The sequence below is a fragment of the Acinetobacter sp. MYb191 genome (assembly GCF_037572605.1).
Taxonomy (GTDB): Bacteria; Pseudomonadota; Gammaproteobacteria; order Pseudomonadales; family Moraxellaceae; genus Acinetobacter; species Acinetobacter johnsonii.
In genome coordinates this window covers 1-57,671 of the sequence record NZ_JBBGZP010000019.1, presented here as the reverse complement: position 1 = coordinate 57,671, position 57,671 = coordinate 1, and the positions used below count along the sequence as shown (strand labels likewise).

Genomic DNA, 57,671 nt, shown 5'->3' with positions numbered 1-57,671 from the left:
CATACGCTTCTTGAATAGCAGGATGCTCAAGTGATGTGCCTTTTAAGTACTCTGGGTACAACAGCTCCATAATATTCATTTGCGTGGTGTTAACTGCAACCGTCACCTGATCAGGTTTCGGAGTCAGTTCTGCCAACATATGACGAGTATCATCACTGAGCCAAAGTGCAGCTTCACCTTCACTTTCAGGCGCAAATGAAATTGAGCCACCGACCTGAATAATCATGTCAGGTACCGCTTCACGCACCCCTGCAATTAGCTCATTGAACTTAGACAAACGCTTTGAGCCTTTACCATCCAGTTCACGTACATGCAAATGCAGTACAGTTGCACCCGCCTCATAGCACTCCACTGCTTTTTGGATTTGCTCGTCCATCGTGACAGGAATGTCTTCTGGAAAATCTTCTGGCATCCACTCTGGGCCATAAGGCGCAACCGTAATAACCACTTTATCCATGTTTTCTGGGTGCAAAGAATCGTCAAAGAATTGCATGTGCATCTCCCTTTATAGTGTTTAAATTGTGAGTTTCTTTAAATGTTTTAGTTTTCAAACTTAGTAAGTCTGGTCGCCAATAATGCCCGCGCGTTCCATTTTGCGGTGGCATGCAGGATAGTCCATCACGGCATAATGCTGTGTGCTACGGTTATCCCAAATAGCAATACTGTTTGGCTTCCAGCGCCAACGAACTTGGTACTCTGGAATGGAGGCTTGTGAAATGAGGTAACGTAGTAAATCAGCTGCGCCTGGATTAGCATCTTGCCCAAAACGAACACGCTCTTTGGTATGGTAATTGGTAAAATGAGTAGTAAATGCATTCACATACAGGATTTTTTCGCCTGTTTCTGGGTGAGTACGCACTACTGGATGTTCAGCATCTGGAAACTGCGCTTTCAATGCTAAACGCTTTTCAATTGGCATTGCTGCACCAAAACTAGCTTCGATACTATGACGTGCACGTAAACCATCAATTTTAGCTTTAATCTCTTCAGGTAAGTTTTCATAAGCCAAAATCATATTGGTCCACATGGTGTCTCCACCGACCTGTGGCGCTTCGACACAACGTAATACGCAACCCATTGGGGGAATTTCACGCCAGCTGGCATCGCTATGCCACGCATTTTCATAACGATCGATCGGACTATCTGGGCTTTTATAAATTTGCACCAAACCCGGGTGATCTGGGTGACTCCCTACCGCAGGATGGTCTTCCAACTGCCCAAAACGCTCTGCAAATGCCACATGTTCAGCACGAGTTAAATCTTGATCTCGAAAAAACAACACTCGATGCTTAAGAAGGTTCGAGCGAATTTCACTAAATAAATCTTGATCGTGAATCGCATCTGCCAAATTTATGCCGCTGAGCTCTGCGCCAATATTGCAGCTTAATTGTTCAATTTGCATAAGAAATCCTTTCTAATAACAAACTTAAATAACGAAAATAGATGAACCCGTTGTTTTACGTGCCTCTAAATCACGGTGTGCTTGTACGGCATCTTTAAGTTCATAACGTTGATTAATTTCAATTTTGATTCGACCACTTGCAACATGGTCAAACAGCTCGTTGGCCAAAGCTTGCTTTTCAGCTGGGTCAGCAATGTAATCCGCCAGCGCTGGGCGGGTGATATAAAGCGAGCCTTTCATGGCAAGTAGCACTGGATTGAAATCTGGAATCGGCCCTGATGCCGTACCCACGCACACCATTAAACCGCGACGCTTTAATGAATCTAATGACGACATAAAAGTGTCTTTGCCCACACTATCAAAGACCACATTGACACCGACGCCTTGAGTTAATTCGCGCACACGCTCCGCCACATTTTCATGGCTATAGTTAATGACATGGTCACAACCATATGCTTTTGCTATCGCTGCTTTTTCGTCAGATGACGTTGTACCAATCACGGTTAAACCGAGTAATTTTGCCCACTGTGCAACAATCAATCCCACACCGCCTGCCGCGGCATGCAATAAAATTGTGTCACCTTTTTTAAAATCATAAATACGACGCATGAGATAGGCAGACGTCAAACCGCGCATGGTCATGGCAGCCGCAGTTTCACATGAGATACCTTCAGGAAGTTTGATCAGAACATTTGCGTCAATTAATCGTGATGTGCTGTAAGCACCCAAGGTATTTAAAAAGCCGGTATAAGTGACACGGTCGCCCACTTGAAAGTCGGTAACACCCTCACCTACGGCCTCAATCACACCAGAAGCCTCTACGCCCATGCCATTTGGCAGCGGAATTTGGTATGTACCATCACGGAAATAGGTGTCAGCATAATTTAGCCCTACTGCCACATGACGTAGAAGAACTTGCCCTGCGGCTGGCTTTCCTACTTCTATATCTTCGTAGCGCATTACTTCAGGAACACCCGATCCATAGAATCGTATTGCTTTATTCGACGTCATTTTTCTATCCATGCTATATTTTTATTCAGTGATTAATCACACATCAAAACTACAACACTCAATAGAGCAACACTTTACATAAGGCGACATTCACTTAGCATTTTACGACATCGTAATGCAGTTAGACTATCCAAACCGCTTAAGGCTTTCACACATAAACAATTTAAAATCAATTACTTTTGTTATAACCATTATTTATCTGAATACTTATATGGTTACATTTGAAATGAATGCTTCGTAGTACAAATTTATTAACTCACGCTGCACTTTAAAGTATCCAGCAACACACCGAATTTGAGCAACAGCAAGTCACTACTAAACGTCCCATGACTTTTTATTTTCAAACTATCTTAGACCCCGATACTAAAAAAAGAGATAAGAATGAGATGATTTAGCAGGTATGACTCTCTCGACAAGGCACGAGGTACAGATTCTTCCAAGTGCTGAACTAATGTGGATTAAACAAAAGCTCATGGGATACGAAGACCGAATGGCTTAAATAATGAAATACCACGCTGGAACTTTCTTTTATTGAAACAGTTCCATTTTAAGTACCATTTCAACATGGTGCTTAAAAGAATGCTGATCTAAGCCCTTTAAGCCGAGTTGATAGATCCCTTCTAAACCACAAACAAAAGCAATCAGCCGCCATGCAATGTCTTGACTAGAACTTACTGTAGAAACTTTAAATTCTTGCTGAGTAATCCCCTGCTCAATGGTGGCCACTAAAGAGTTATGCCATTGTTCCATTGTTACGTTATAAGCTTTTTTAATTTCCTGATCCTGTTCAATTAAAATCTCAGCCTCATTCCATAAACGTAAATAAGGTTGTGTTTGTTCAATATTTTCAATGCCGAGCAATAAAAATAGGCGTTCAAGACTACTATTGGTTGTGATTTGATCTTCTACTTGATCGAGTTGATTCATCAACTCAATAAATACTTCAGCTTTTAAGTGCGAGCTTGATTCAAAATGATGATGCACTTGCCCTGTCGAAACTTGGGCTTCGGCGGCAATCCTACGCACAGTTAAACCATTAAGACCTTCTAGTAGTGCTACGCATTTTGCTGCATCTAAAATCATCGTACGACGCTGTTCACGGTTTAAATAGTTCATTGCATTAGTATTCAACAGAGTTTACAAAACAGATATTAAACAAAGTTGGACACTTGTTCAAGTGTGGATATAATAAGCAAACTTGAACAAGCGTCCAACTTTAATTAGGTGTTTTATGTCCCGTAAATGGGTGATTTTGGCAATCATCGTACTTATTTATTTACCTGTTTCAATTGATGCAACAGTACTCCACGTTGCGATCCCGACATTGAGTTCAACCCTCTCTTTGTCTGCCAGTGAAATGTTATGGGTCATCGATATTTATTCGCTGATTATGGCTGGGCTAATTTTGCCAATGGGTGCATTGGGAGATCGAATTGGCTTTAAGCGCCTGATGTTAATTGGCGCAAGTATTTTTGGTGTGGCTTCATTGATGGCGGCCTTTGCAAATTCAGCTTATATGTTGATTGCAGCCAGAGCCTTTTTAGGTGTCGGGGCAGCCATGATTCTACCGGCAACTTTGGCTGGTGTTCGAAACACCTTCTTAGATGAAAAACAGCGAAATTATGCTTTAGGAGTTTGGGGAACCGTTGGCGGCGGTGGCGCTGCTTTTGGTCCGCTTTTAGGTGGCTTTATATTGGAACACTTTTCATGGGGTACAGTATTCCTCATTAATGTTCCTATTATTATTCTTGTACTCATTTTGACTTTATGGCTGGTCCCTAAACAAACAGTGCAAACCAAACAGCCTTTGAACCTGTTACAAGCACTGATCTTAGTGATCGCGATTTTAATGCTGATCTATTCAATTAAAACATCGATCTACGCTTTTAGTTTTGGGATAGTGTTGGTTTTTGCTGTTGGATTATGCTTATTGGCGGGCTTCGTTCGGCATCAACTCCGTGCAGTTCAACCGATGATTGACTTTAGCTTATTTAAGAATCCTATCATCTCAACCAGTATTGTGATGGCAATGGTTGCCATGATTGCACTGGTAGGTTTTGAATTATTGCTTTCTCAAGAATTACAGTTTGTGTATGGCTATACACCGCTTGAAGCAGGACTCTTTATTTTACCGTTTATGATTGCTATCAGTATTGGTGGGCCTTTCACCAGTGTTCTGATGAATCATTATGGTTTACGTCCTGTAGCGACAGTGGGCATGTTGATGTGTGCTGTATGTTTCTTTGGTTTAGCCATGACCAATTTTGGTACACATTATATTCAAGCTTGGGTATGGATGGTGTTTATGGGTATCAGTGTTGAAATTGCATTATTGTCTTCTACAGCAGCTATTATGTCTGCCGTTTCCCCTGAGAAAGCAACCGCAGCTGGAGCAATTGAGGGTATGGCTTATGAACTCGGGGCTGGTTTGGGAGTTGCTATTTTTGGATTGTTACTTTCATTATTCTATGCACAATCTATTGTTTTACCGGATACACTACCTGCAAATATGCTTACTGAAGCAAGCTCTTCAATAGGTGAGGCGATCTCACTACTTCGACATTTGGACCCAGCGTTGATGCAAGAGCTTAAACAAGCAGCTTCAGACGCTTTTATTCATTCACATAGTAAGGTGCTCACTATTTCCGGCGTGATGTTTTTAATTCTCTCTATCTTTGTTTGGCGAGCTTTACCAGATAAAGTTCAATCTGCTGATTCCTAAATTCTGCATAATATTCATTCACGTATAGTGAAGAATAACGGAGCTTTATACAGACTATTGCATAAAGCTCCGTTAGTTTTTAACATGACTTTATAACTTGAAAAATTTAAATGATAAATAGTCACTAAAATTTTAGACATAAGCTTATTTATAGATCTTCAATTACATTTAGTATTATGACATTTTCAATATTTTTAAGGTCATATTTGATTTTTACTCTTTTTCCAACAGCATATTTTGCAGCGTCACTTTTTCTCATGATAACTTTAAATTTATCAGTGATAGTTTCATTTCCATCGATGTTGAGCCGCAACTGCATAAAAAATAGCGGTTGATATTGAACTTTAATAAGAGAATCTAAGTAATAAACAATTTCAGCCTCTGTCTCTTTGCCTCTTATAAGCCTACAGATCTTATAGTAAATATCTTTTAATAATATTTTCCAGAACACTAATATTACAAGCCCACCAATTATAAACGAGAAAAAAATGAGTAACGGATTCACCAAATAAGCCCTCATAGAAACCAAACTTGCCTTAGCCAATCTCTATATTAAAAAGACATTTAGGAAATATGAGATTGATTCAGATGGTCATAAGTCAGAAATAAAACCTTCAAAATGAAATTCAATGACAAGACAACATTATAAGTATGTAAGCTTTCTGATTTTTTTAATTGCTTACATAGTGCTTACAAGAAATTAACTATAAAAAACCACTTAGGATTAATACACCTAAGTGGTTGATATGTATGGTGGGCCCACACAGACTTGAACTGTGGACCAACGGATTATGAGTTCTACAACCCATACAATGACACACAAGAAAAAAATCAAATATATTTTTATATACAATAAGATACGAAACTTTATTTTTCAACCATTGGCCTTTAAAGTTGATTATAGTATCTTAAATATGCTTACTAATTGCTTATTTTTTTGGTATCTATATGAATTTTACAAAACCAGCAATTGAAAAACTAGAATGCCTATCTGACTCAAAGCCTTCTTTCTATTGGGATAGCTCTACCAGCGGTTTTGGGGTAAAAGTAACCCCAAACAATAAAAAGACATATATCTTTCAGGGACGTGTAGGGTCTACAACACGACGTATAACTATTGGGAATATTAAAGATTGGCGACTAACTGAAGCTCGTGAAAAAGCTAAAGAGCTTGCTGTAATGTGTACGCAAGGGATCGACCCCAAAGTTGAAAAAGATAAACGTATTAAATCAGACCAAGAATATCTTAAGACTGAAAAACGAAAAGAAACTTTATTCAAAGAAGCTTGGAATATTTATCTTGAAGAAAATAAAGAAAGATGGAGAGAACGCACCTACCTTGATCATTTATTACTATCAAAAGGTGGATTTGATGAAATCAAAAAATTTCACTATAAACCTCAGCCTATTTTTGAATTATTAGAAAAAAGGTTATCAGATCTTGATAACAACTTTTTTTCTGAATGGCTTCAGAATAATAATTACCGAGAAACTACAGCTAGTAAAGCTTTCCGTCTCGTTAGAGCCTTTTTAAATTGGTGTGAAGAAGATGATAGATTCCAAGGAATAGCACCTACAAATGCAATTAAATCTAAAAAAGTAAGATCCAAAGTAAAGCCAGTTCAAGCAAGAAAAGATTGCCTCCTAAGAGAACAGTTAGACATATGGTTCTCTACCGTTCTCAATTCTCAAAATAAAGCCTTGGCTACATTTTATATTTGTTGTCTATTAACTGGAGCCAGAAAAGATGAGTTTCTATCACTTACATGGGAAGACTTAGATTTTAGGTGGAAAACGATCCAACTGAAGGATAAAGTTGAAGATAATGGGCGTATTATACCTATGACCAAATACGTAGAAAAATTACTACGTGACTTAAAAAAAACCAGCGATTCATCTTATATATTTAGCAGTAATACCTCTGCGACGGGATACATCGTTAATCCTTACAAAGAATTTAAGAAAATCTGTAATGAAATAGATATTCAGCTAACAATACATGGTCTTAGACGTTCATTTAAGTCATTGGCAGAATGGGTCGATATTCCTGTAGGTGTCACTGCACAAATTTCTGGACATAAACCAAGTGCTTTAGCAGAAAAGCACTATACCGTTCGCCCCATGGATATGTTGCGAGGGCATCTACAGAAGTATGAAAACTGGGTATTAGAACAAGCCAAAATTAGTTTTTAAAAATTAAAATCCATTCTCTCAGAAGAAGAAAATATTGCATTTCTATATTCTTCAATTCATAGCAATTCCGCTATGCACACGAAGGATACTCCTCATGCACATTCAATACAATCGCCCACCGTCATCTCATCCCGGTCCTGGTGGCAACTGGCCAAGTACAACAGGTCGCCCATCAGGTGGTGGCCGTGGTAATGCCAAATAATCATTAAGGGGAGCAATCCCCTTAATCCAGGATTCCCGATGAAAAAGTACAGTAATGACAAAGAGCTGAACAAATTTATTCGGCGACTTATTAAGGATGGTATCGCATCTTTTAGACCAGGCAAAAAACATGATTTTTTGCTTGTAAATCAAATACAAAAGATTACGATACCCGGTACTCCCAGTGACCGAAAAGCCTATTTAAACTTTAAGACAGATATACGCAGAGCTTTACTATGCCAAAGAATACCTTTCCAACAACTATAGAAATTATTCGTGATTTATTTAGCCACATGGATACCAAGAGCCAACTCTCAGAGACGGATTCTAAACACTTAGACGGTTCATCAAACAAACTATTCACATCGCACTATGATGCCGACTTATTTTTAGATCAATTATGCCCAAAAGAGTTTTCAGATCGTACAAATTTGCAGTTCACGACATTGCTTAAATGTAATGTGTTAGACCGCTATAGTGCAATGCTAATACATGCTCGCTTAACTGCATTGATGAATGTTGATTCTATTCGAACTTCACTATGGTCGAATTACTTAGTTCCATCTCTTCATCAACTCATAACCTTTTGCGTTACACAAATGGGCATTACTAAGCACTGGAAAGGCGAAAACTTTATTCAAGAAAGCTTAAGTTATCTAAAAAATAATGATGAAAAATTTGCTCTTTTTTGGAAAAGTGACGATTTAAGTCCTGATGATAAAAATTACATCAGTAAATTTGGTCGCCCAGATGCATTACCTACGCCGTCGACCTTAAAACGCTTATTCTTGACCGACACTGAAGGATCGCAAGCACATTATGAATTGTTGTGTTTTGCACGCTTGCTACAAGCCTTAAAAATTAAATATGGCTTCTCATTGCAACATGGAAACTTTATCCAGTTTTTGGCCGAACAACACAACCAAAAATTGAAGTCTCATCGTATTTCGCAACATGACACCCAAGCACTTACATTTAGAGCGATGGCTAGTGCCAATGCACAAACACATTTTCCTTTTTTGATGGAGATCCCTCTTTCATATCAGAAGTTGACTCAAGTGTTTTTTGATAAAACGCATGTTAAACGTATTGATCAAACCGACACTCGCTTAGCATCAATAGTATATAGCTCAACAGGTGAGACTACTTTTCAACTAAATACATTGATGATAAACCAAATAGATAAGTACCTTACTGAGCACCAAGAAGTAAGTCATCTCCTGCCATATATTCATTGGGCTAAAGCAATTAATTTGGTATATCAATATCAATTTAAGGAAGCACTCGCTGAATATGAACTATGCCTAGATGGTTTGTTATATCGTGATATGCGTTATTTAGAAGTACTACTTAATGAGATACTTTGTATTGCTTCACTTGTGGAGAGCCAAAATAAACTCATTGGAAAGATTTCAAATTTAGCGATCCAATTTGACCTTAAAGTTGGAATCTTTGATCCAATTGAGCGCCCTGACCGCTTTAAAACCGACTTTGTTTTTGAAGAATGGGAAAAAGAAGCAACCCTAGTTGGATTCTTTAAATATTTTACTACCGAGACTTTTAGTGACAACGGTATGGAAATTAAGAAATTAATTCCAAAAATCAGCAAACTAGCAGTTCCTATGGATATTAGCCCTAACTTTAAAAAAGTAAATGTAAGCATTCACATTGATATTGAACAAAGACGTAAATGGCCTCAACTTCACTACTTTGTCGCTATCGGAGATTTTTCTACGGCTAGAAAGCTCATTGAAGCTGGTGCAAACATAAATGCATTAACTTCAAATAAAGAAAGTATTGTGCTTTTGGCATTGAACCACATTGCTGCTAAATTCGATGAAACATACGCATTCATCCAATATGTATTCGAATGTGGTTTTGATAAAGAGCTTTTAAATGAATGCACAGCGAAAAAGCAGACTTGCCCCTTAAACCTAGCTGTTGAGGAAAATATACCAAAACTTGCAAAATTGTTATTAGAGAATGGGGCTAATCCTAATGTTACAGGTCTTTATGGTATTTCCATGCTTTACCAGAATTTAGGTGTGATTGGCATATTGAATGATCATAAAGTTGAGCAAGCAAATGATAAATATCTTGCAGATTCGATTAGACGTCATTCTAACGGTGGTAGCGATATCGAAAGTTATAAGCAACTCCAGAGCCTACCAAGCCATGACCCTAGAAAGGTATTATTTGAGGAGGTGAAGCGAATCTCTCTTGGAGACAAGAAAGTTTGCGATGCCTACGAGATTTTCGAGTTACTTTTACAATATGGTGCCGATCCAAATCAAAATACAGCTCAGTATCCAATCAAAGGCTATACACCCTTCATGCTAGCCGTTGAAAAAGATAATGCTTATGCTGTCGATCTGATGCTAAAGCACGGCGCACAATTGGAACAAAGCTATGTAAAAGCTGATGAGGGACGCCGTGTTTTCTTATATGAGATCGCGGAATTTTTCAAATCTAACCAAGCTAAAACATTAATTGGCATAGCATGATTTATACCCCCCTCTTTTATCTCATCCAAAGAGGGGGATGCTTTATTTAGAAAAATTAGCACTTAACCTATTCAAGGTATCAAGATTAAAGAATTTCATTGACACCAAAATCTGTCGAATTTTAGCACGCTTATAAGCAATTACTTTTTGATATTCAAAAATATTATCTTTTTTAAATAATTCTTGCTTCAACTGTGTTGAGTAAAACAAAGTGTCATACAATCTTCTTATAATATAGTAAATGTTTGTTGATCTTACTTCTTTTAAAGACTGTTGTCTTGGAGTAACTATTTTTCTAGTCGAGTTAGTATCACCTAAAATTCTATTATTTATTTTCACACCACCATAGGCCAACCAAATAAAGATTAAATTTACTAAATTTTTATTTTCAAGTGAACCATGAATTTTTTCAAAATCTGGACCAATTTTAGTTTGACGTTGAAACTTAAAATATGCCTCTAAGAAATCTTCTACCTGGTATCCTATTTTTTCTTTGGAAACCCCATCCCCCATAGACAAATTATTGAACATTTGTTCTACAAAAATATTTTCAGGCAATGAAAAGTTCAAATCAAAATTAATATCATCAAACATTTTTTCAATTAAACTATTTACCTCACAACTGATTCTATAAAATTCATCGAACTCAATTATTGATCGATTTATAGAAGAATTTATAATTATTTTCTCCCATATTGAATCCTCATTATCAATAAGTTTATTTCTCTCAATGTAATTAAATAAAGCTTTATAAGCTCTATCTGCCACCTGCATTATTTGATTCGAATCCAATATTAAATTTTCAGCATTTGGGTTCTGAGATTCTATCCAATCCATTTCATCGGATTCATATTGATGGTATAAAAAATTAAATTGATTTTCGATTTGCAATGTTAATTTATAAACTCCATTTTCGAATGTAGGAGCAATTGTTTCATCTTCTATCATTTTAAGAAGTTCTTCTTTTTTATAAATCTTTTCTTCAAATTTTTTTAAAATATTAAGTCTTTTTTTATAATTACTTCGTGCAATATCTGAAAAATTATTTGGGTTTAATGAGTTATCAAATTGAGCACTAGCATTTTCCAATGATGGCTGATCTAAATAATCGGCTTTTAACTCAAAGCTTAAGGTTCTACGCCATTTATCACTAAACCCCTCATTCAATAAGTCATTTAATACTTTTTTGACTTCTTGAAAAGATTCAGATTGTACTGGAAGTATATCATTTACTTGAGTTGTTTGAAGACTAAGTATAGATGCCATAGCATTCGTTACACTTCTATTTTCCAACTCAATATCACTAAAATTTTCTTTTGACATTTTAATATTCCCATAGTTGTAGGTGGAGGGCAATCCCCCACCTATCCGCATTATTCATTAGCCAGCAGGTTGAAAGTTAAGCCCATCATCAGATTGTTGTTGTAACTGATAACGTGCATTTCTATTTGGCAAGTAATTACTTTGTAAATATAAATGGTAGTGATATATAGCTGTAGCTTTTTGCATAGCGTCAACATATGCTAAACTCTCATGAGTCATAATATCAGTTGCTAATGCATGCAAATGATCTTGTTCTGAGTATGTCTGACGTATTTGATTGAAGTGGTAAACTTCTTTCGCAGCATTCCACGTAGCACTCATTTTTGTCTCCAAAATTATGCTAACAAAATTGTTAGCCATAAAAAATTAACAAAAAATTGATCAAACACATAAGTCCAAACTTATATTTTCATTTTTTCTTTACTGTACAGCTAAATATTTGATAAGCGCATCACTCATCCCGACTTCCCAATAATTTACAAAAGGTGCATCATCAATATCAGGCTGAATAACATCATCAATAATTTCCTGAATACTGACCCCTCTATCTAATTCACGTTTAATTGATCTTAATTTAGATTTTAGAGAGGATGTAGCTTGCTTGGCGTACCGACTAGCTAATTTAAAATCTTCAAAATAATTTTCTACTCTAGCTTTATCTATATCCTCCCAATTACTCGGAGCACTTACGTAATATTGAAATTCACCCGGTTCATCTAGATTTGTATCAGCAATGTAGTCTGCTGTTATCCATTGCTCTTGAAAAAATATTGATTTATCAAAATATGGATGTAATGTCTGTTCTTCAGCAGTAGAAGCATAAGAAGTTTTCTTACTATCCAAATTACAATCAAGACAAACGGGAACTAGATTAGATGGAAAAACACTAAACTGTGGGAATTTAGCTTTAGGCAAAAAATGATCTAAATTTTTGGGAGTACCCAAACCTCCACAGAATGGACAATCTTCTTTAGCAACATTCAATATTGCATCATAAATTGTACGTGTTTCAGGTTTTGATTCAGGAACAAAATAGGTTTCATATAAATGTATATAGTGATCTTTTGTTTGTACACTAATTGCCGTTAAATTATGAAAACGTTTCATTTCCTGATAAGCATATAACTTCCCTTGTTGCGCTTCATTTTCATAACATGCACCATCTAATAAAGCTTCTCTTTTATCAGCCTGAATCGTAGTTTTTAAGTCTTCATTACCACGTAATATTCCACTTATACATTTATCAAGCACATCACCAAAATCATAATCAGGCTTAGCTAGTCTTTTCATTCTTGATGGCCTCTTTCTCTGTCTGCAATCATGACTTTAAGTAAAGCTCTACCTTCAAAACCAATTTGATGATTAAATTCTTCTAGAATCTCTTTATAGTTTTTCCCTTCATTTACAGATTCCTGTAGTAAATTATGGAATCCGGAATGAGTAACCTCCAATCCAAAAATTTCAGTAGTTAAATCACTTACACTTTCAGCAAAAGTTTCAATTTTTGGTCTTGAAAACTCCATATTTTTCCCACGTCTAAATAATTTCCAAACGCAGTTACTTGGAACTTCTTGAAGCACCACAGGCGAGTGAGTTGCAATAATCGATACAGCATTACAATTAACTAGTAAATCTGATAGTGCTCTAACTAATGCTGACAATAAAGGTGGGTGTAAATGTGTCTCTGGCTCATCGAAAAGAATTAAAGTTTTCTCATCCACTTTTTCAACCAGTCGCGGAATTGTCATAAAAACTATTGCATGACCAGAACTCATTCTTGAAAGATAAGGGATTAAAAAAATCCTAAATTTATTCTTTATATATTCACTTTTCTTTTTCTTAGTTTCTAAATCATTCGAATTAATTTGAAATGATTCAGAAACCTCTCTCACTGTATTTCTATATATTGGTAACAATTCTTTTAGGTTCATCATAAAAAAATTTGAGTCAGAACCAAGTTTATCAATTGCATTGATCCACCTTCTTCTCTTTTTTTTATTATTAAAACAATTAATTAAGGAGTCTAAACAATTTTCTCTAAGCTCACCAAAGCTCTTTAAGCTGTCATTTTCATCAAGATTCTTCAGCCCTAGATAATAAAAACATGTTCCTTTAGCCGGATCATTTTGTTCAAGAGGTGGCCTAAATGTGTCAAATGCACTAAATGAAACTAAAAATAATGCACTAAAATAATCTTTACTAATGACTTTTTCACTATAGCGACTCAGATCATAGAAAGTAGCTGAATCATCAGAGCTATTATTCATTATACTCGCTATCATACTATTGATAAGAGTAGTTTTACCAACACCATTCCTACCAATAATTGCATGTAGATTAGTAGATGGCTTAGAACCAACTTCTACATCAAACTCTAATTGAACCCCTCCAATTCTTTCTGTATCAATACTTTTAAATCTGAAATTAAAAGGCGTTAATTCATTACCACCTTCTAGTACATTTTTAAATTGACCTTTTATTGAGGTTAAACTGACATCTCGAATTAGTGAATACCCAAAGACTTCCTCTTTTGAAATAGTATCAATCAAATTAGGCTGATGAACTAAATCATTAAGTGCTTCTAAATATCCTTTTCTACTAAATTCTGAAACATTATTAAGCTTTTTATAGTATTCAACACTTTGGCCTAATGAGAAAAATTTTTCATCTAAAGATTGAAAATATTGATCTAACTTTTTATACGTTGGAAAATCAGTGTCCTTAGGTTGACCCTGATATCCAATTTTAACATCACCTAATTCAACCCCAACACCTTGATCATCAAATAACTTTACAGAAAATTGAGTACAAAAATCATAATCATCCCAATGATCAATTTTTAAGTATGCAACATTTCTACCCTCTGATTTAAACCACTCTCTACTTCCGATAACTATAAAATCCATTTTAATAATGCCCCTTGATATACCCATAAGCCTTTTCAAAAAGCTCTTTATCTTTCCCTAAACCAAACTTATTCAGTGTAATGATCAATGCCTTTTGTACTTCTCGTGGACCACTTACCGAAGTCTGCCAACCATCAAATCGTGTTATTTTCACAATCTCATCAATCTGCTCAACAATTTGACGAATAATATCGGGTGTTTTTTCAGGTCGGGTTTCAATAAATAGCTTCGTTAAAGCCTCTTTATTATCCAGCTCAGTAACAGGTACTTCCCCTGTTTCACGCTCAGCCTGAACAGTTTCTTTCGCTGTTTCAAGCAAACCTTTTAACCAATCAATAGCCTTGATTACCCCTGCTTCATAATCTTGACGGAGCTTTTCTAACCGCTCACCAAGTTGAACGAAACGCGGATCATCATGGCCTCTTAATCGACCTAAAAGATTAATCTCAAGCTGACTTGCACGGCGCTCCTGCTCTTTCTCAGTCAATGTAAAGATTGCATGTTCATCCATGGTCAGTGAACTAATGTCATCACGAATACGGTTTACATCGGTATTTTCATGAATCATTTGTATCACTTGTGGTCCAAGTGCTGCCCAAATTAATGAACCTGTACCCGTTGCAGGACGAATACTTTCATAAATCTGCGCCAGCCATTTAAAATCTTGTCGATGAGGATTTAAGAAATTATCTGGGTAAATTGCCGTCCACAGTTTATTCACCACGCCAAAGGCACGAGCAAAGTTATCTCGTTTTTCATTGGTAGGCAGGCATTCCTGTGCAGCCATAATGCCTTCAAAGCCTTCCACTGTTCGATCTACACCCGGGAAGAAATCTAGACACTTTTGCAATGCGGGCTGAAATAGCTCTTTAAAACTTTCAATCGCTTCAACCACCTTATCAATATCTTCAGGATCGTAAGCCAGCGCCGTGCGTAAGTTTTCAAATACACCAAGATAATCGACAATTAAGCCCATCTCTTTTTTAACTCCATCTTTTTCATACAGACGGTTCGTTCTGCACATTGCCTGGAGTAAAGTGTGATCTCGAAGTGGTTTATCCAAATACATGCAATAGCAGATTGGTGCATCAAAACCAGTCAGCAACTTCGCCGTCACAATAATGATTTGTAATGGATTCTCTGAATCTTTATAACCTTCTAAAATATCTTTCTGTGTTTGGCTATCAGCATCAATTTTTTGCCAACGCTCAAAATCATCCTTTTCTACCGGCAACTTAAGCTCTTCTTTCCAACGGCGCCAGTCTTTATTGAGCTTTCCTTTCTTATCACCGTCCGTTACTTCAATTGGCGCACGGTCCACATTCATAATGACTTCAACACTGTCCTTACCCAGTTTTTCTTTCAGTAAGTAATACATTTGCACACAAGCCTCGCGATCAAAAACCACCACCATCGCTTTAAGCTTTTTAGGCTTAACATGCGAATTAAAGTGCTCAACAATGTCATCGCTGATTCGTTGCATACGCTTAGGTGCTTTCAGCATTAATGCTAGCTTTCCAGCACGGCGTGAAAGTTGTGCTTTTTGTTCTTCACTTAAATCATTTTCTTTGGCTAATTTCTCAAACTCAGCATCAATCGTTTCACGATCTACACGTAGTTCGGCCAAGCGAGGCTCAAACTTCACAGGATTAGTTGCAGCATCACGAATAGACTGTTTATAACTATATTTATTCATATAGCGTCCTCCGTCTTCCTCCGCACCAAACAGCTTAAAGGTATTTTTTTCTAATGTTGAAATTGGTGTACCGGTTAAACCAAAGAAGAATGCATTTGGTAAGGCCCAACGCATTTTCTCGCCTAGAGAACCTTCCTGCGTACGGTGTGCTTCATCCACCAATACAATAATGTTGTCTCGTGCATTTAAGCCATTAAGATTATCTTGGTCAATTTCTACATCCTGGAATTTAAAGATGGTCGTAATTAAGATGCCTCGACTGTCTTGCTCAATATGCTGTCCTAGCTTCTTACAGCTTTGTACAGGTACAAGATTTTTAATATCTGCACCACCAAAGGTGTCATTAATCTGACCATCTAAGTCTTTACGGTCTACTACTACCAATACAGTCGGATTCTTAAGCTTTGCATCGGCACGTAGCATTTGCGCTGCATACAGCATAAGCAGTGATTTACCAGAACCTTGGAAATGCCAAATCAGACCTTTCTTTGGATAGCCAGTTTTTACACGATGTACAATTTGTGAAGCTGCTTCAAATTGTGGATAACGTGGCAGAATCTTAATTTTGGTCGGTGCTAGGTTCTTGCCAATTTTTACGGACGAATATAGCGTGAATGATTGCAGTAGCTTTAACAACGTATTTGGATTTAATAGCCCTGCTACGCTTTCAAGTACAGATGCCAAGCCCGGTAAAATTTCATCTCGCTGTTCAGTTGTATGCCATGGTCCCCAATCTTTTAGACGTGCATTGATTGCGCCGTAGGCAAATGTTTTACCTTCTGATGCAAAACACAGTAAGTTAGGCACAAAAAAAGGAGCAACATTACTCCAATAATTTTTCGTTCCACCACAGAAATCAGCAGCGCCGTCTTCCCAACTAATTGCCGGACGAGTTGCCGTCTTCATTTCTCCGACAACGAGAGGTATGCCGTTGATGTAAAGCACAATATCAAAATAGGCTTCTGTGGCAGCAATGAAATGCACCTGTTTTGAAACGACATAGTGGTTATTTTCAAGATTGTTATAGTCAATCATGTGAATGGTGACATGCTCACCATTCTCACCAAAAGGTAATGATTTTTCTGATTTCAACCATTCATAAAAGTTTTCATTGGCTTTGACCAGACCTGTATATTTTGCTTCCAAAAATACAGCACGAAGCTTATAAATCACTTCATCTGCATAGTCTGGATTGGCTTGGATGGCAGGGTTGAGTTTAATCAACGCCTGCTTAAGCCAAGTACCCACTAAGACATCCTGCGGAGATTTAGGAATTGTATCCCCCGATACAAATTCCCACTTTACCCCATCTAAATTTTGTAGTTTTTGGACAATTGCTTCTTCTGGTCCATTTGACTCGTTAAACATCCCTACCCCAAATATTGATTTACTAAATTATTTCTTAAATTAATTAAATTGACGCACTTATTATGTAAGCTCTTATCAATATCATCATATAAAGATAATTTCTTTGATATAGCATCCATTTCAGATTTCTCAGGAACAAAAAAGCTAAAGTTCTCTAGATCACTTCCATTAATAGAGTTAATTGTTGCACCTAAATTCATAAAAACTAGTTCTTTATAACGCTTAGTCTGAAATAAATGATATATATATTGAGAGTATTCTGTTCTATATAAAGACATAAATGCTCCATGTGTTGCATATATATCCTCATTAATTAATGCTGTTTTACCAATTAGGTGTTTAGATCCATTCCTAACACAAATTAATATGTCATTTTTTTTCACAAGATTTGCTTGCAATCCTTCATTATCCACATACACATTATCATCCAATGTTAATAACCCATCTTTGATATTAGACGAACGTAAAACTAAAAGAGCATATGTATTGTCTGTAACGTCGGAAGGCGAATAAGTTAATCCTCTTAAAAAAACTCCTAAATCTTTAAGTTTTTTCTTTTTCCAATCATTCTTATAACCAGGTATTCTTTCTTTTCCTTCTAATAGGTTCTCACTCAAATTATTCTTGAATAACTTAAATGCCTCATGAGACAAAGAAGCTTTCTCTATGCACTCTTCCGTTTTGCCCAATAACTCAGCATAAAAATTGGTAGCTGAAATATCCTTAGGTATTAACAACTTAAGCTCTTGAATATCTTTAAATTTTGTACGTGGAGACAAAGAACCATTTGATGTCTTAATTGCCCAATTCCAAAACTTCTCTGATTGGATTAAGAAAGGAAGTATTTTCTTAAATAGTTGATTATTTGAGGCTTCCACCACAATAATATCACTACTACAAATACCATCAAACTCAGCAATTGCTGCTTTTTTAAGATAAGGACGACGCTTACCAATTAAGATATGGCCTTTTTTAAAAACACGTGTAAAAGTCGGATTATCTTCAGCAATTAAGCCCCAGCGTTTAATTTTCAAAGAGCCTGAATCTAAATGCTCTAAACCAATATATTTATCATAACCATCTGCAATTGGGTCTTTGGTCGTCAATTTTACTTCACGACAAATATCACCAAACTTTACTTCTTGATATTCCATATTCAAATCAGTACTCATACATCTTGCTCCACTGATTGAACATCTAAGCTTTTTAAATCTTTCATCAAATCTGCAACTAAATCTTTTAACTGTTTACGGTTATCTACCCAATCATCCAAAAGCTGATCCATAGATACCGTTTCTTGTTCTTTCTTTAAAGACACGTATAAGGGAATAGAAAGGTTATGATTGTTTTGACGAACTTCATCTAAATCCACCAAACGTGCAATCTCACTTTCTTCAGGCTTAAAGTAAGCATTGACCAATACTTCTAAGTCTTTTTCAGAAAGTCGACTATGCGCACGCTCTCGTGTCACATGCTCTACACCATTAATAAACAGAATCTTATTTTTTCGTTCTTTGGGTTTATTGGTTCCCAAAACAACAATACAAGACTCCATTGGCGAGTTGTAGAACAGGTTTGGACCTAAACCAATGACGGCATCAATAATGTCTGATTCAATCACTTGCTTACGAATTTCAAACTCTGAATCACGGAATAATACGCCGTGTGGCCATAACATCGCACCACGACCTGTATCCGGTTTTAAACTCTTGATGATGTGCGTATAGAAGCCATAATCGGCACAGCCTTGTGGTGGTACACCATACATATTGCGATGAAAAGGATCTGCTGAGAATTTCTTACGATCCCATTTTTTAATCGAATACGGCGGGTTAGCTAAAATCACATCAAACTGTTTGAGCTGATCATTTTCAATAAACTTCGGCTCACCTAAAGTATCACCACGGCGTATATCAAACTCTTCAATGTCATGTAAGAACATATTCATACGTGCAATCGCCGAGGTCAGCAAATTCACTTCCTGACCATAGAGCTTTACGCTACGCCATTCTTCACCTTTCTCACGCAAATCCATGACTGCATTGAGCAACATCCCACCCGTACCACAAGTTGGATCGTAAGCGGTTTCCCCTGGTTTTAATTCCATGATACGAGTCATGAAATGCACCACAGTACGGTTGGTATAGAATTCTGCCGCCGTATGACCTGAGTCATCTGCAAATTTCTTAATTAAGTATTCATAAGCCTGACCAAGATCGTCTTGCTTGACCTTATGTAAACCCAAATCAATCTTACTAAAGTGCCCAACCAGATCTTTGAGTAAATGGTCTGGCAGACGTTCTTTATTGGTCCACTGCGCATCACCAAATACGCCAGCTAAACGCTCATTTTTAGCTTCAATCGTGCGTAGTGCCGTTTGAATGGCTTTACCAATATCTTGAGTTGTCTCTTTAACTGTTTTACAGCTTGCTTCGCTCGGAATTTCAAAACGATGGAATTGTAAGAAGCCAAACAGGTCATCGGTACCCATTTCTTTTTTAGCATCTTCAAGCTCGTCATCATACACATCCGACAAACGCTTAAAGAACAGAAGCGGAAAGACGTACTGTTTATAGTCAGAAGCATCAATTTGCCCACGGAGGAACTCAGCAGCACCCCAAAGTAGGTCTTCTAATTTTGCATTTTCATTCGCCATTTGACTTAACCTACATCCTTAATCTTAAAACCTTGGGCTTTTAACAACGTTTCCAACTCTTGCTCAGCTTTTTCTAAATCTGCCATTTTGTTGGTGAAATCACTTAAAGCCTGTTCGAGTGTCATAGTCTCTTGCTCTAAAGGCTTTTGAACATAACGTGCAATATTTAAATTAAATTCATTTTCTTCAATTTCAGCAAATGGCACCCAACGTGATTGACCAATCAGCTCTTGATGCTCTTCTTTTGCTTTGATGTAAAGATCATAAATTTCATCAGATTGCTCATTGCTCAGTGTGTTTTGCGCACGGCCTTTAGTAAAGATGTCTTCAGCATTAATAAAGAGCACGGGTTTATTTACTGATGGCCCATCTTTCTTTTGATAAGGTTTTCTATCTTTACGCAGTACTAAAATACAGGCCGCAATACCTGTTCCATAAAATAAATTTTGTGCAACACCAATCACTGCTTCAAGCTGATTTGAAAGCAAAAGCTGTTTACGAATTTCCAGCTCCGCACTACCCCGGAACAATACGCCGTGGGGCAATACAACCGTCATGCGTCCATCATCTTTGACTGAAGCCAACATATGTTGAATCCAGGCAAAATCACCATTAGTTTTTGGTGCTAAGAAAGTCTTGCGTACCAGTTTGGTTTTTTCTGGATCTTCACTGCTTTCATCAGGCTCTTCTACCATATAGACATTTCGTGCATACGAATCTGATGACCACTTGTTATAACCCCATTCTTTTAGGCTAAATGGCGGATTTGCAATTACACAGTCAAATTGCTCAAGCTGGTCGTTTTTAAGGAATTTAGGCTCGAGTAAAGTATCACCACGCACGATCTGAAAGTCTTCTTGTCCATGCAGGAACAAGTTCATACGTGCGATGGCTTCAGTGGTTAGGTTCTTCTCTTGTCCTTTTAAAGTTAAGGATCGTGGATCACCACCATTCTCTGCAACGTGATGAATCGTTTCCAGTAACATCCCCCCCGTACCACACGCTGGGTCGTATATGCTTTCACTTGGCTTTGGATCAAGAATATTAACCAGTAAGCGTACAATTGAACGTGGCGTGTAGAATTCCCCTGCTTTTTTATTAGCTTTATCAGCAAAGCGTTTGATCAGATATTCGTATGCACGCCCCATATCATCATTACGAACTTCATTAACACCAAGGTGATACTTGTTAAAATGACCTAATAACGTAATCAATAGTTCATCTGATAAACGCTCTTTATTGGTCCAGCTCGCATCACCAAAAATGCCATACAAATTATCATTTACTTGTTCGATTTTATTGAAAGCTTCTTTAAGACATTGCCCTACATCCTGTGTTTTAGCAATTACATCATCCCAATGAGAGCCGTCAGGAATATCAATACGATGAAACATTGGTGCTTTAGCCATTTCAGCGTCACCACCAGTTTCTTTAATTGCCTTTTCTAGCTCTTCATCATAAACGTCACAAATACGTTTAAAGAAAAGGATTGGGAAAATGTAGGTCTTATAGTCAGACGCATCTATCGGACCAGTAATGATATGTGCCGCTTCCCACAAATGGGTTTCTAAGTCTTTTAAATCAAGAAGAGTCATGGATTCACTACATTCAATTTGTATAAATACGGATAAATTATTTTTGCAAAGACAAGATGAATTTCTGAATCATCTCTCTTTCTGACTCAGGTAAGCCTTGAATAGATTTTGAAATTGGGTCGGTGCCTAGATCAGAGTATTGATCCGTACGCCCTAAGAGATAATCACCAGACACATTCAGAACAACTATGAGCTTATAAAAATTTTCCAAAGACGGCTTTCGAGAGCCAGCTTCAATATGCGAAATTGAAGTCGATGGAATCCCTGTTTTTTCCGCAATATCCTGCTGCGTCATTTTCCTTTGTGTTCTTATTTCTTTGAGCCTTTTACAAAACAGCTCAGAATCCATCTCAATTAACATAAAACACCATAAATCGACAATATAAACTTGACTATTTAGACAAGTTTGCATATATATATTGACAGTATTTTATTGTCTATTTCGACAAAAAGACATCTTTAAAAGAAATTTAAGGAGGAAAATTATATGAATAGTATTGTATATGCATGAGTGCCTTATCTCGACAATAAAGCACTCATGCTTTTCATTCCAAATGACTGAAATGAAAGATTGTAAAATTTCGACATTCTACATTTGCATTCTTTCATAACAGACGATTTAAGTAAATTCACTTGGAGTCTATTATGAGCAACTCACCTAGCCATATCCCTGTTTTTATTCATCCAGCAATTAAAAATCTGAATGTACGTGAAATTTCTAAAATAATAGCCACAAAGATTATTGAGACCACGGAGCTTCAAATTCAATTTAATAATTATTTTTGTCATCAACTTGGTGTAGCTGATCACCTTAATACTTATCAGGCAGTTACTTACTTTATTGATAATCAGTTTTTTGAAAGATATGGTTTTAATAGATATGGTTTTAATAGATATGGTTTTAATAGATATGGACTCATCAATTTTCATGAAATTTATGATGAACTTTGGAGTGAATTTAAATACAAAGTAAACTATCCAACCTCTATTAGTGAAAGTTGAGCAACATGAACAAATTGACTATAACCAAATGATTTATAAGTAATTTCAAGTTATTCATCATATTGCTCAAACTTATTTATTTTGAGCAATATGAATATTAATATATTTCAATTGCTTACCACTATATTGTCCAACTTGATCATATTGTTCAATGGATGAATTTGGGATTAAAAATTGCTAGGCTCGTCTAATCTATGAATTTTGGGCAATGACCAAAACCAGCCTTTTTCGCCGTGAGGCCTGAATGGTTTAATATTCAATCTTTCTTGTGCGCGACGGATAGATGCTGGACTAAAACCCGCCTCTTTAGCTTGAGCTTGAACCTCTTTAGAAGACATTTTCTCAACAGTATTTAACAACTCAATCAAAAACTCTTTTGCTGTATCAACTACAGAATTATTATCACTTCCACTTAACTCTGCACTATTTAATAGCTCTTTAGCAGAGCCTTCAATAGCACCTAACCAAGTTGTTTTGGTTGTTTCAATATTTTCAGCAACCATCACAGACTCAAGCTGATAACGTATACCACCATCAAGTGTTGAAATATTACTTTTTGCTCGTACCAAAATACAATCACCCTCAGTTTCTCTTCGAGCAGCACTCCAGGCCATACGAGCCAATGCACTGAACGCTTGAGAACCTAAAATTCTATCTGCCGGATTATTGTTTACGCTACCTTTGGCAAAATGAGTGATCCCCAAAATTGCAAAACCATATTGATTAGCTAAATCAACTAAGGGCTGTAAGGACCTTCTTACATCGTTTGCTTTATTCATATCTCCACTTACAGCAGAAATGATAGGATCAATCATTAATAATTTAAGATCCGGATTAGCCTTTATATATTGCTCAATTTTAGGAAAATCTTTTGCAGGGTCGAATGGTTCTAATTTACCCTGTTGATTAGTTCGTCCAGCAATAAAAGATACTCTATTAATATCTGCACCATTCGCAATTAACCGAGGTTTTAATGTGTCTGCTGGATCATCCTCTGTTGAGTAGATTAATACCCTCCCAGGATTTTCACATTGCATACCATCTGGGAAAAATCCACCTCTTGTGATAATTGCGATTAATGCAAGCGATAGATTTGTTTTACCACACCCACCAGCACCAGCCAAAATTATCATCTTACCCAAGGGTAACCATCCGGGCCATAACCATAGAATTGGCAAGGCCTGAATATCACTCATATTTATAACTTTAATTGTATCTATTACAGACTTATCAATTTGAGGGTTTTCCTCCACAATGCCATACTGTTGAGAAAAATCAGCGTATAGATTTTGGAGATACGTTTGTAGGTCTATCTTATGTTTTATGGTCAAGATCTTATCAGAATTAAACAAGCTTAAAGCATTAATATTAGTGTGTGATGTATCAACCATAATAGGGCTGTTATTTGTGGTATTTAAAAAAAATTCAACACAATCATCTAACCTACTCGCACATGCTACACGCTCACCACACTGGGTTATTTTTAATGCAACATCCATTCTGTTCGTACAGTAATTGATTTTTGCATTAGCTGCATTTTTATTAAATACAGCAACACCATTTTGACCGATGATATATTGCATCAACTGCGTTGATTTATATTTTCCTTTTTCTCTACCTAGAGCCAAAACACCACAAAGTTGCCCATTCTTACTATATAAATCAACTGCCAAAAACCCTTCATAGTCGAACTTTGTATTGTCTTTATCTAAATATGAATTTTCTCTAAACTCAAAAAATAGATGAGAAGTAGCAATATTAAATTTTACAAGTACGGGATTAGTATCGCAGGCAGTTTTTATATACTGTGATTTAAAGTCAGTAACTGTAGGATAAACTAGGCTTTCAATATCACCACCACTTTTCTGAATAAAAAATGGCTGTACATCTAAATACAAAGACTCTTCAACATTTTTATCAATCATGCACTCATCATAATCATGAGTCTCGGCAACAGTTTTAATTTTTTGCATTTATATAAACCTAATAATTAGACAAAATCCTCCTCAAACTGCTTCAGATTAAGAAGCAGTTTTTTTTAATTAAAAAAGAAGGAGGAAGCAAATAATTTAGCTACTTTATTTCACCAGCAAACTTTAGAATCTCATTACGATTCCAACGCAATACACGACCATGTCGTTTTGGAGTAACTGGACCATTTTCATAAATTGCCCACTTCCTTAAAGTTTGTGGCTGCATACCGAGAAGCTTAGCTGCATCAGCAGTTGAGATTAATAAAGATTCATGCTTCATAAAGAAGCTTCCTATTTCAATTGAATTAAGTATTTTTTAGTTGATTTTTCATTTGAAGGTAATGTTCAATGTTTCAATGAATAACTTGACAACATTTAGATATGAAATCCGTGGGACAACCGAAGAAAAATATTATTGATGCTCTTCAAACTATTTTTTGGTACAGATATCTTGAGACAAGAATAGTTGCGAATATATTTGATGAGGAATTCAGTGAATTCTGTCTGGAAAATAAAATTGATATTACATCTCTTGAAGTAGAAGACAGAATTTCATTACTAGAAAACTTTCAGTCTTCTAAACTCAATTCAAAAGAAATTACATTTTATCAAACGAACGCAAATAAAATCGGTCATAGCTTAAATCAAGCAGATTCCAGGATCTGGTATAAGTATTCAAAAGGCGAAACGAAACCAAATGCCGTAAAATTAAAAAGAATAGATGCAATTGTCGAAAATTCTAGCTTATATTTTAATCATCCAGTCTGGGATTTCTTAAAAATCAGACCTGCTACAAGATCTTATCTTGAAATTTTTTTATCAAAATTCGAAGATGTCAGTATCGATGCTGTTAATAATAAAATCATTATCGAACCTACTCTCTTTAATGAAAACGCTCACCTAGATGAATCTGAATTCTTAAAATATGGAAACATTTTAGATTTTTATAGCTACATATTGTATGCATATCATAAAGCGAGATTTGATCTGGACTTAGAAAAAATGGATAACTGCATAGCATTTTTCATTTCAAATTTACAACCAATCTTAACCGAACTCTGCTTTGAAGGAATATTTTTCTTAAAATTGTGCCAAATACATCTGCAACCATACAAATCTTCAGAATTTGAAAATTTTGAAATTTTTGACCATTTCAAAATGTGCGGATGGTTAACACAAATACAAGATCACTTAAAAAATGAAAATAATACTTATGAATTCCTAGATATGCTTAGTAAAGATTTCTTTCTTGATTAATTTAGTAATCTGATTTTTGTTGATCTATTTTGCTTACCATGTGCTTACTAAAATCCAAAAACAAAAAAACCACTTACGATTAGTACACGTAAGTGGTTGTTTTATATGGTGGGCCCAGACAGACTTGAACTGTCGACCAACGGATTATGAGTCCGCTGCTCTAACCAACTGAGCTATAGGCCCTAATATGCTGAATTTGTTATATATCAACAAGTTCAGGCGAAATGAATACTAGCGAAGATTTTTTCAAAAGACAAGCTTTTTCACACATGGTTGTACACTATGCAAACAATCAGGAAAATTTAGATCATCAAACTGACACATCAGGTCTTTCACGATCTTTGAATTACATACTAAGACTCAAAAGCGCTTATAAATACTAGAATAATAAAATTTAATTAAATTGGATAAAAACTAAATACTGGCTTCTTCTTTTTTTCGTGAGTCAATTAAAAACTCAATAATTGACCAAATAACAACCAAAGAAAAGAGAACTATTGCACATACAAAAGTCGAAAGATAAGCCATTTTAACAATCCTGAACTTTGCTAAACCAAAGTTAAAGTGTGAAAGTGCACACTTTAGTCTTAGACCAAAGTCTAATCTGTCATTTCATTTATGAATAGTGGTATTTTAATTTTCACCATATTTATTTTCTATTTGATTAGATTTAAAACATCTTAGTGTTCAATTCTTGCCCTCTCCTTGTTCAACTGATGAGGATTCAAAACGATTCATAAAAGTGGCAAGTGCAATCAAGTAGGACTTGACTCAAACCGCAAACAAGCAGACATTAGCCTCTTTAAAAAACACTTGTATTTTTATGCTCATGTTAAAAAAATTCATTGGTGAGTCTGCGTTTAAACTCGCAGGCTGGAAATATCATGTAGAACCAAACGTTTTGGAAGACAAGCAGGTCATTATTGGATTTGAACATACTTCTATGTTGGATGCTGTCTTGTCACTGGCGATTTTTCAAATCTACGATATGAAAATCCATACTCTGATTAAAAAAGAATTATTTAAAGGGCCAATGAAGCCCATACTCGAAGCCATTGGCGGTATCGCAGTCGATCGTAAGTCAAATAAAGACATTGTGTCTCAAATGGTTGAACACTTTAGCCAAAATGAAAAATTCAATTTAGTCATTGCACCTGAAGCGACACGTGCCAAAACAGGTGAAGTACGTAAACCTATTCGTACTGGGTTTTGGCATATTGCTAAAGCAGCAAATGTCCCTATTGTACTGATGTACGCGAACTCAAAAACCAAGCAAGGCGGTATTTTTGGAAAAATCTACCCAACAGACCTAGATCATGACTTAGCGCTTATTAAAGCACTTTATAAAGAGCATGTTGGTTTAGATATTGAGATTCCTGAACCTAAGACTGCTGCACAATAAGGTCGTTTAATTAACCTAAAAGAATGTGAAGACTCTATTCTTTTAGGTCTCCGTGAGTTCTTACCAGCGGTTAATTTTTAAAGTAAACTGGCCTTTACAAGATTAATTTGAAATAACTGGCTTTATTTCAAACAACTTTAATTCTTTTTTTGTTTGTTCAGGCAATTTTCAGAAAAACACCTACTTTCGCATAAAAAAGTGCTTATGGTAGAATTTGCACAATTTGATAGGCACAAAGCCAATCTACAAGGAGCATATTTCGCATGGCGGGTCATTCCAAGTGGGCCAATATTAAGCATCGTAAAGCAAAACAAGATGCTAGCCGTGGTAAACTTTTTACCAAATTTATTCGTGAATTAACAACTGCTGCAAAGCTTGGCGGTGGTGATGCTGCAAGCAACCCACGTCTTCGTGCAGTTGTAGAAAAAGCACTTTCTGTAAATATGACACGTGATGTCATCAACCGTGCAATCCAACGTGGTGCTGGTGGCGAAGATAACGATGATTTAAAAGAAATTACCTACGAAGGTTATGGTGTTGGTGGTGTTGCAGTTATCGTAGAAACCATGACTGACAACTTAAACCGTACTGTACCGGATGTCCGTCACTGTTTCTCAAAAACAGATGGTAACTTAGGCACAAACGGTTCAGTTGCTTTCTTGTTCACAAAACGTGGTGAAATCACTTTTGAAGATGTGTCTTTAGAAGATAAAATCATGGACGTAGCACTTGAAGCAGGTGCTGAAGATATCGAAGTCGATGAAGATGAAATCTTAGTCATTACTACACCTGAATCTTTTGGTGATGTGCAAGATGCTTTGACTGCAGCAGGTTTAAAATCGGACAATGCTGAAGTGGTCATGAGCCCTTCAACTAAAGCTGAAATCACCGATATCGATCAAGCCAAAAAAATTATGAAAATGATTGATATGCTTGAAGATTTAGATGATGTACAAAACGTATATACCAATGTTGAGTTCTCTGACGCGGTATTGGCAGAATTAGACGCCTAATCGACTGCTTTAAAAAATGCGTTCTCGAATATAGTTTTGGGAGCGCATTTTTTATGTCTGATTGAATACCCTTTTAATAAATTTTGCTTTTTTAAATCGATATTCATCGTTAAATGTTGGCTGTCTTATTTTAATTGGTTATAGGCCACCACTAATTCTTAATTTTCCAAAAAACGATCACGAAAGATCAGAAAACTTTGCCACGGAGCGTTTTTCACGACCCATTAAATAGCAACATCATCCTGCTGTAGCGCCTCTAACATACATAGCTCATGCGTTCTTCAGGTATTAGGACTAAAAGTTATGTCTGATAATATGCAAACTTTTGAATGCAGGAAGCCTAATACTCATTAGGCTCATATAAGTTCAGCGTGACTTAAACTTTGCTCAACAAACCACTACAGTTAAAAACGTTATATTCTTTAATCACAAAGCTTGAGTGGAGTGCCACCACATGTTCGATTTTACCAATACGTTTGAGTAAAATATCACTGTAATTTTCCATATCTCTTGCCACAACTTCAACAATAAAGTCTGCCGACTGCCCTGTCACTAAAAAGGCATTGGTCACTTCAGGAATATTTTCTAGCTCTTCTAAAAACTTGGAAAAAGTGTCGGTATCGTGCTTACTCAAGGATACTTGTAGCAAAACATGTAGACTAAAACCGAGTTTTTGATAGTTAATATCACGCTTAACTTTGGTCATAATATCGTTATCAATTAGGTGCTTAATACGACGATGTACTGAACTGACCGATAGATTAATACGCTCTGATAATTCGTTTAGATTGATATCTTCATTACTTAAAATTTCTAAAATTTGCTTATCAAAACGATCTAATTCCATTATTTAACTCTCATGACAACTTATGTTTATAGGTATTTATTTCATATTAAGCATTTCAAATGAAAGATAAAGCTTATTTGCAGTTTTTTTTCATATATTTTCAGATTAATAAAAAGATATCAGCTTTTTCAAACAAAGAGTGCCATGATCTTTTACAAAGTTGCAAATCAACTGAGAAAACTTCTATTCAGTTTCTCAAAATAATTATATTGAAAATACAAGAATGGCAAAGACTGTCTGTATCACACACCACCTTTGCCTTATTTGACTTAAACTTATCTTAAACGCCGCGCCAGTCGACTCGAGCATTGCGCTCGGTTTGATAGACTCTTAAAACATACTGTCCCAAGGGTAAATTGGTTAAATAGGTTTTATAAGCACTAAATTCTTCAGATAGACTTTCCTCATGGTCTTTTTCCCAAGGTGTCCCCTTAATTTCCAGCACAGGCGCTAACATCGAACATACAGCAATATCCGCCAAACCTAAACGATCCCCGACAAAGTAACGTCCATGATTAGCAATTAACATCTCATTTAATACTTCAATTAAACGCTGCATTTCGGCTTTGGAATGCTCTATTTTCTCTGCATTCAACTCATAACCTTTCGACATCAAAGTTTTCATTAAAGGTTTGGTGTATTTTTCAAATTTACGTAAATACCCCTTTTCGCCCAACATAATCTGTAACGATTGATCGTTATCGGACAATGCATGCGCCAGCCCCCAACGACGCACATGCAATCCCAAATCATTGGCTAGCGCATTAACATCTAAAGCCTCTTTACGAAGCTTTGCTTCATTACGTAACAGTCGATGTTCTGGATAACGCTCATCAAGATATAGCGCAATCTCGGTGGTATCAGCGACCCATTTGTCCTGATCACGCAAAATAGGCAGTTTATTTTGACCGGTCTTTAACTGTGCAAAAGCCCGGTGAACCCCAGGCACCACATTCTGTGCGACAAAATCTAGCTCTTTATGATCGAGCAACCAGCGAGCTTTCTCACAAAAATGAGATAAAGGAAACTGGTATAAAGTTCTCATAAATGCTCCACATTTATTTTTCTATTTTGGCTTTTCAGAAAAGCCATCTATTTCAGTTGGATACTTTAGTCACTGTATTTAGGATTTACAATGTACTTTTTACTCAAAACTGCCTAGCAAATGTTCAACAGCCTTTATCAAATTTATACGTTTTTTTCTCTACAATATCTCAAATCTTGATAAGCAAGCCTTTGATCATCCCATTCAGCCCTCAGTTAAATCAGCTATTCCCTATTTTTCAAATACTTAACATATCACCTAAATGATTAAACTTAGCATATTTTATTTTTAACTTTTTAGCTGCTAAGTAATTCAAAATCCTTCATTTAATCATTCAAGCAATCCCAAGTAGCGTATAGGCATTAAGTAAAGGTGCTTTTATGTCTCATACACTCTCTAAAAATATTCACGTGATACAAAATGATCAGGATGCGATTAATGCAGCCTATCATGTCGCTGACTTTGCCTTAGAAGGTCGGGATCAACGTGATCAGAACCGTCAGCTTCCTTTTGCTGAAGTCGAGTTATTTAGCCAAAAAGGATTAGGCGGTATTCGTATTCCTCAAACTTTTGGAGGCGCATTTGTTTCCAACAAAACCTTAGCACAGGTTTTTCGCATTATTAATAAAGCCGACTCAAGTGTCGGCCAAATTCCACAAAACCAAATTGCGCTGCTCAACATGATTGATATCTTGGGCAACGAACAACAAAAACAGTTTATTTTTAATGAAATATTAAACGGCAAGCGCTTGGCCAATGGCGGCCCTGAACGAAATACCAAAGACACTAAAACTCTGAGTACAACATTAAACATTGAAAATGGTCGTTACTATGTCGATGGTGAAAAGTTCTACTCTACAGGCAGTAGCTTTGCCCATTGGTTAGCCATTAAAGCCATTCACCCTGAAGGATATGTGGTACTGACTCTTGTTGATGCCACAGCACAAGGTGTGGAAGTTATCGATAACTGGGATGGTTTTGGTCAACGTACAACTTCAAGCGGCACAGTAAAATTACAACGGGTTGAAGTCGATCCACTACTTATTTTTGATGAACGGAAACTGGCTGAAGACGTCAATTATCGCGGTGCTTTCTCGCAGTTAATGCAAGTTGCGATTGATGTCGGTATTGCAGAAGCCGCATTTGAAGACACTTTGTCAGCAGTTAAAAAAGCCCGACCAATTGTCGATGCACAAGTTGAGAAAGCCAGTTTTGAACATTACACCTTACAAGAAGTCGGCAAATCCGCTGTCCTGTTGGATGCCGCTATCCTACTGCTCGATGAAGCTGCTGAATATTTAGATGAGCTCGACCAACTGAGCGTTGTCAGTGCTGAACAAGCAGCTAAAGCCTCCATTTTAGTCGCTGAAGCTAAGGTCTATGCTAACGATGCTGCACTACAAATTTCTGAAAAACTCCTAGAGCTTGGCGGGAGTCGTTCGAGCCTAAGCCAACATAACTTAGATCAACATTGGCGCAATGCACGTGTGAATACCTACCACGACCCGATCCGCTGGAAGCTGCATGCACTGGGTAACTATTATCTGAACAACACTTTCCCTGCTCGCCACGCTTGGATTTAAGGAGAACGTCATGACTTCATTTCAACCCATTCTTCCACTTCAATCCCAAGACACGGCGTATGCACATATTATTCAAAGTGATGCTGAAGCCTTAGAGATTGCCAAAAACTTAGCTGAGCAGTTTAAACAACAGGCCATCCAACGTGATGCTGAACGAATTTTGCCTTTTGAGGAAATCAAAGCCTATAGTCAATCTGGGCTTTGGGCCATTACTGTACCGAAGGAATTCGGAGGTGCAGATGTTTCAAGCTATACCGTCGCGCAAATTATCGCACTAATGAGTGGTGTGGATGGTTCGATTGGACAAATTCCCCAGAACCATTTCTATGCCTTAGAGGTTTTACGTAACAACGGTACTGAACAACAAAAGCGTAAACTCTATGCAGAAGTGCTCAAAGGCGCTCGCTTTGGTAATGCTTTGGCTGAGTTCAAAACTAAAAATGCAACACAAAAACAAACTGCGCTCAGCCAAACTGAACAAGGCTATGTGGTCAATGGTGAAAAGTTTTATTGCACGGGCAGCCTGTTTGCAGACCGTATCCCGACCTTAGTCAAAGATGCCGATGAGAAAGAGTTTCTGGTCTTTATCCCACGGAGTAGACAAGGACTAGAACTGATTGATGATTGGTCTGGTTTTGGTCAACGCACCACAGGCAGCGGTACAGTTAAATTCAATCATGTTACTGTAGATGCCGAAGATATTGTCCCTTTCGATACAGCTTTTTCTAGACCAACTCTGGTTGGGCCTTTTGCTCAAATTATGCATGCTGCCATTGAAACGGGCATCGCGCGTGCTGCTTTTGAGGAAACACTGGTTCGTGTGCGTCAGGCTCGTCCGTGGATTGACTCTGCTGTTGAACAGGCAACCGATGATCCTCTAACTCAGTTTGAACTAGGACGCGTGGTTGCCGATGTGCGTGCCAGTGAAGTCTTACTCAAACAAGCGGCTCGCTCCATTGATACAGCACGTCCTAATCCAACCATAGAGAACATCGCGAAAGCATCACTGGATGTAGCGAAAGTTCGTGCTCACAGCACAGAAACGGCTTTAAAAGCCGCTTCGAAATTGATTGAACTGGCAGGCAGTCGTGGTAGTCAGCGTGAAGATGGCCTAGACCGCTTTTGGCGTAATGCACGTGTTCACACGCTACATGATGCGTCACGTTGGAAATATTACTTCATTGCCAATTATCTTCTTAACGGTGTACTTCCGCCACGCAGAGGGACATTGTAATGACACTATCATCTCAAAATAAAAGCCCGAAACAAATCATTCTGAATGCCTTTGATATGAATAGCGTAGGTCATATCAATCACGGTTTATGGACACACCCACGTGATGAGTCACATCGCTTTAATGAGCTCAGCTATTGGACCGATTTGGCGCAGACCTTAGAGCAAGGTTTATTTGATGGTTTGTTTATCGCCGACATTACAGGTGTTTACGATGTTTATCAAAATGGTCTTGATTTAACCCTAAAAGAGTCGATTCAGCTTCCAAGCCATGACCCAAGTACACTCGTTTCTGCAATGGCCGCCGTTACACAGCACTTAGGGTTTGGTGTCACTGTGAACTTGAGCTATGAGTCGCCTTATCAGTTTGCACGGCGCTTTGCGAGCCTCGATCATTTAACCCACGGTCGTATTGGTTGGAACATTGTCACGGGTTACTTAGACAGCGCAGAACGGTTAATTGGTCAAAAAGTTTTAAAAGATCACGACTTACGTTATGAACAAGCTGAAGAGTTTCTCGAACTTTGCTATAAATTTTGGGAAGGTTCTTGGGAAGACGATGCCGTACAAAAAGATAAATTAAACCGTGTTTTTACCGATCCCTCAAAAGTTCATGCCATACAGCATCAAGGCAAATTTTTCCAAAGTCAGGGCGTTTTTCAAGTTTCTCCATCTATTCAGCGGACACCTGTACTTTATCAAGCGGGTGCGTCAAGCAAAGGCTTAGCCTTTGCAACTCAACATGCTGAAGCCATGTTTATTGGTGCTGACACGCCTGAAAAACTGAAACAGCAAGTCGATAAGATTCGTACGCTTGCATTAAGCCATGGACGTGATGAACAAGCCATTAAACTCTTTGTTGGCATTAGTATAGTGACGTCAGAAACAGACGAACTCGCACAAGAAAAACTGGCCGAATATATTCGCTATGCCAGTCCAGAAGCAGGTTTGGCACATTTTTCAAGTTCAATCGGAATTGATTTAGCGCAGTTCACAGATGATGAAGCGATTCCTTATAAACAAACCAATAGCATTGCCTCGGTCAATAACAAATTTAAAGAGCAAAAAGTTACGCGAGCGGATTTGAAAGCCCAGCATGTACTCGGTGGACGCTATCCACTGATTGTCGGGAGTGGAAAAACTGTAGCAGAAAAACTCATTCAGCTCTTAGATGAAACTGGCGTAGATGGCTTTAATCTCACACGAACCGTCGCCCCAGAGTCACATCAAGACTTTATTCGTTGGGTCATCCCAGAATTACAAGAGCGTGGCCGTTATAAAACCGCCTATGAAACAGGTAGTTTACGCCACAAATTATTCGCTCAAGGTGACCGACTGGCCGCAGACCACCCTGTACAGCAGTATCGATGTCAAAGCTCGTGCTCTCATCCTAAAACACAGCAAAAACAAACCGCATAAATTTTAAAATACGAGAAATATCATGGCTCAAACTGCAAAAACAAAATTTACCGTTATTGGGGTAATTGTCGCTGCCATCGTCATTGCACTGGTGGCGTGGTCTTATCATAAAAAATCGAGTAACTCTGAACTGGTAATTGGGATCAGCCCACCCTTTGCCAATCCATTAAAGGTGGCTGTGGAAGAGGCGAAACAACAAGGCATCAACGTCAAACTGGTCGAGTTTTCGGATTGGAATACTCCGAATATTACCCTCAACCATGGTGATATTGATGCTAACTATTTTCAGCATCAGCCCTTCTTAGATAACGCCATCAAAGAAACCCAATTTAAACTGAAAGCACTGAATAAAGGCGTCACCACACACGTCGGTTTATATTCAAAAAAATATGACTCGATTGCTGCGATTCCTGAAAATGCACGCACAGTTATTCCAAATGATCCAGTGAACCAAGGTCGTGCGCTTTTACTGTTACAACAGGCTAAATTGATTAGCTTAAAAGACCCAAACAATCATCTATCTAACCTGCAAGATATTGTCAGCAACCCTAAAAAGCTCCAGTTTATTGAAGTTGAAGGCCCACAAACTGCGCGTGCCGTTGATGATGCTGACTTGGTCTTTAGCTATCCACATTATTTACGTCTTGCAAAGACCATCGACCCAAATGATGCGCTGATCTTAGATGACAACACCAATACCCTGTATTCGATTTTATTTGTGGTGCGTGACGACTACCAACAGCAACATCCAGAGAAAGCGGCACAGCTTGAAAAATTCATCAAGATTTATCAAACGTCTGACAAAGTTAAACAGACTTTGAATAGTGAAATTGGTGAAAAACTTTGGTTCCCAGGTTGGAAGTGAGTATAAGCCATGACGCAATCTTTCACTCAAAATCGAAAAAAATGGCTGATTGGCTTAAGCATCATCGTAACAATTTTTGTTCTAGCGGGTTACCGCTATAGCAAAAGCAATACACAAGATGATGTCTTAACGATTGGTATTAGCCCACCTTATGCCGAACTGCTGCAAAGCGTGGCAGATGAAGTAAAAAAGCAAGGCATTCAAGTCAAACTGGTTGAATTCTCGGACTGGCATGCGCCAAATGTTGCTGTGCAAAATGGTGACATTGATGCCAATTTTTTTCAGCAAAGTGTCTTTCTACGTAATGCGATTCGCGAAACAAACTATAATTTGCACGCTTTCGCCACAGGAACAGGAAGTCATGTCGGACTGTATTCTAAAAAATATAAGTCCTTAGATGCACTACCAACTCAAGCACGTGTGGTCATCCCCAATGACCCAGTGAATTCGGCGCGTGCCTTAATTTTACTGCATCGTGCGGGTTTGATTCAGCTCAAAGACCTCAACAATGAACTATCTACTGTACAAGATATTGTGAGTAATCCGAAACAACTTCAGTTTATTGAAGTAGAAGGCCCACAAACTGCACATGCGTTTAATGATGCCGATTTAATTTTTGGCTTCCCGCATTATTTAAAAATGGCCAAGGTCACAGATCCGCATCATGCTCTTTTTCTTGACCCGATAGACAAGAAATACGCCATCTTATTTGTGACACGTAAAGACTATCCAGACCAAAACCAAAAACTTGCGACTTTTGTGCAAGCATTCCAAAACTCAAAACACGTTCAAGAGATTTTAGATCGTGATTTTGGCCAAGGTCTGTGGTTTGAAGGCTGGAAATAAGGAGAAAAAGAATGGTCAGCTTTGGTTCTCATGTGGATTTTTCAATTCCACATATCAAAATTCGTAACTTAAACAAACACTATGCGGTGCAAGGGCATAGCGTGCATGCTCTCAAAAAGATTGACCTCGACATCCCGACAGGGAAAGTGTTTGGCATTATTGGCAAAAGTGGTGCAGGTAAATCCTCTCTACTCCGCACTCTAAATGGTTTAGAACGTATCAGTGAAGGTCATATTCATATTCATCAACAAGACTTGGCCGCATTGAGCCATGCTGAGCTGATTCAGCTCCGCCAACGCATTGGCATGATTTTCCAGCATTTCAATTTAATGTCTGCCAAAACAGTCTATGAAAATGTCGCACTGCCCCTCAAAGTGGCCAATTATCCCAAACAAGACATCGAACAACGTGTCAACGAGGTTTTACAATTGGTCGGGCTAAGTGATAAGACTCAGCATTACCCGTCACAACTGTCTGGTGGTCAAAAGCAACGTGTGGGCATTGCTCGTGCATTGGTCCACCATCCTGAAATTTTACTCTGTGATGAAGCGACATCTGCTCTCGATCCAGAAAGCACCTCTGTGGTGTTGTCCTTGCTCAAAGAGATCAATCAAAAGCTGGGTATCACCATTGTATTGATTACCCATGAAATGCAAGTGATTCGGGAAATTTGCGATCAGGTCGTGGTCATCGATGCTGGAGAAATTGTGGAATCAGGCGAAGTTTGGTCGGTGTTTTCTCAGCCCCAACAAGGCATTACCCAAGAACTACTGAATCTAGAACAACTCGATTTGCCTTTTCGCTTAAATGCTGAACCTACGCAGCTCGATACACATGCCATTTTCAAAATTCGCTCGACATCAGATGCGCATCATCCACCTGACTTAAAAAAGATTTTGGAGCACTTTCCACAAACTGTGCATTTATATCAAAGTCAGGTCGACACCATCCAAAACCATTTAATTGGAACATTGGTTATTGCTGTTCGTACACAGGACTTAGAAATTCAATCGCTACTACAAAAACTAAAAGCGCATGTGACACATGTAGAGGTACTTGGCTATGCACGACCAACTCATTGATTTATTACTGACAGGCACCATCGATACCTTAATCATGGTCGGTGCATCCGCATTTTTTGCCTTACTCATTGGTCTGCCAATGGCAGTGGTTCTAGTCAGCACCTCTGAGCATGGCATTTATCCTTCCAAAAGTATTAACCATAGTTTAGGCTGGTTGGTAAATATCACTCGTTCCGTTCCCTTCCTGATTTTGATGGTGGCCCTCATTCCACTCACCCGTTGGATTGTAGGCACCAGTTATGGTGTTTGGGCAGCAGTTGTCCCTTTAACCTTGGCTGCAACACCTTTTTTTGCACGAATTGCAGAAGTCAGTTTACGCGAAGTAGATCAAGGGCTGATTGAGGCTGCGCAAGCTATCGGCTGTAACCGTACTCAAATCATTTGGCATGTGTTGTTACCTGAAGCTCTTCCTGGAATTGTCGCAGGTTTTACCGTAACCATTGTGACCATGATTAACTCCTCTGCCATTGCAGGCGCAATTGGTGCTGGCGGTTTAGGTGATATCGCCTATCGTTATGGTTATCAGCGTTTTGATATGCAGATCATGTTGGCCGTGATTGTCGTGCTCGTGATTTTGGTGATGTGTGTGCAAGCGATTGGAGACAATCTGGCAACTCAACTCGATAAGAGGAAAGTTTAATCCCATCTCCACATAAAGTAGAGCACTATACTGTCCACTTAAGTTTTTTAGCCCCTCCTTTTTCTAAGGAGGGTGTTTCAGTATGAAATTCACTACCCAGTTATAATCACCTTTGCTTTATGACAGCAATCTAATCAACTGAATCAACATTGTTTTTCTTTCAAATTCACATAGAAAATATAGCTCTCAATATACAGATAGAAATGAATAAGCTATAACGTATCCTCAAGACTAAATAAGAACAACCACCTCAATATGCATCATTCCCCTAAAATTAAAGTACTCGCTTTCGACATCTTTGGAACTGTCGTGGACTGGCATTCTTCAATCGTTCAAGAATTGGAACGTCTAGCCTTGAACATCGATGCTAACCAATTTGCATTAGACTGGCGAGCAGGCTATCGACCTGCAATGGATCAGGTTTTGTCAGGTCAGCAGCCGTGGACCTCCATTGATGATATTCACCGTCTCATTTTGGATGAGCTTTTAGCGAAATATCAAATCTCCACACTGACCGAAGCTCAAAAAATGGATTTAAACTTTATTTGGCATTGTCTCAACCCTTGGCCAGATACAGTCGCAGCACTCAATCAATTAAAACAAGATTATATTATTTGCACCCTTTCAAATGGAAACATTCGCTTATTGGTCGATCTGGCAAAGTACGCAAAATTGCCTTGGGACACTATTTTCTCTGCTGAAAATTTCAAAGCCTACAAACCTTCTCCCAAAACCTATTTAGGTGTCGCAGACTTTCTCAATGTCGCACCGAGTCAAGTGATGATGGTTGCCACCCATCAAGATGACCTTGCCGCAGCGCGTAGCTGTGGACTTCTGACAGCTTATATTGAACGCCCCTTTGAATATGGTGCAGCTCAATTGAAAGACTCTAGTCCTTGCATAGACAATAATCTACATGCAACTGACCTCTTAAATCTGGTTTCTTTATTAAAAGAAAAGGCTTAAAAGGCTCATACATAAGGCTTAAATGAGGAAGTTCTGCCCACAACATGATTTACAACTTTGATTCTTCTCCCCTGAGACCTGACTTTGTCATGGCTTTCATGTAAAATCACTGGCAATTTTTATATAACACGTTGTGAGTTATTTCATGGGTTTTAATTGCGGTATTGTCGGCTTGCCGAACGTTGGTAAATCTACACTTTTCAATGCATTGACTAAAGCTGCTATTGCTGCTGAAAACTTCCCATTCTGTACCATTGAACCAAACACAGGCATCGTTCCTGTGCCAGATCCACGTTTAGACAAATTAACAGCGATTGTAAAACCTCAACGTGTGATTCCAACGACGATGGAATTTGTAGACATTGCAGGTTTAGTTGCGGGTGCATCTAAAGGTGAAGGCTTGGGGAACCAATTTCTTGCAAACATCCGTGAAACAGATGCGATTGCTCACGTTGTACGTTGTTTTGAAGATGAAAACGTCATTCACGTTAACGGTAAAATTGACCCGCTTGATGACATCGCAACCATCAATACGGAACTTGCACTTGCTGACTTAGAAACTGTGACAAAAGCAGTGACTCGTTTAGCAAAATCTGCAAAAGGTGGCGACAAAGAAGCGCTTGCAACCAAAGCGGTTTTAGACAAAATTTTACCTTTACTTGATGAAGGCAAACCTGCTCGTGCAGCTGACCTAGATGACGACGAACGTAAATTGGTTCGCGGTTTTGGCTTAATGACTTTAAAACCAACCATGTATATTGCAAACGTTGCAGAAGATGGTTTTGAAAACAACCCGCATTTAGATGCTGTGAAAAAACTTGCAGCTGAAGAAAATGCAATCGTAGTTCCGCTTTGCAACCAAATCGAAGCTGAAATTTCACTGCTTGAAGACGAAGACCGTGCTGAGTTCCTTGAAGCTTTAGGCATGGAAGAGCCGGGCCTAAACGTGGTAATTCGCGCAGGCTACGGTCTTTTAGGTTTACAGACTTACTTCACGGCGGGTGTACAAGAAGTTCGTGCTTGGACCGTTAAAGTCGGTGCAACTGCACCACAAGCGGCGGGTGTGATCCACACTGACTTCGAAAAAGGCTTTATCCGTGCTGAATGTGTTGCTTATAACGACTTCGTTCAATACAACGGTGAAGCAGGCGCGAAAGAAGCAGGTATATGGCGTTTAGAAGGTAAAACGTACATCGTTCAAGACGGTGATGTTCTACACTTCCGCTTTAACGTATAAGTCGTTCCGAATATAAAAAACCCGATACCAATCGGGTTTTTTTATAAGCTTAAACCAATCTTAAAAACAACATTAAATAACATATGAACACCTGATCCGTTTGGATCTCACACAATATTATAACTTCTATTCTTTCGTATTATCGCTAATTTAATCACAGGCACTAATGCCTTCATTGAACAAACGAAAATGAAAAAGATCAGCACATTTATTGCAGCAGGTTTATTCACAACGATTAGCGCTACAGCATTTGCATGCCCACAAGGAACAACACTGTCGGGTGGTACAGGTGCAAATCATAAAGGTGGTAAGTGCGTCGCAACCATGAACGTGGCGAAACATGATCAGGCAATGAAACAAGACAAAACGGCCAAACACGATCAAGCAATGAAACAGGATAAAATGGCCAAACATGATCCAGCCATGAAGCAAGATAAAATGGTGAAACATGATTCAATGAAAGCCAATGAAATGGCCAATAAATCCCATAAAGATGCTCATGCTCCAAGCCCGAATACACCCAAAGCTCAACCAGATACACATAAAGTCGTGAAGACATCTTAAAACAGCATAAAAAAAGCCAGTGAAATTCACTGGCTTTTTTATCGATAAAATAATTCAGTTAATGTGATGTCACAGAGACATGCTTATTATCCATTGCAGCACGCTGTTTACGCGCTTCATCCAGCATTCGTTGTTCAATGCCTTTTCTAAAACCAAGCATAAACACCATTTCCGCCAAAACAAATAATGGTCCGATAGCTAGGCCAATCACATCATCCATAAAGGCCGGTTTTTTCTTCTCATAGAAATGCCCCACAAATTGGAACGTCCAGCCGACGACAAAAATACCAACACTGAGACTTAACCAAAGACCCAAATCAAACTGTGCGATTTTATACGCCAATGGATAAGCCATGGCATAGATCACTAGCATGATCACACCAAAAATTCGATCTAAGCTCAGGTAGTAAACAATACTCGCTAAGATCAAAACCATCGCCAAAGTAATTTCAAAACTGCCCACAGTCATGCCAGCTCTCGCGGTTAAGCACATAATTGAAAACACAATCAGCGGAATACCCACAAAGTGGGTCACGATATTTTTATGATCAAGATGATAAGCTGCATACTGACTTAATAATTTTTCTAATTTACTCATACTGTATTTCCTTATTGCATGATATTGATCACGATATAGAATAACTTTAAAGGAAAACAGCCCATCAAGTTGTCGTTGACCTGACAAGTTGCTCGATCAATCACGAAAGGACGCGGAATGCTGGAAATTCAACACAAACAACAATTACTCAATAACAATTGGTTCGCCAAATTACCACAAGCCTATCAACAGTATATTGTGCAACATGCCAAATATATTGAGGTTGCAAAAGACCAAGCTGTTTTTCGCTCTGGGGATTTATTTGATGGCATCTATGCAGTCTTGAATGGTGCCATTCGCTTAGGTCATGTCGACATTGAAGGTAAAGAAGCAGTTGCAGCAATTGCTGAACCGATTATGTGGTTTGGAGAAATTTCATTAATAGATCAGCAACCGCGTTCGCACGATGCGATTGCTATTCAAAAAAGCACCCTGCTCCATCTACCTAAACGCGATGTTGAGGAATTTATCCAAGCCACCCCAGAATTTTGGTTTCATATTGCACAGCTTGCTTCACAGAAATTACGTCTCGCCTTTTTAGAACTGATCGCAATCCAAAGTCAAAATATCAGTCAACGACTGGCTCAACGCTTACTGTTTATTTTAAGCGGTTATGGCAACCATCTCGCGATTACCAATGATGAAATTCATTTATCACAAGAGCAACTGGCTCAAATGCTGATGTGTTCACGCCAAACGATTAACCAAGAACTTCAAAACTTAGAAAAACAAGGAATACTGGCAATTGCGTTTAAAAAGATTAAAATTTTAGATCCTGCAATGCTGCATAAAATGGCACATAGCTCAGAATAGACCATCAAGTGTGCGCCTTAAGAGTGCAATTCACATAGAAGGAATGTATAGAAATATGGCTACACGGTCTAATGTCTTGGCTATTCGTCTCCCCGGCTTGAGACTGCTGTGGCAGCATTTGACCAATAATTAATGTAAACATCGCAACAACTAATTTTTTAAATTAACCCTCAAAATTCGACTCAATTCCGTTATTTTACTGCATTGGGATAATGTACTATTTTTATTATATTTTTCATTAAAGCTCTAACCATAAAAAGCGAGTTTTTAAAACTCGCTTTTGCTTATGCTATACAGGTATTAGACACCCACTTTTTTAGGGTCTGTATTGCCTAAACTTGGGTTATCAATTGCGCCCCGACATTGTGCTTTATCACGTTCATAATCGCTCTGTTTCTGTGCAACACTCGAAGAACCGTCTAAGGTCTCACGTGCCCACACTTCTAAGCTGGTCAAGGCTTTACGACACAGGGCGTATTTTCCTTCGGTCACTGAGTCTGTCATTTTGACATTAATACGCCAGTCCGTACTGAGTTTACGTGCAGGATGACGGACTTTAGCTTCAATCTGATCCAGTTGCTTGTTATAGACCAAGCCATCTACTTCATTGATAAACACCCAAGCACGCTGGGCATATTCCGTAGCGTCATTGGTAATTTTTGGCGCAGCCTTAATTTCTACTTTTTGTTCAGGAGCTTGCTCTGACTGCCCACAAGCTTGCAAAAGTAAACTGCTTACAATGATTGCAGTCAGCCCTAAAGTACGTAATTCGAGCTTCAACATGGTTAAACGCCTCAACAAACAATTGGGCACTATGCTAGTGAATTCAGTTACAATACACAATCAATTTTGACCCATTGATAAAGTCTTCTTCAAGGTGTGTTGTGTCCGAACTTAATCCCACTCCTGCACAAGCTGCTGGCTTTTGGCAAGGGGCTAAGGATAGCCAAGCGATTATCTTTACCTATCTACCTGTTTCTTTTGCCTTTGGTGTATCTGCAACCCAGTTTGGCTTTAGTGCATGGGAGGCTTTATTTTTATCCTGCTCAATGTATGCAGGGGCCAGTCAGTTTTTAGTGGTTGCCCTATTGGGTAGTGGCACGTCTATTTGGATGACTGCCCTCACTGTGATTGCCCTAGATATTCGTCACTTACTCTATGGCCCTGCGCTACAAAACTTAATTCAAGATAAACTGAACTTAAAAAAAACCGCTATTTGGTCATGGGGGCTAACCGACGAAGTTTTTGCCTCAGGCATGATTAAACTGTCGCAGCGTCGCCAAGAGTGGTCTGAGTCTTGGATGCTCGGTTTAAGCCTGTTTAGTTGGCTCGCATGGGCTACAGGTTCTTTTCTAGGTGGAATGTTTGCAGACCAAGTCAGTCATTTACCCCAGTTTTTACAAGCCGCACTAGACTTTTTATTACCTGCACTGTTCTTAAGTTTCTTATTGGCAGCATTTGAAAAGAAACACACTTTTGTGGTGGCTGTGACCATTCTTGTATCTGCCATTGCCTGCTATTTTATTGACTTATCTGCTGCAATTTTTATTGGTATCAGTTCGGGTATTTTTGCAGGTTTGTTTAAACACTATGTACTGAAAAAACCAGACTCTGAACATATGGGAGATCAAGCATGAATATTGAAATTATCTTGGTCGGCATTGTAGTGGGTATTGCAAATTTTGCTTCACGCTTTGGCCCATTCTTCGTCATTCAAAAGTTCCAGCAAGGTTCACAAAAGCGCGGTGCTCTATGGTTGAAGATTGCATTAGGTTCGATTGGTATCGCGGCGATTAGTTCAATGCTTGTGGTTGCAACTTTGCCACCACTGTTAGATACACCCAATAAAAGCTTTGCCATGTTAGTCGGCTTCATCGTATTAGCCGGACTTTATTTCAAGTTTAAGCAAATTGTCCCCGCTACACTCACCGCAGCACTGAGCTATGGTTTGGTTTATACCTATATTCCTCTGCCTTTTTAACCCATATCTTGCATCCATCAAAACTTGAAGCGCTCAGCTGTGCAAGTCATTTCCAGCTTGATTGGAAAAGTTTATTGAGCATCCTTTTGCATGAAAATTTTGACTTTGGAATGCGCAGCTTTATAAAAAAAATTGTTGGACAATATCATTAATTTATGTGAATGAACCCTGAACACTTTTAAGAGTTCTGCTATGCTAAAAGCCCATAAAATCAAGCATGGATGATTTACATGAGCGTTACTATTGGTACTCCACTTCAGCCTTCAGCATTTAAAGTTCTGCTATTAGGTTCTGGAGAGCTTGGGAAAGAAGTTGTGATTTCTTTACAACGTTTAGGTGTAGAAGTTCATGCTGCTGACCGTTACGATCATGCTCCTGCAATGCAAGTGGCACACTATGCCTATACTTTAAATATGGCAGATGCGACAGCGCTTAAACAACTCATTCAGGACATTAAGCCGAATTTAATTGTTCCTGAAATTGAAGCCATTGCGACACAAGTATTGATTGAAATCGAACAAGATAATATTGCGACAGTCATTCCCTCTGCAAAAGCGGTCAATTTAACCATGAACCGTGAAGGCATCCGTCGTTTAGCTGCGGAAGAACTGGGCTTACCGACATCGGCTTACCGTTTTGCAGATACTTTAGAATCTTTTCGTGCTGCATGTGATGACATTGGTTATCCAAACTTTGTCAAACCGGTCATGTCCTCTTCTGGTAAAGGCCAATCCCGCGTAAAAGAATTTTCAGAAGTAGATGCTGCTTGGGAATATGCACAAACAGGTGGTCGTGTAAATCAAGGGACAGTGATTGTAGAATCACAAATTGATTTTGATTTTGAAATTACGCTATTAACAGTACGTTCAAAAAACCCAGAAACAGGTGAAATTGAAACTTCGTACTGCGACCCAATTGGTCACCGCCAAGACGCGGGCGACTATGTTGAAAGCTGGCAGCCTCAAGCCATGACACCAGCGGCACTTGACGAAGCAAAGCGTATTGCCAATAAAGTCACCATCGCATTGGGTGGCTGTGGTATTTTCGGTGTAGAACTCTTTGTCAAAGGCGATAAAGTGTGGTTTAGTGAAGTATCACCACGCCCACATGACACAGGTCTTGTGACGCTTGCCTCTCAGTTCCAAAGTGAATTTGAACTACATGCACGTGCGATTTTGGGTCTGCCTGTCAATACAGCACGTCATAGCGTTGCTGCGAGTGCCGTGATCTATGCAGGTGTGGATGCAAATAACTTATCTTTTTCTGGCTTAAATCTTGCTTTGGCAAACCCAAATACTGATTTACGCATTTTTGGAAAACCAGAAGGCTTTACACGTCGCCGTATGGGCGTTGCGACAGCGCGGGCTGAAACAACCGACCAAGCGCGTGAACTAGCGGCCGAAGCTGCTGGACTGGTGAGCGTTCATCAAAATTAAGCATTGTTAAAATATACGGATACGGTTCATGATCAATACTTCTCCACTGCTTAACTATGTCAGCAGTAATCACGACATCAAAGCGATTAATCAATGGCGTAGTGATGTCGAAAATCAATTACAAGAAAGTTTTGATCATGGCCAATCCATTCGTGATGTCATTTTAACGCGTTCAAATATGATCGACGAAGCACTTATTTTCCTATGGAAATATGCAAAACTCGATCAGACAGACTTAAGTTTATTTGCTGTCGGTGGCTATGGTCGCCGGGAGATGCTGCCTTACTCAGATGTAGACATCATGATCTTGTCTGAAGATGAGTTTAGCGAAGAACAAGAGAAAATCATTTCAGTCTTTATTTCCTCACTTTGGGATGTCGGCAATTTCAAGCCCGGCATTAGTGTACGTACCATTGCCAACTGTGTTGAACAAGCAACCTCCGACTTAACTGTTGCTACTGCCCTCATTGAGTCCCGTTTAATTACAGGCAATGAACACTTAGCCAAATGGCCGCGACGCATTGTTTCACAAACATGGACAGACAAAACCTTCTATGATGCAAAAATGGAAGAACAGGCTAAGCGTTATGCACAGCATAACTTTACGGAAAGTAATCTAGAGCCCGATATTAAAAACGCGCCGGGCGGCATTCGTGACATTAACCAAATTGGTTGGATTGCTAAGCGGCATTTCCGCGTCAACCGTATTTATGACTTGGTACACTTAGGCTTTATTTCTGAGTTTGAGTTGGGCGTATTAGAAGAAGCCGAAAGTTTCCTCTGGGAAATTCGTCATCACCTACACCGCCTCACTAAACGTGATGAAAACCGTTTACTGTTCGACTATCAACGTGACATTGCCGCAAAGTTTGGCTATGTGCGTGAAGAAGGCAAATCACCGAATTATCCAATTGAACAATTCATGAAGCGTTATTATCGAAGCGCTCAACAAGTCACCACGCTGAATGAAATGCTGTTGGCTTATTTCAATGAATCTGTGATTACCCCACGCCTACCGAACTATGAGCGTAACATTGAAGAAATCAATGAAAATTTTAAACTGGTCGACGGCAAACTAGCGGTTCAACACCATAAGATTTTCTCTGAAAACCCAAGTGCTATTTTAGAAATTTTCTATATATTGGCCAATCGACCTGAAATTACAGGTATTCGCGCGCGTACGCTACGTTTGTTAATTTTGGCGGCTAAACGCATTGACCAAAAATACAGAGATAATCCAGTACATCAAGCCCTGTTTATGGCCATCATTCGCTCCCCGCATCGCTTATACGAAACCATGGTGGCAATGAAACGTTATGGCGTTTTAGGCAACTATATTCCTGCGTTTGGGCAGATTATGGGATTGATGCAGTATGACTTGTTCCATATCTATACCGTAGATGCACATACTTTATTATTACTGCGCAACTTAAACCGTTTCAAAGAACCTGAGTTTGCTAAAGACTTCCCTGTCGTGAGTTCCGTGTTCCAACGTCTGGCACGTCGTGACATTGTCTATTTGGCTGCCATTTTCCATGATATCGCTAAAGGCCGCGGTGGTGACCACAGTGAGCTAGGTGCAAGCGATGCGATTGAATTCTGTCGTAGTCATGGTTTTACCGAACGCGAATGCAACCTTGTCGCATGGCTCATCCAAAACCATTTACTCATGTCTGTTACCTCTCAAAAGAAAGATATTTCTGACCCCGATGTGGTTAAAGCTTTTGCTGAGAAAATGGGTGACATGGAACATCTCGACTATCTATATACGTTGACTGTTTCAGATATCAATGCAACCAATCCTTCACTTTGGAATACGTGGCGCGCTTCTCTCATGCGTCAGCTCTATACCCATGCACGTGACGTGATTCGCTCAGGTTTAGGCCGTCCTGTGGACTATCAAATGCTCATCGAGGACACTAAGTTTTCTGCCAGCGAACAACTGGTCGAAGAGTTTGCACTAGATGATGTCGAAAAAGTCTGGCAAGAACTGGGAGATGAATATTTCCTCAAAGAATCTGCTGATGAAATTGCTTGGCACACACGTGCTATTTTACAGCACGGTGACAACCCTGAACCGCTGGTTTTAATGCGTGCACAGCGTAAATTTGCTCAAGATGCAGTACAAATCTTTATTTATACCCAAGATCAGCCCAACCTGTTTGCAACAACGGTTGCTATTCTCGATCGTATGAACTTGGATGTACAAGATGCGCGTATTATTACCGCGACCAAAGCATTTAGCTTAGACACTTATGTCGTTCTTGACCGTTTTGGTACGCTGCTAACCGACCCTGAACGTGAAGCAAAAGTACTCTCAGCATTAAAAGATGCCTTAGCCAATTCAGATAAATACCCAGGACTCATGCAACGTCGCATCCCACGTCAGCTACGCCATTTCGACATTGAAAACACCGTTGATATTACGCTGAATGAAGCACTGCAACAAAACATGGTCGAAATTGCAACACTCGACCATCCCGGCTTACTTGCCAAAGTAGGCGGGTTGTTTATGATGCAAGGTCTAGATATTCACTCTGCTAAAATTGCCACCCTAGGTGAGCGTGCCGAAGATATTTTCTTTGTCACCAAAAAAGATGGTCAACCCATGACTGAAACTGAAGCTGAAACTTTTGCTGCACAACTAAAATCAGCCTTAGATGAAGCCTCTAGTCAGGTCTGTGGTCAACATTAACAATACACACTGGTATTTTGTTTCATGAACTCGAGTTTATCCCTTTTACATCCTTATCCTTTTGAAAAGTTGAATAAACTATTTCAGGATATTACTCCCGCAGACTTACCCCTCATTCCACTCTCGATTGGTGAGCCTAAGCATCCTGCACCCGAGTTTGTGAAACAAGCCATTATCTCTAATTTTCAGCATTTATCGACCTACCCAAACAGTAAAGGTATACCCGAATTACGCACCAGTATTGCAAACTGGCTAACCCGTCGTTTTCAACTCAATCAGATTAGTGCAGAAAACAATATATTTCCTGTTTCGGGCACACGTGAAGCAATTTTCTCTTTTGTGCAGGCATTGGTAAATCGTGAAGATGCGCCTTATGTGGTTATGCCTAACCCGTTCTACCAAATTTATGAAGGTGCCGCTTTACTTGCTGGAGCAAAACCGTACTTTGTAAATTGCACCGAAGAAAATGGTTATCTCGGTGACTTTGATGCTGTACCTGCTGAAGTCTGGGAGAAAACTGCCCTGTTATTTGTCTGTACACCGGGCAATCCGACTGGTGCGGTATTATCAAAAGAACAATTCAAAAAATTAATCGCACTGTCAGACCAATATGGTTTTGTGATTGCATCGGATGAATGCTATTCAGAGCTTTGGTTTGATACTGCACCTGTGGGCCTACTCGAAGTTTGTGCTGAAATAGGCCGAGATGACTACAAAAACTGTGTCGTATTCCACTCACTGTCTAAACGCTCAAACTTACCGGGTATGCGCTCTGGCTTTGTCGCGGGTGATGCAGCATTGCTCAAACCTTATTTACAATACCGTACGTATCATGGCGCGGCGATGCCTGTACAGCACCAATTGGCTTCGATTGCAGCATGGGATGACGAAGCGCATGTTGAAGAAAATCGTGTGCAATATCGTGCAAAATTTGATTTATTTCAAAAGGAATTGGGCCATATACTGCCCCTACAAAAACCAGATGCAGGTTTTTACTACTGGTTAAAAGTAGATAATGACGAAACTTTTGCAAAAATGCTCATGGAAAAAGCACATGTCAAAGTGCTTCCTGGACGTTACTTGTCACGCGATACTGAGCAAGGCAACCCAGGCGAAAACCATGTACGTCTTGCTCTCGTAGCCGATCTTGCACAGTGTGAACAAGTCATTGCTCGCCTTAAAGCAATTTTATAAATAAGCTCATCTAAAAAAGAAAACCTCCTATAAAGGAGGTTTTCTTTTTTTCATTCGATTAAAAATCAAATGATGCGCTTAAAGTAAATGTACGAGGTTGTGCCAGTGTTAAGTATGTATAATCATTGGTACTTGCTGAAGCCCAATACTCTTTATCAAATAAGTTGGTAATACCAAAATTAATCACTGTTGGAACTTGATTGATCTGGGTTTTATAATTCGCCCCCACATCTACACGCGTCCAATCGTTTAATTTTAATGTATTCGCATTATTTGCGTACTGACTACCTTTATAAACGACACGACCATTAATTGAAACATCTTGTGGTACAGGTAATTTCCAATCTGCCTCTACATTCGCCTGAAACTCCGGTACACCAATCACTTGGTTGCCATCAAACAAACCTTGATACGTTTCTTTTTGCTCTGTATCAATCCACGTAGCACCACCTAAGATGCGAACTGCATCGGTTAATTGACCATAGGCATTAAATTCAATACCCTGATGAATATTTTTCGCATCAGTGAGTTGAGCTGAACCTGCTGTATTTACAGCAGCTTTACGACGCTCAGTGTTGAAGTAATTTAAACCACCACCAATTGCACCATTTTCATATTTCAAGCCAATTTCTTTTTGTTTTGACACAAAAGGATCAGCCACATAATAGTTACCAGTACTGCTGTCTAACAAACCATCACCTTGTACCAAAGCTTCGACATAGTTGCCATAAACCGCCAATTCAGGCGTGATTTTATAACTGATGCCTAATGCAGGTGTCACTTTATCTTTATTGATATTATATAGATATGTACCATAAGAATAGACATCTTGATCAACTTCTTGATAACGTGCACCTAGCATTACGGTCAAACGATCATCTAAAGCGGAAATATTATCCCCTAAAGCTACACTTCTTAAAGTCGCCACATTCGCTTTCGGATAAGTTCCTTTAGAACCTCGCCATTGATTAATATTTGAGGCATTTGTATAAATAGGGTTATAGAAGTTATCAGCCACTCCTGTAGCATAACCATAACTATAGCGCTTATCTGCTCGGTACATCGAACCAGACAGAACGACATTATGGCTTAATGCACCAGTATTAAATTTGGTTTTAACACCCACTTCACCCGTATGGTTTTTATCTTTTCGTAAAATTGTTGAGGCAGATAAAGAGGCAGCGCCCGTTTCAGTATTGCTGAGTTGCTGACTAGAATATACGCCCGCTTCTTCACTAACACGGAAACCATAAGCAGCATATGCAGTCACTGCATCATTAAAGTCATATTCTGCACGATAACTACCAAAGACATCCTCCTCATTAGAATATGTCCATGATTGTCCATGATAATCCGCATATTGTGATGCACTTGGAACCGAAGTTACTGCATTGGTCAAACGCAAACTTGGACGGTTTTCTTTAAGACGGTTGTTGTTGTACCCTAAATCACCTGATAAGCGCAGTTTATCACCACGATAATCAAGCGCAATCGAAGCCAACCCAAGCGAATTATCTTCTTTATCAACTTCTGTACCACCGCCATGGTATGTCGTATTTACACGTACACCATATTGATCATTTTCACCAAAACGTTCGGATACATCACTCGATAAGTAACCACCATTAAAATCTGTACCTGCTGTTACACGTTTAAGCGGTTCATTGGCTGCACGTTTAGGCACCAAGTTAACAGAACCTCCAATGCCAGAACCTCCCGGCATTGCACCATTTAAAAATGCTGAAGCACCTTTGAAAACTTCAACTCGCTCAAATAACTCTGTAGGAATATATTGACGCGGCAAAATCCCATACAAGCCATTATAACTTGTATCATCAGAGGCCAAAACGAAACCACGAATAAAATAAGTTTCCTGAAAGTTACCAAAACCTTTAGCTAAACGTACGGATGGATCAGCTTGTAAAACATCCCCAACACTCTTTGCTTGACGTTCTTGAATGTATTGGTTGGTATAGCTAGTCAAGCTAAATGGGTTATCTAAATTTTTCTGGTTACCAAAGACACCTACTCGCCCGCCAGTCGCGACCTGACCGCCAGCGAAAGCTTCCATTAAACCATTTGCAGAAGCATCGGCACTTGCAACTATACGGATTGTTTCCAAAGCTGTAACATTACTCGCCTGAGATGATGAGTCGGATTCAACGACTACTGGAGCTTCGGCAGCATGTGAAATACTGTACCCAGATACACATGCCATCATTAACACCAATGGTTTCAGCTTAACCATTTACGACCCTTTTTCATCAATCTAAAATTCGAGCCTGATAGTAAATGAGAATTGGTCTTAATCAAACTGATTTAATTCTCATTTAAATTGTAAATTCAAATGAGAATTAATTATTCCATTGTTATAACTTATGACGTCAGACAACCGATTGACTTTTACTTTAAGATTTTCATATTACAAGTCCATCTAATAGCAAAACCAATGCAAAATAAGGCAAAGCAGCACCCTGACATCTTATAAATCCAGTTGAGTCGCTGGGTTAAAAAATGATTCCAACGCTTCCAACTCAATAACTTAAGCAACAGCAGATTCCACATCAAAACCACAGCCACCATCCAGAGACTCATTAAAAGCAAGGTATAAACATCAAATTTTGAATAAACCAGAAATATCAAACTACTATAGAACATCATATTTTTAGGGTTCAGCAAATTTGACTGTAAACCTTGAGTAAAACATAGAATTTTAGTTTGATGAGGTGTGGAATCATGTACTTGAACATCAACATTTTCATGATACTTATAGCGAAAACACTGTATAGACAAATACAACAAATACGCAACACCTAATCCGCGTAGCAACATCAGAACATAAGCATGAATATGCCCAAGCCACTCCAGTAAAGTTAAAATCAGCGCTAGAATAAAAGCATTCCCAGCCACTATACCTAAAATTGTATATCGTGCCCTTCTTTGACCACTGTTTAATGCCGTCATCAGAATCAGGAAAAAATCGGGGCCAGGGGAAAGCAAAGCCACAAAATGCATCACAGCAATAACAATAAAAAACTCCATCACTTATCTCTCTTTAAAAGTGAGACAAGCCTAACGACGGATGAAGTTCAACTCTTGGATAAAATTGCTCGATGTTGCTTTTGATAGAACTTTGGCGTGGTACCCGTTAAACTTTTAAAAACACGATGAAAATGACTTTGGTCACTAAAGCCCAGTGTATAACTCAGTTGCGCTATATCCATGCCTTGTTTTAAAAAGGTGCGTGCATCATTAATTTTATGATTCAATTGATAAGCGTGCGGCGTCATACCTAAAGATGATTTAAATAGCCGAATTGGCATACCGACTCAACTGGACTTCTTGCGACATTTGCTCTAATGATAAAAACACGTCAACATCCTGAATCATTGATAAAAGCTGCTTAAACTCTTGCTGTGCATAGTGTTGAGGAGCAAGCAATTCTAGCTGAATATATGGAAATAAAAGCTCAGTAAGTGTTGTGATTAAGCTTTGTTTTTTTCCCAATAAGACAGTGAAGTATCAAATAATTGACTGTTAAGACAACTAAAGTCATGATACATCTTAGGCTGTTTATACAGCACGGGTTTGAACTGCGGTATGTCTTGATAAGTATCTTTATGTGCTGTTTCTTGTAATAACTGATTCAACTAATGTGCATCTAAATGCATCATTTGGTAGCTCCAAGCCAGATCTGGAACAGGATTACACGCATGTTCTACATGTGCAGGAACCAACACCAAAGTACCCGCGTCTATTTGTTGCGTTGCACCGAAGTGGCTAGTGAAAATACTGTTGCCTTGCTCCACTGCTCCAATTGAAAATGTCGGATGACTATGAGCTTTATAACAAGCACGACTTGCACATGCCCGACATGTTTCCACATAAGGCATGTGCGGGTCACTCCAAAATTCAACTGAAGTACCTTGCTCTTTCATCACTGACGACACATCAACCGATTATTGTTGTAATGCTTTTTCAATATCTGCCTGAATGGCTTCAGGCTTGGTGGTTGGCGCATAACGATTAATTACTTTGCCATCTTTACCAATCAAGAATTTTGTAAAATTCCACTTAATGCCGCTGCCGAGAATCCCTTTGCTGTTATTGGTTAAATAACGGAATATGGCGTGGGCTTCTGGGCCTTTAACATCGACTTTGGAAAACATGGGAAAAGTCACCCCATAGTTTTTCTGACAATACGTTCCTATTTGCTCATTGCTACCCGGATCTTGCCCCCCAAACTGATTACAAGGGAAGCCTAACACCTCAAACCCTTGTGCATGATATTGCTCGTAAATTTTTTCTAATCCCGCAAATTGTGGTGTAAAACCACATTTACTGGCCGTATTGACGATGAGTAGCACTTCGCCCTCATAGTCAGCAAAGGATTTATTTTTTCCATCTAACAATTCCGCTTCAAACTGATAAATGTTGGTCATGGATAAGTATCCTCATCACTTTTTTCTTGTGTTTCTAGTTCTAATGAAGCCGAGTTTACACAGTAACGTAAACCTGTAGGCTCAGGTCCATCTGCAAAAACATGGCCTAAATGAGCATCACAGTGATGACATACAATTTCGGTACGCACCATGCCATGTGTTGTATCTTGATGCTCTTCTATCACAGTCGTATTGAGTGGCTTATAAAAACTTGGCCAGCCGCAACCACTGTCATATTTATTTTCAGAATTAAATAATGGCGTACCACAGCAACGGCATACATAAGTACCGGCTTGTTTAGTATTCCAATATTTCCCCGTAAAGGCTGGTTCCGTCCCCTTTTGTCGCGTAATGCGAAATTCGTCAGGTGATAACTCTCTCTGCCATTCTCGGTCTGTTTTATTGAGTTTTCCCATGATTACGTCCCTTTCTATCTTGCTATTTAAAATAGGATAATCCTATATTTACGTGATTCATCTTAAAATTTCTAGTGTTTAGTTCACAATTTACAAAAGACCTATAATTCCAATAAAAGCAAAAAGAAAGCATTTAAAAAAAATGGTAAGCATTTTATTTTCTTAAATGCTTTTTTGTGAGCAAATTTAGTGTTAGTCTTATTGACATTCTTGCTCAGGATTAAAAAATGTCGCAAAAAAAGAGCGTTATTTTTAAACATCTACTGCCTGTGATTAAACAATATCAACAGGTGGGTTTTACGCATGAAAAAATTGTTGCTTTACTCAGAGATGAACATGATCTCGATCTGGTGACAACTGAAACATTTAAAAGCTATTTATACCGTTATGCAAAAGTGACCTCCACTCTTTCCGAGAACATCAAAATGCCGAACACTCTCCAAACCCCACGCGAAATAAAAAAATCGTCTAAGCTCGAGCATGTATGCTACGACATCCGTGGACCAGTGTTACGAGCGGCCAATGAAATGGAAGAAGCCGGCCATAAGATTATCAAACTCAACATTGGTAACCCTGCACCCTTCGGCTTCGAAGCCCCTCAAGAAATTATTAATGATGTGGCTTTAAACCTGCCAAATGCAGTGGGTTATACCGACTCAAAAGGGATTTTCCCTGCGCGTAAAGCCATCTGTCAGTACTATCAGCAAAAAGGCATTTTAGATATGCACGTTAATGACGTTTATATCGGAAATGGTGTCTCTGAATTGATCGTGATGGCCATGCAAGGCTTGTTAGATGATGGTGACGAGATGCTCGTGCCAATGCCTGACTATCCCCTTTGGACAGCTGCGGTGAACCTTTCAGGTGGGACTGCCATTCATTATAAATGTGATGAAGAAAACTTTTGGTATCCCGACATTGCAGATATGGAGAGTAAAATCACACCACGTACCCGCGGTATCGTGATTATCAATCCAAACAACCCAACAGGTGCAGTTTATCCACGCCATGTACTTGAGCAAATTGTCGCATTGGCTAAAAAGCATGATTTGATTTTGTTTGCAGATGAAATTTACGACAAAATCGTTTATGACGGTATTGAACATGTTTCTGTCGCAGCATTAGCGGGTGACCAACTCTGTATCTCTTTCAATGGTTTATCTAAAGCATACCGTATTGCGGGTTATCGTTCAGGCTGGATGGCAATCACAGGCGATAAGTCGCGTGCAGTCGACTATATTGAAGGTTTAGACATGCTCGCTTCTATGCGTTTATGTGCTAACCACCAAGCACAGTATGCCATTCAAACTGCTTTAGGCGGCTACCAGTCAATCAATGATTTAATTCGTCCAGGCGGTCGTTTATACGAACAGCGTAATATTGCTTGGCAAATGTTGAATGATATTCCGGGTGTATCTTGTGTTAAACCTGAAGGCGCAATGTATTGCTTCCCGAAATTAGACCCAGAAATCTATCCAGTTCAAGATGACGAAAAACTGATGCTTGATCTACTTCGTGCGGAAAAAGTACTTCTGGTTCAAGGTACAGGCTTTAACTGGCCAACACCAGATCATTTCCGCGTAGTGTTCTTACCTGCTGAAAATGAACTACGTGAAGCCATTACACGTGTAGGTCGCTTCCTTGCGAAAATGCGCTAATTGATCACTTAAAAAAACCGTACTTTATGTACGGTTTTTTTATTTACAAAACTGTAATACTTCACTTTTTAAGTTTGGCATAAGTTTAAATTAAGCAGCCACATTGCTGTGATTCCATGTAAATGATGGGGAGTCGCTTATGGGGACAATTGCGGTAACATCTTGGAAATACAATGCTTCCACACGCTATTTAAAAATTTTATATGCCGATGGTTCAGGCGAGCTGTACCACCCTGTGCCTGAATTTATTTATAACAACTTAGTTCGATGTAATAATAAAACAGCCTTTGTTCATAAATATTTAGAATATGATTTGCACTTTACGCGCTTAAGTATTCATTAATTTTTGAAGCTCAAACAATCAGGATTTATCCTGATTGTTTTTCATGATCCCACGTCACCACCAACAAGCCAGCACCAATCGCTAATGTAGACAGGTTAAACTGCTCGTCCTGCTGAATAATCGCTATGAAGTCCGTGACTTGATCTGCATGCGATAGAACATTATCAACCACCAAAACTCCGCGTGAAACACACATCAATCGTTTCAAATCTGGCCAATAATCGACATAAGCATCACGTTCAGCATCTAGCAATATAAAATCAAAGATGGCTTGTGACTGCTTCAAATATTCAGCTGCGTCACCCACCCAAAACTCAACACCATTGGATAAATTGAAATCCGCAAGATGGCTAGCGGCTTGTTGACTTCTCTCAGCATCAATTTCCAAAGTGGTTAATCGAGCATTCACTTGTTGCGCTGCATAAGCCAACCATAAGGTTGAGTAACCTGTTGATGTTCCTATTTCTAATACCTGCTGGGGCTGCTGAATATGAACCAGTTGCGCCAAAAATTGTGCAGACTCAGGCTCAATATTGCGAAAACGCGCAATTCGATCTGCTTGCGTACTGTCATGTTCTTGAAAGCGTTGATATAAGGCCGATACTTTACTCAAAAATTCTGCACGCATAATCAAATCCCCTCTACTTTACTTAGCGTTGTTTATACTTCTTGAATCAGTTTAAAGCGCTCAACTTCACGGTCATCTTCTAGCATTACCGTTTCAGTAAACATGGCAAGTGGACGTACCCAAATCGAGTAATCACCATATAAACACTGATAAACCACCAGTTTTTCTTCGGTTTCACTATGCGTCGCTACATGTAAAACTTGATACAGTTGCCCTTTATAATGCTGATAGATACCACGCTGTAATTGCATCACTTGCTTCCCTATTTTTTAACTGTCTCGATCATACCTAATTTATACGGCTTAAACTTCAAATTACTTGAAGAATCATTTAAATCCCCCATATAGCTTCATGAAATGATTGAAGAAAATATCCTTAAATCCATAAAACCGATTATTAAAATAAAAACAAACTGTTTTATCTATTTTTAGATTTACTCTATGATTATTTTATCAAATAAATTTATAGACTGCTTTGGAGAGCTTAACAATGTTAGATCAAAATACTTCAGCTCAATTAAAAACACTTCTTGAACGCCTAGAAGGTCCGATTGAATTGGTTGCGACTTTGAATGGTTCTGAGAAATCAGACAAAATCAAAGAATTGGTTGAAGAAGTTGCAGCACTGTCTCCACTGGTGACTGCACGTTTTGATGGCCAAAACTCACGTGCACCCAGCTTTGGTGTGACAAAGGCGGGCGAACAGCCGCGTGTGTTCTTTGCCGGGTTACCGATGGGACATGAGTTTACCTCTTTGATTTTGGCATTGTTACAAACCTCAGGTTATGCACCTAAAGTATCTGATGAAGTTTTGGCTTCAATCAAAGCTTTGGGCATCCAGTCTGACTTTGACGTATTTGTCTCTTTAAGCTGTCATAACTGTCCAGACGTGGTGCAAGCGTTGAACCTGATTGCCA

Annotated in this window: 51 protein-coding genes, 1 tRNA gene and 2 pseudogenes (1 of these 54 running past the window's edge); 26 read left to right on the top strand and 28 right to left on the bottom strand. The window is 38.7% G+C overall.

Annotation, left to right across the window (positions count from 1 at the left end):
• The 4 genes from WH214_RS13270 to WH214_RS13255 form a co-directional block, all read right to left on the bottom strand.
• A protein-coding gene (locus WH214_RS13270) for a 3-keto-5-aminohexanoate cleavage protein (protein ID WP_339422861.1) crosses the window boundary here: on the bottom strand, window positions 1–493 show its 5' end (the start). 611 nt of this gene lie to the left of the window's left edge; only the first 493 of its 1,104 coding nucleotides appear in the window; the start codon lies at window positions 491–493; the stop codon falls past the left edge of the window.
• Window positions 494–553: 60 nt separating this feature from the next.
• Window positions 554–1,402 carry a TauD/TfdA dioxygenase family protein gene (locus tag WH214_RS13265; RefSeq protein WP_087014966.1) on the bottom strand — a complete coding sequence of 283 codons (849 nt, stop codon included), beginning with the start codon at window positions 1,400–1,402 and terminating at the stop codon, window positions 554–556.
• A gap of 24 nt (window positions 1,403–1,426) precedes the next feature.
• A complete protein-coding gene (locus tag WH214_RS13260) occupies window positions 1,427–2,413 on the bottom strand; it encodes a quinone oxidoreductase family protein (protein WP_339422862.1) in 987 nt (328 codons plus the stop codon).
• A gap of 528 nt (window positions 2,414–2,941) precedes the next feature.
• Window positions 2,942–3,529 carry a TetR family transcriptional regulator gene (locus WH214_RS13255; protein ID WP_339422863.1) on the bottom strand — a complete coding sequence of 196 codons (588 nt, stop codon included), beginning with the start codon at window positions 3,527–3,529 and terminating at the stop codon, window positions 2,942–2,944.
• Window positions 3,530–3,644: 115 nt separating this feature from the next.
• On the opposite strand from WH214_RS13255, the gene WH214_RS13250 reads away from it, so the two are divergent.
• Entirely contained in the window at window positions 3,645–5,135 is a 1,491-nt protein-coding gene (locus WH214_RS13250; protein WP_339422864.1) for a SmvA family efflux MFS transporter, read from the top strand.
• A gap of 148 nt (window positions 5,136–5,283) precedes the next feature.
• Here WH214_RS13250 and WH214_RS13245 read toward each other — a convergent pair whose 3' ends face one another.
• Window positions 5,284–5,640, bottom strand: coding sequence for a hypothetical protein (locus WH214_RS13245; RefSeq protein ID WP_339993545.1), 357 nt, complete (start codon window positions 5,638–5,640; stop codon window positions 5,284–5,286).
• A gap of 443 nt (window positions 5,641–6,083) precedes the next feature.
• Between WH214_RS13245 and WH214_RS13240 the strand changes: the two genes are divergently transcribed.
• Together WH214_RS13240 and WH214_RS13235 are read left to right on the top strand one after the other, a co-directional pair.
• Window positions 6,084–7,328: a tyrosine-type recombinase/integrase gene (locus WH214_RS13240; protein WP_339422866.1), complete on the top strand. Its 1,245-nt coding sequence runs from the start codon at window positions 6,084–6,086 to the stop codon at window positions 7,326–7,328.
• A 437-nt stretch (window positions 7,329–7,765) separates the two neighbouring features.
• Window positions 7,766–10,033 carry an ankyrin repeat domain-containing protein gene (locus tag WH214_RS13235; protein ID WP_339422867.1) on the top strand — a complete coding sequence of 756 codons (2,268 nt, stop codon included), beginning with the start codon at window positions 7,766–7,768 and terminating at the stop codon, window positions 10,031–10,033.
• 42 nt (window positions 10,034–10,075) lie between these two features.
• On the opposite strand, the gene WH214_RS13230 is transcribed toward WH214_RS13235, so the two are convergent.
• From WH214_RS13230 to WH214_RS13190, 9 genes are all read right to left on the bottom strand, one after another.
• Window positions 10,076–11,356, bottom strand: a complete 1,281-nt coding sequence (locus tag WH214_RS13230; protein ID WP_339422868.1) for a hypothetical protein — start codon at window positions 11,354–11,356, stop codon at window positions 10,076–10,078.
• 57 nt (window positions 11,357–11,413) lie between these two features.
• Complete coding sequence (locus WH214_RS13225; protein ID WP_163123791.1) at window positions 11,414–11,677, bottom strand: hypothetical protein; 264 nt, start codon at window positions 11,675–11,677, stop codon at window positions 11,414–11,416.
• A gap of 99 nt (window positions 11,678–11,776) precedes the next feature.
• The gene (locus WH214_RS13220) at window positions 11,777–12,646 is read right to left on the bottom strand and encodes an HNH endonuclease (RefSeq protein WP_339422869.1); all 870 of its coding nucleotides are present in this window, start codon (window positions 12,644–12,646) and stop codon (window positions 11,777–11,779) included.
• Window positions 12,643–14,262, bottom strand: coding sequence for an AAA family ATPase (locus tag WH214_RS13215; RefSeq protein WP_339993542.1), 1,620 nt, complete (start codon window positions 14,260–14,262; stop codon window positions 12,643–12,645). The genes WH214_RS13220 and WH214_RS13215 overlap by 4 nt, the downstream gene beginning before the upstream one ends.
• A 1-nt stretch (window position 14,263) precedes the next feature.
• Window positions 14,264–17,326 carry a type I restriction endonuclease subunit R gene (locus WH214_RS13210; RefSeq protein WP_339422871.1) on the bottom strand — a complete coding sequence of 1,021 codons (3,063 nt, stop codon included), beginning with the start codon at window positions 17,324–17,326 and terminating at the stop codon, window positions 14,264–14,266.
• Between the two features lie 2 nt (window positions 17,327–17,328).
• A complete protein-coding gene (locus WH214_RS13205; RefSeq protein WP_339422872.1) occupies window positions 17,329–18,498 on the bottom strand; it encodes a restriction endonuclease subunit S in 1,170 nt (389 codons plus the stop codon).
• On the bottom strand, window positions 18,495–19,982 hold the full coding sequence (locus WH214_RS13200; RefSeq protein WP_339993539.1) for a type I restriction-modification system subunit M: 1,488 nt from the start codon (window positions 19,980–19,982) through the stop codon (window positions 18,495–18,497). Before WH214_RS13200 ends, WH214_RS13205 begins: the two co-directional genes overlap by 4 nt.
• Before the next feature lie 5 nt (window positions 19,983–19,987).
• Window positions 19,988–21,577 (bottom strand): type I restriction-modification system subunit M, encoded by a 1,590-nt coding sequence (locus WH214_RS13195; RefSeq protein ID WP_339422874.1) that lies wholly within the window; start codon window positions 21,575–21,577, stop codon window positions 19,988–19,990.
• Window positions 21,578–21,614: 37 nt separating this feature from the next.
• Window positions 21,615–21,938 (bottom strand): helix-turn-helix domain-containing protein, encoded by a 324-nt coding sequence (locus tag WH214_RS13190; protein WP_339422875.1) that lies wholly within the window; start codon window positions 21,936–21,938, stop codon window positions 21,615–21,617.
• A 284-nt stretch (window positions 21,939–22,222) separates the two neighbouring features.
• Here WH214_RS13190 and WH214_RS13185 point away from each other — a divergent pair, with 284 nt between their 5' ends.
• On the top strand, window positions 22,223–22,579 hold the full coding sequence (locus tag WH214_RS13185; protein WP_339422876.1) for a hypothetical protein: 357 nt from the start codon (window positions 22,223–22,225) through the stop codon (window positions 22,577–22,579).
• A 167-nt stretch (window positions 22,580–22,746) separates the two neighbouring features.
• Here the strand turns inward: WH214_RS13185 and WH214_RS13180 are convergent, their stop codons facing one another.
• Together WH214_RS13180 and WH214_RS13175 are read right to left on the bottom strand one after the other, a co-directional pair.
• Window positions 22,747–24,552 carry an AAA family ATPase gene (locus tag WH214_RS13180; protein WP_339422877.1) on the bottom strand — a complete coding sequence of 602 codons (1,806 nt, stop codon included), beginning with the start codon at window positions 24,550–24,552 and terminating at the stop codon, window positions 22,747–22,749.
• A 100-nt stretch (window positions 24,553–24,652) separates the two neighbouring features.
• Complete coding sequence (locus WH214_RS13175) at window positions 24,653–24,832, bottom strand: helix-turn-helix domain-containing protein (protein WP_339993536.1); 180 nt, start codon at window positions 24,830–24,832, stop codon at window positions 24,653–24,655.
• Window positions 24,833–24,942: 110 nt separating this feature from the next.
• Here WH214_RS13175 and WH214_RS13170 point away from each other — a divergent pair, with 110 nt between their 5' ends.
• A complete protein-coding gene (locus WH214_RS13170; RefSeq protein ID WP_339422878.1) occupies window positions 24,943–25,809 on the top strand; it encodes a hypothetical protein in 867 nt (288 codons plus the stop codon).
• A 106-nt stretch (window positions 25,810–25,915) separates the two neighbouring features.
• On the opposite strand, the gene WH214_RS13165 is transcribed toward WH214_RS13170, so the two are convergent.
• Window positions 25,916–25,992 (bottom strand) — tRNA-Ile (locus WH214_RS13165).
• A 646-nt stretch (window positions 25,993–26,638) separates the two neighbouring features.
• Between WH214_RS13165 and WH214_RS13160 the strand changes: the two genes are divergently transcribed.
• Window positions 26,639–27,211, top strand: a complete 573-nt coding sequence (locus WH214_RS13160) for a 1-acyl-sn-glycerol-3-phosphate acyltransferase (protein ID WP_026056467.1) — start codon at window positions 26,639–26,641, stop codon at window positions 27,209–27,211.
• Window positions 27,212–27,474: 263 nt separating this feature from the next.
• Window positions 27,475–28,224 (top strand): YebC/PmpR family DNA-binding transcriptional regulator, encoded by a 750-nt coding sequence (locus WH214_RS13155; RefSeq protein ID WP_004980080.1) that lies wholly within the window; start codon window positions 27,475–27,477, stop codon window positions 28,222–28,224.
• 376 nt (window positions 28,225–28,600) lie between these two features.
• On the opposite strand, the gene WH214_RS13150 is transcribed toward WH214_RS13155, so the two are convergent.
• A complete protein-coding gene (locus tag WH214_RS13150) occupies window positions 28,601–29,071 on the bottom strand; it encodes an Lrp/AsnC family transcriptional regulator (protein WP_004693423.1) in 471 nt (156 codons plus the stop codon).
• 280 nt (window positions 29,072–29,351) lie between these two features.
• Window positions 29,352–30,116 carry a glutathione S-transferase family protein gene (locus tag WH214_RS13145; protein WP_339422879.1) on the bottom strand — a complete coding sequence of 255 codons (765 nt, stop codon included), beginning with the start codon at window positions 30,114–30,116 and terminating at the stop codon, window positions 29,352–29,354.
• A 380-nt stretch (window positions 30,117–30,496) separates the two neighbouring features.
• Here WH214_RS13145 and WH214_RS13140 point away from each other — a divergent pair, with 380 nt between their 5' ends.
• From WH214_RS13140 to WH214_RS13095, 10 genes are all read left to right on the top strand, one after another.
• The gene (locus WH214_RS13140; RefSeq protein WP_339993532.1) at window positions 30,497–31,699 is read left to right on the top strand and encodes an SfnB family sulfur acquisition oxidoreductase; all 1,203 of its coding nucleotides are present in this window, start codon (window positions 30,497–30,499) and stop codon (window positions 31,697–31,699) included.
• 10 nt (window positions 31,700–31,709) lie between these two features.
• On the top strand, window positions 31,710–32,933 hold the full coding sequence (locus WH214_RS13135) for an SfnB family sulfur acquisition oxidoreductase (RefSeq protein WP_339422881.1): 1,224 nt from the start codon (window positions 31,710–31,712) through the stop codon (window positions 32,931–32,933).
• Complete coding sequence (locus WH214_RS13130) at window positions 32,933–34,351, top strand: LLM class flavin-dependent oxidoreductase (protein WP_339422882.1); 1,419 nt, start codon at window positions 32,933–32,935, stop codon at window positions 34,349–34,351. The genes WH214_RS13135 and WH214_RS13130 overlap by 1 nt, the downstream gene beginning before the upstream one ends.
• 22 nt (window positions 34,352–34,373) lie before the next feature.
• Window positions 34,374–35,216 (top strand): MetQ/NlpA family ABC transporter substrate-binding protein, encoded by an 843-nt coding sequence (locus tag WH214_RS13125; protein WP_339422883.1) that lies wholly within the window; start codon window positions 34,374–34,376, stop codon window positions 35,214–35,216.
• A gap of 9 nt (window positions 35,217–35,225) precedes the next feature.
• Entirely contained in the window at window positions 35,226–36,062 is an 837-nt protein-coding gene (locus WH214_RS13120) for a MetQ/NlpA family ABC transporter substrate-binding protein (protein ID WP_339422884.1), read from the top strand.
• 11 nt (window positions 36,063–36,073) lie between these two features.
• Window positions 36,074–37,144 (top strand): methionine ABC transporter ATP-binding protein, encoded by a 1,071-nt coding sequence (locus WH214_RS13115; protein WP_339422885.1) that lies wholly within the window; start codon window positions 36,074–36,076, stop codon window positions 37,142–37,144.
• On the top strand, window positions 37,125–37,784 hold the full coding sequence (locus tag WH214_RS13110) for a methionine ABC transporter permease (RefSeq protein WP_058869503.1): 660 nt from the start codon (window positions 37,125–37,127) through the stop codon (window positions 37,782–37,784). Before WH214_RS13115 ends, WH214_RS13110 begins: the two co-directional genes overlap by 20 nt.
• A 255-nt stretch (window positions 37,785–38,039) precedes the next feature.
• A complete protein-coding gene (locus WH214_RS13105) occupies window positions 38,040–38,750 on the top strand; it encodes a haloacid dehalogenase type II (RefSeq protein ID WP_339422886.1) in 711 nt (236 codons plus the stop codon).
• A 145-nt stretch (window positions 38,751–38,895) separates the two neighbouring features.
• A complete protein-coding gene (gene ychF / locus WH214_RS13100; protein WP_339993528.1) occupies window positions 38,896–39,987 on the top strand; it encodes a redox-regulated ATPase YchF in 1,092 nt (363 codons plus the stop codon).
• 189 nt (window positions 39,988–40,176) lie between these two features.
• Window positions 40,177–40,551, top strand: coding sequence for a hypothetical protein (locus tag WH214_RS13095; protein WP_339422887.1), 375 nt, complete (start codon window positions 40,177–40,179; stop codon window positions 40,549–40,551).
• Between the two features lie 58 nt (window positions 40,552–40,609).
• Here WH214_RS13095 and WH214_RS13090 read toward each other — a convergent pair whose 3' ends face one another.
• Window positions 40,610–41,149 carry an Mpo1 family 2-hydroxy fatty acid dioxygenase gene (locus tag WH214_RS13090; RefSeq protein WP_339422888.1) on the bottom strand — a complete coding sequence of 180 codons (540 nt, stop codon included), beginning with the start codon at window positions 41,147–41,149 and terminating at the stop codon, window positions 40,610–40,612.
• A 117-nt stretch (window positions 41,150–41,266) separates the two neighbouring features.
• Between WH214_RS13090 and WH214_RS13085 the strand changes: the two genes are divergently transcribed.
• Complete coding sequence (locus WH214_RS13085; protein ID WP_339422889.1) at window positions 41,267–41,962, top strand: Crp/Fnr family transcriptional regulator; 696 nt, start codon at window positions 41,267–41,269, stop codon at window positions 41,960–41,962.
• A 300-nt stretch (window positions 41,963–42,262) separates the two neighbouring features.
• Here the strand turns inward: WH214_RS13085 and WH214_RS13080 are convergent, their stop codons facing one another.
• Window positions 42,263–42,745, bottom strand: a complete 483-nt coding sequence (locus WH214_RS13080) for a hypothetical protein (RefSeq protein ID WP_004693449.1) — start codon at window positions 42,743–42,745, stop codon at window positions 42,263–42,265.
• A gap of 101 nt (window positions 42,746–42,846) precedes the next feature.
• Here WH214_RS13080 and WH214_RS13075 point away from each other — a divergent pair, with 101 nt between their 5' ends.
• From WH214_RS13075 to dapC, 5 genes are all read left to right on the top strand, one after another.
• On the top strand, window positions 42,847–43,599 hold the full coding sequence (locus WH214_RS13075) for an AzlC family ABC transporter permease (RefSeq protein WP_339422890.1): 753 nt from the start codon (window positions 42,847–42,849) through the stop codon (window positions 43,597–43,599).
• The gene (gene ygaH, locus WH214_RS13070; RefSeq protein WP_234966187.1) at window positions 43,596–43,943 is read left to right on the top strand and encodes an L-valine transporter subunit YgaH; all 348 of its coding nucleotides are present in this window, start codon (window positions 43,596–43,598) and stop codon (window positions 43,941–43,943) included. The genes WH214_RS13075 and ygaH overlap by 4 nt, the downstream gene beginning before the upstream one ends.
• Window positions 43,944–44,164: 221 nt before the next feature.
• Window positions 44,165–45,379, top strand: coding sequence for a formate-dependent phosphoribosylglycinamide formyltransferase (gene purT / locus WH214_RS13065; RefSeq protein ID WP_339422891.1), 1,215 nt, complete (start codon window positions 44,165–44,167; stop codon window positions 45,377–45,379).
• A 28-nt stretch (window positions 45,380–45,407) separates the two neighbouring features.
• Window positions 45,408–48,074: a [protein-PII] uridylyltransferase gene (glnD, locus tag WH214_RS13060; protein ID WP_339422892.1), complete on the top strand. Its 2,667-nt coding sequence runs from the start codon at window positions 45,408–45,410 to the stop codon at window positions 48,072–48,074.
• Between the two features lie 24 nt (window positions 48,075–48,098).
• Window positions 48,099–49,268 carry a succinyldiaminopimelate transaminase gene (gene dapC, locus WH214_RS13055; RefSeq protein ID WP_339993523.1) on the top strand — a complete coding sequence of 390 codons (1,170 nt, stop codon included), beginning with the start codon at window positions 48,099–48,101 and terminating at the stop codon, window positions 49,266–49,268.
• A gap of 58 nt (window positions 49,269–49,326) precedes the next feature.
• Here dapC and WH214_RS13050 read toward each other — a convergent pair whose 3' ends face one another.
• From WH214_RS13050 to msrB, 5 genes and pseudogenes are all read right to left on the bottom strand, one after another.
• Window positions 49,327–51,516: a TonB-dependent receptor gene (locus WH214_RS13050; RefSeq protein ID WP_339993521.1), complete on the bottom strand. Its 2,190-nt coding sequence runs from the start codon at window positions 51,514–51,516 to the stop codon at window positions 49,327–49,329.
• Between the two features lie 155 nt (window positions 51,517–51,671).
• Entirely contained in the window at window positions 51,672–52,310 is a 639-nt protein-coding gene (locus WH214_RS13045) for a LysE family translocator (RefSeq protein WP_339993555.1), read from the bottom strand.
• Window positions 52,311–52,357: 47 nt separating this feature from the next.
• A pseudogene (locus tag WH214_RS13040) lies at window positions 52,358–53,206 on the bottom strand (AraC family transcriptional regulator).
• A 21-nt stretch (window positions 53,207–53,227) separates the two neighbouring features.
• Entirely contained in the window at window positions 53,228–53,710 is a 483-nt protein-coding gene (locus WH214_RS13035; protein ID WP_004980122.1) for a glutathione peroxidase, read from the bottom strand.
• On the bottom strand, window positions 53,707–54,126 hold the full coding sequence (gene msrB / locus WH214_RS13030; RefSeq protein ID WP_339422895.1) for a peptide-methionine (R)-S-oxide reductase MsrB: 420 nt from the start codon (window positions 54,124–54,126) through the stop codon (window positions 53,707–53,709). The genes WH214_RS13035 and msrB overlap by 4 nt, the downstream gene beginning before the upstream one ends.
• 227 nt (window positions 54,127–54,353) lie before the next feature.
• On the opposite strand from msrB, the gene WH214_RS13025 reads away from it, so the two are divergent.
• Together WH214_RS13025 and WH214_RS13020 are read left to right on the top strand one after the other, a co-directional pair.
• The gene (locus WH214_RS13025) at window positions 54,354–55,784 is read left to right on the top strand and encodes a pyridoxal phosphate-dependent aminotransferase (protein ID WP_062032676.1); all 1,431 of its coding nucleotides are present in this window, start codon (window positions 54,354–54,356) and stop codon (window positions 55,782–55,784) included.
• Between the two features lie 139 nt (window positions 55,785–55,923).
• Window positions 55,924–56,127, top strand: a complete 204-nt coding sequence (locus WH214_RS13020; protein ID WP_339993518.1) for a KTSC domain-containing protein — start codon at window positions 55,924–55,926, stop codon at window positions 56,125–56,127.
• Window positions 56,128–56,152: 25 nt separating this feature from the next.
• Here WH214_RS13020 and WH214_RS13015 read toward each other — a convergent pair whose 3' ends face one another.
• Together WH214_RS13015 and WH214_RS13010 are read right to left on the bottom strand one after the other, a co-directional pair.
• On the bottom strand, window positions 56,153–56,755 hold the full coding sequence (locus WH214_RS13015) for an O-methyltransferase (protein WP_228716295.1): 603 nt from the start codon (window positions 56,753–56,755) through the stop codon (window positions 56,153–56,155).
• A gap of 32 nt (window positions 56,756–56,787) precedes the next feature.
• The gene (locus WH214_RS13010; protein ID WP_004693482.1) at window positions 56,788–57,006 is read right to left on the bottom strand and encodes a DUF1653 domain-containing protein; all 219 of its coding nucleotides are present in this window, start codon (window positions 57,004–57,006) and stop codon (window positions 56,788–56,790) included.
• Window positions 57,007–57,244: 238 nt separating this feature from the next.
• Between WH214_RS13010 and WH214_RS13005 the strand changes: the two are divergent.
• Window positions 57,245–57,671, top strand: a pseudogene (locus WH214_RS13005) (alkyl hydroperoxide reductase subunit F); the annotation flags it as partial.

Excerpts from the sequence above, each read along its gene's own strand:
- WH214_RS13150 (WP_004693423.1), bottom strand. The coding sequence starts at position 29,071 with ATGGAATTAGATCGTTTTGATAAGCAAATTTTAGAAATTTTAAGTAAT.
- WH214_RS13180 (WP_339422877.1), bottom strand. The coding sequence starts at position 24,552 with ATGCAAAAAATTAAAACTGTTGCCGAGACTCATGATTATGATGAGTGC.
- WH214_RS13140 (WP_339993532.1), top strand. The coding sequence starts at position 30,497 with ATGTCTCATACACTCTCTAAAAATATTCACGTGATACAAAATGATCAG.
- WH214_RS13160 (WP_026056467.1), top strand. The coding sequence starts at position 26,639 with ATGTTAAAAAAATTCATTGGTGAGTCTGCGTTTAAACTCGCAGGCTGG.
- WH214_RS13110 (WP_058869503.1), top strand. The coding sequence starts at position 37,125 with ATGCACGACCAACTCATTGATTTATTACTGACAGGCACCATCGATACC.
- WH214_RS13260 (WP_339422862.1), bottom strand. The coding sequence starts at position 2,413 with ATGACGTCGAATAAAGCAATACGATTCTATGGATCGGGTGTTCCTGAA.
- WH214_RS13080 (WP_004693449.1), bottom strand. The coding sequence starts at position 42,745 with ATGTTGAAGCTCGAATTACGTACTTTAGGGCTGACTGCAATCATTGTA.
- WH214_RS13035 (WP_004980122.1), bottom strand. The coding sequence starts at position 53,710 with ATGACCAACATTTATCAGTTTGAAGCGGAATTGTTAGATGGAAAAAAT.
- msrB (WP_339422895.1), bottom strand. The coding sequence starts at position 54,126 with ATGGGAAAACTCAATAAAACAGACCGAGAATGGCAGAGAGAGTTATCA.
- WH214_RS13200 (WP_339993539.1), bottom strand. The coding sequence starts at position 19,982 with ATGGCGAATGAAAATGCAAAATTAGAAGACCTACTTTGGGGTGCTGCT.
- WH214_RS13225 (WP_163123791.1), bottom strand. The coding sequence starts at position 11,677 with ATGAGTGCTACGTGGAATGCTGCGAAAGAAGTTTACCACTTCAATCAA.
- WH214_RS13020 (WP_339993518.1), top strand. The coding sequence starts at position 55,924 with ATGGGGACAATTGCGGTAACATCTTGGAAATACAATGCTTCCACACGC.
- WH214_RS13255 (WP_339422863.1), bottom strand. The coding sequence starts at position 3,529 with ATGAACTATTTAAACCGTGAACAGCGTCGTACGATGATTTTAGATGCA.
- WH214_RS13195 (WP_339422874.1), bottom strand. The coding sequence starts at position 21,577 with ATGACTCTTCTTGATTTAAAAGACTTAGAAACCCATTTGTGGGAAGCG.
- WH214_RS13010 (WP_004693482.1), bottom strand. The coding sequence starts at position 57,006 with ATGCAATTACAGCGTGGTATCTATCAGCATTATAAAGGGCAACTGTAT.
- WH214_RS13125 (WP_339422883.1), top strand. The coding sequence starts at position 34,374 with ATGGCTCAAACTGCAAAAACAAAATTTACCGTTATTGGGGTAATTGTC.
- WH214_RS13130 (WP_339422882.1), top strand. The coding sequence starts at position 32,933 with ATGACACTATCATCTCAAAATAAAAGCCCGAAACAAATCATTCTGAAT.
- WH214_RS13175 (WP_339993536.1), bottom strand. The coding sequence starts at position 24,832 with ATGAAGCATGAATCTTTATTAATCTCAACTGCTGATGCAGCTAAGCTT.
- WH214_RS13220 (WP_339422869.1), bottom strand. The coding sequence starts at position 12,646 with ATGAAAAGACTAGCTAAGCCTGATTATGATTTTGGTGATGTGCTTGAT.
- WH214_RS13050 (WP_339993521.1), bottom strand. The coding sequence starts at position 51,516 with ATGGTTAAGCTGAAACCATTGGTGTTAATGATGGCATGTGTATCTGGG.
- WH214_RS13250 (WP_339422864.1), top strand. The coding sequence starts at position 3,645 with ATGTCCCGTAAATGGGTGATTTTGGCAATCATCGTACTTATTTATTTA.
- WH214_RS13090 (WP_339422888.1), bottom strand. The coding sequence starts at position 41,149 with ATGAGTAAATTAGAAAAATTATTAAGTCAGTATGCAGCTTATCATCTT.
- WH214_RS13085 (WP_339422889.1), top strand. The coding sequence starts at position 41,267 with ATGCTGGAAATTCAACACAAACAACAATTACTCAATAACAATTGGTTC.
- dapC (WP_339993523.1), top strand. The coding sequence starts at position 48,099 with ATGAACTCGAGTTTATCCCTTTTACATCCTTATCCTTTTGAAAAGTTG.
- purT (WP_339422891.1), top strand. The coding sequence starts at position 44,165 with ATGATTTACATGAGCGTTACTATTGGTACTCCACTTCAGCCTTCAGCA.
- WH214_RS13015 (WP_228716295.1), bottom strand. The coding sequence starts at position 56,755 with ATGCGTGCAGAATTTTTGAGTAAAGTATCGGCCTTATATCAACGCTTT.
- WH214_RS13115 (WP_339422885.1), top strand. The coding sequence starts at position 36,074 with ATGGTCAGCTTTGGTTCTCATGTGGATTTTTCAATTCCACATATCAAA.
- WH214_RS13240 (WP_339422866.1), top strand. The coding sequence starts at position 6,084 with ATGAATTTTACAAAACCAGCAATTGAAAAACTAGAATGCCTATCTGAC.
- WH214_RS13135 (WP_339422881.1), top strand. The coding sequence starts at position 31,710 with ATGACTTCATTTCAACCCATTCTTCCACTTCAATCCCAAGACACGGCG.
- WH214_RS13185 (WP_339422876.1), top strand. The coding sequence starts at position 22,223 with ATGAGCAACTCACCTAGCCATATCCCTGTTTTTATTCATCCAGCAATT.
- WH214_RS13105 (WP_339422886.1), top strand. The coding sequence starts at position 38,040 with ATGCATCATTCCCCTAAAATTAAAGTACTCGCTTTCGACATCTTTGGA.
- WH214_RS13265 (WP_087014966.1), bottom strand. The coding sequence starts at position 1,402 with ATGCAAATTGAACAATTAAGCTGCAATATTGGCGCAGAGCTCAGCGGC.
- ygaH (WP_234966187.1), top strand. The coding sequence starts at position 43,596 with ATGAATATTGAAATTATCTTGGTCGGCATTGTAGTGGGTATTGCAAAT.
- WH214_RS13155 (WP_004980080.1), top strand. The coding sequence starts at position 27,475 with ATGGCGGGTCATTCCAAGTGGGCCAATATTAAGCATCGTAAAGCAAAA.
- WH214_RS13120 (WP_339422884.1), top strand. The coding sequence starts at position 35,226 with ATGACGCAATCTTTCACTCAAAATCGAAAAAAATGGCTGATTGGCTTA.
- WH214_RS13045 (WP_339993555.1), bottom strand. The coding sequence starts at position 52,310 with ATGGAGTTTTTTATTGTTATTGCTGTGATGCATTTTGTGGCTTTGCTT.
- WH214_RS13145 (WP_339422879.1), bottom strand. The coding sequence starts at position 30,116 with ATGAGAACTTTATACCAGTTTCCTTTATCTCATTTTTGTGAGAAAGCT.
- WH214_RS13205 (WP_339422872.1), bottom strand. The coding sequence starts at position 18,498 with ATGAGTACTGATTTGAATATGGAATATCAAGAAGTAAAGTTTGGTGAT.
- ychF (WP_339993528.1), top strand. The coding sequence starts at position 38,896 with ATGGGTTTTAATTGCGGTATTGTCGGCTTGCCGAACGTTGGTAAATCT.
- WH214_RS13190 (WP_339422875.1), bottom strand. The coding sequence starts at position 21,938 with ATGTTAATTGAGATGGATTCTGAGCTGTTTTGTAAAAGGCTCAAAGAA.
- WH214_RS13215 (WP_339993542.1), bottom strand. The coding sequence starts at position 14,262 with ATGGATTTTATAGTTATCGGAAGTAGAGAGTGGTTTAAATCAGAGGGT.
- WH214_RS13230 (WP_339422868.1), bottom strand. The coding sequence starts at position 11,356 with ATGTCAAAAGAAAATTTTAGTGATATTGAGTTGGAAAATAGAAGTGTA.
- WH214_RS13025 (WP_062032676.1), top strand. The coding sequence starts at position 54,354 with ATGTCGCAAAAAAAGAGCGTTATTTTTAAACATCTACTGCCTGTGATT.
- WH214_RS13235 (WP_339422867.1), top strand. The coding sequence starts at position 7,766 with ATGCCAAAGAATACCTTTCCAACAACTATAGAAATTATTCGTGATTTA.
- glnD (WP_339422892.1), top strand. The coding sequence starts at position 45,408 with ATGATCAATACTTCTCCACTGCTTAACTATGTCAGCAGTAATCACGAC.
- WH214_RS13210 (WP_339422871.1), bottom strand. The coding sequence starts at position 17,326 with ATGTTTAACGAGTCAAATGGACCAGAAGAAGCAATTGTCCAAAAACTA.
- WH214_RS13095 (WP_339422887.1), top strand. The coding sequence starts at position 40,177 with ATGAAAAAGATCAGCACATTTATTGCAGCAGGTTTATTCACAACGATT.